This window comes from Microbacterium sp. NPDC056057 (genome assembly GCF_042266945.1).
Lineage (GTDB): Bacteria > Actinomycetota > Actinomycetes > Actinomycetales > Microbacteriaceae > Microbacterium > Microbacterium trichothecenolyticum_C.
In genome coordinates, this window is record NZ_JBHJWS010000003.1 from 231,004 (window position 1) to 288,674 (window position 57,671).

Below are 57,671 nucleotides of genomic sequence, written 5' to 3' on the forward strand. Positions count from 1 at the left end.
GTGTGTTTTTTGTTTTTGGTTGGGTTGGGTTGGTTTTTGTTTTTATATTTGTTTTTTGTGTTCGTTTATTTTTGGGTTCTGGGGGGGGTGTTGGGCTGGGGTTGGGGTTTTTTTTTGGGGGGGGGGGGGGTTTTTTTTTTTTTTTTTGCGGGGGGGTTTTTGGGGTTTTGGTGGGGGGGGGGGGGGGGGCCCGCCGCCGGGGGGGGGGCGCCGGACCCGGTGGCCGTCACGGCCGGGGTGCGAGGCTGGCCTCGCGGAGGTAGGCGCGTTCGCGCTCTGCAGTGGCCTCCTGGTGCCGGTACGTCTGAGCGTGCCGGCGGCGGTCGTCCGCGAGCCGCGGAGTGCGCGTGCTCCACAGCAGGAGCCACAGACCCAGGTGAAGGGCGAGGCGGTCCAGGAGCGATGTGCGGGTGTCGCGGCTCGGGAGCCGCAGCGTATCGGGAAGGCCCGAGGGGCGCTGCGGCGCAAGGAGAGTATTCATGAGAGTTCTTTCCGGTTGTGGAAGGGATGCCTCGGGCAGGCGCCGGAGGCGGGGGATGCCGTGCCGCAGCACGACGGGACCTGGATGCAGGGGGAGAGCGCTCAGCACCGCGAAGCGGGTGCGGCGCAACAGACGGTCGTCGCCCGAAAACGGGCAGACTCGTCCCCTGCGGGGATCAGATGGCGGCGCGGAAGCGGCCGCTCAGCACAGCGCCGAAGGAGACGGTCCCCGACGCGACGGCACGAATCGCTCCGCCATCACGGGCGGCGATTCCGGTTGGAGTCATCAGCATCATCGGGGGACCTCCTTTCTCGACTTCAGACGCAGACAGTGACGCTAGCGGGTGCGGGATACCCGCGTCAAGCTTTCTCGCAGATTCGGTGATCTCATGGCGTGTCGCGGCATCCGGATGGCGCTCGGCCGGTCCTCCCGGCGAGGGAGCCGCGCTCCGGTAGCGTAGGCGGGTAAACGACCGGGGTGGAAGGCGTATCCATGCACCTGAAGAGCGTGACGCTCAAAGGGTTCAAGTCGTTCGCCCAGCCGACGACCTTCGCCCTCGAACCCGGCGTGACCTGCATCGTCGGTCCCAACGGCTCCGGCAAGTCCAACGTCGTCGACGCGCTCGCGTGGGTGATGGGGGAGCAGGGCGCGAAGACCCTCCGCGGCGGGAAGATGGAGGACGTCATCTTCGCCGGCACCGCGACGCGCGGGCCGCTCGGCCGCGCAGAGGTGCAGCTCACGATCGACAACGGCGACGGCGCCCTTCCGATCGAGTACGCCGAGGTCACGATCAGCCGCACGCTGTTCCGCAACGGCTCCAGCGAGTACGCGATCAACGGCGAGTCCTGCCGCCTGCTCGACGTGCAGGAGCTGCTGAGCGACTCCGGCCTGGGTCGCGAGATGCATGTGATCGTCGGACAGGGCCGCCTCGACAGCGTGCTGCAGGCGACGCCCGAAGACCGCCGGGGTTTCATCGAGGAGGCGGCCGGCATCCTCAAGCACCGCCGCCGCAAAGAGAAGACCCTGCGAAAGCTCGACGCGATGGAGGCGAATCTCACCAGACTCAGCGACCTCGCCGGAGAACTGCGCCGACAGCTGAAGCCGCTCGGCCGTCAGGCTGAGATCGCCCGCGAAGCGGCCACGATCGCCGCGGTCGTACGCGACGCGAAGGCCCGCCTCTTCGCCGACGAGATCGTGGGACTCCGCGCCGAGCTCGCCTCGCACGCGCACAGCGAGCACGAGCGGCACGCCGAGCGCATCGTGCTGCAGGACCGGCTCGACAACGCCCGCGTGCGCATCGAGCAGCTCGAGAGCGACCAGCGGTCCGAGAGCGTGGACCGTGCGCGCCGCGTGGCGTTCGGGCTCGAACGGGTGCAGGAGCGCCTGCGCGGGCTGTACGCGCTGGCCGGTCAGCGACTCGCACTCCTCGGCGACGCTGAGGACGAGGACCGCATCGAGCTCACGACGGTCTCGCAGGCGATGATCGACGAGGCGCGTGCCGAGATCGACGACGTGTCGGACGGACTCGGTGCCGCGCAGGATGCCGCCGCCGAGGCCGCGCGCGGCGTCGTTCGCGCCCGCGCCGAACTGGACGCGCTCGATGTCGACATCGCCGCGCAGAGTGCACTGGTCTCGGAGCACGACATGCGCATCACCGCGCTGCGCGGCACCGCGGAGGCCGCGGCATCCGCTCTCGCTGCCGTGCGCGCGGCCGTCGAACGCCAGCAGAAGGCGCTGGATGCCGCGCTCGCGCGCCGCGCGGAGGCCGAGGCGATCCTCGCCGGTGTCGACCCCGACCTCGTCCCCGAGGAGTCCTCGGCCGATCACGCCGCAGCCTATGACCGGGCGCAGCGCGACGCCTCGGAGTCCGAGGCCACGGTCTCCTCGCTCCGTGAGCGCCTGCATGCCGCGGAACGCGAGCGCGAGGCGCTCACCGCGCAGACGGCGGCGCTGAGCCGGGCACTCGATGTGAAGAACGGTGCCTCGTCCCTGATCGCCGAGGGGCGCGAGGGCATCCGCGGGCTGGTCGGCGATGCCGTGCAGGTCAAGCCGGGGTTCGAGGCCGCGATCGCGGCGGTGTTGGGGCCGATCGCCGAAGGCGTGCTGGTCGAAGACCGCGACAGCGCGTTCGCTGTGGCGGACGCTGCACGCGATGCGGAAGCCGGCGTCGTCGACATCGTGATCGCCACGGCGGGCATGATGCATCCGCAGTTCCCGAGCTTGCGCGGCGTGGTGCCGGCACGAGAGGTCGTCACCGCTCCCGCGGGCGTGCTCGGCCTGCTGTCGTACGTCGTGGTCGCCGACGATCTCGACACCGCCCGCGACGCCGGACCCGAGCTGGCGAATGCTGAGCTGGGGGGGCCGATCACCCTCGTCACCCGCCGCGGCGAGGTGTACACCGAGTACTCGCTGCGCGCGGGCGCGGGGGCCTCGCGATCGCGGCTGGAGCTCGCGGCGGAACGGGATGCCGCCGCCGACCGCCGCGACGAGATCGCCGTCGTGGCGGACTCGCTGCGCGCCGCGCTGACAGACGCGACGAATGAGCTCGAGTCGGCGCGCCTGCGCACCAAGACCACGCTCGCAACCCTCCGTGAGCACGATGCCGCCCTGGCCGCCCACGCCGAGCAGGTCAACCGGGCGACGGTGCGGCATGAGGCCGCTGTCGCGGAGTGCGATCGGCTCGCCGCCGGACTCGCCCAGGCAGCCGCGGCCGTCGAGGAGGCCGAGGGTTCGGCGCGGTCCGCCGACGACCAGCTGACCTCGGCGCTCGAAGCTCCCCGTCCGATCCTCGACGCCTCTGCGCGCGAGGGCATGCTCGCCGCGCTCGAAGAGGCTCGCGACGGCGAGATGCGCTCCCGTCTCGACGTCGAGACGCTTCGCGAACGCATCCGAGCAGGCGAAGCGCGCGTGGTCGCGCTCGAACGCCAGCGTGAACGTGAGCGCGACGCGGCGGCCGAGGCAGCGCGCCGCGCCGTGGTCCGTCGCGCGCAGCGCGAGATCGCCGCCGGCGTCGCAGGTCAGCTGCCCGCCGTGATCGACTCGGTCGACCGTTCCCTGGCACAGGCCCGCGCCGAGCTCGCTGCCGCGGAGTCCGAGCGCACGGCGGTGACTGCCGAGCTCGCCGAGCTGCGCACGCAGGAGAACGGGGTGCGGGAACGGCTCGCCGGCCTGACGGAGAGCGTTCACAGCCTTGAGCTGCAGATCCACGAGAAGCGTCTGCATGTCACCGGCCTTCTCGAGCGGGTGCAGTCGGAGCTCGGACTCGACGAGGATATTCTCGTTTCGGAATATGGTCCGGATCAGCCCGTTCCCGTCGATCCGGTCGCCCCATCGCTACGAGAAGAGGACGACCCCGAGGGCGCGGCATCCATTGCTTACGATCGCCCGCAGCAGCGCCGACGCCTGCAGGAGGCCGAGCGCAAGCTGGCGCAGCTCGGCCGGGTGAACCCGCTCGCGCTCGAGGAGTTCGAAGCGCTCGAACAGCGTCACAAGTTCATGACGGAGCAGCTCGCCGATCTCACCCAGACGCGCAAAGACCTGCTCACGATCATCGAAGAACTCGACGAGCGCATGCAGACGATCTTCCTCGCGGCGTTCGAAGACACCAAGGTGGCGTTCGGAGAGGTGTTCCCGATCCTCTTCCCCGGTGGCACGGGCTCGATCGCGCTCACGGATCCGGACTCGCCCCTCACCACGGGGATCGAGGTGGCCGTGCGGCCCGTCGGCAAGAAGATCGAGCGGCTCTCGCTGCTGTCGGGCGGCGAGCGGTCGCTTGCGGCGGTGGCGTTGCTGACCGCGATCTTCAAGGCCCGCCCGAGCCCGTTCTACATCCTCGACGAGGTCGAGGCCGCCCTCGACGACGCGAATCTCGGACGCCTCCTCGGGGTCTTCGAACAGCTGCGCGCCTCGAGCCAGCTCATCGTCATCACTCATCAGAAGCGCACGATGGAGATCGCCGACGCGCTCTACGGCGTCTCGATGCGGCAGGACGGCGTCTCGGCCGTGGTCGGCCAGCGCATCGCCGAGCGCGTCGCCTCCTGAGCGTTCGGATACCCCGGCGCGCGCGTGCGGTGTAGCGTTCGCGCATGCACACCACCGCGCGCCTCGCGACCGTCGCCCTCGTGATGTCGGGGCTCGTGCTGACCGGGTGCGCGCCCGACACCACCGGAGCACGACGCGTAGACGTCGAGCCGTCTCCGTCGGCTGACGCCACGGAGACGCCCGAAGCGGTCGAAGAGCTCGACACGATGCCTCCGGCGGACCTCACGTTCGAGGCCGGCGTCGAGCTGGCGCCCGGCATGTGGACGGCCGCCTGGGACGACCGGCTCATGGCCGGCGACGCCCGGTTCTCGGTCTCGACGCCCGATGACGGCAACGGCAGCTGGGCGTACCTCGACCAGCAGACCCAGTGCTCCGTGGCGTTCTACCAGGGAGCGATCACCGACCTCGAGCTCGGCGCCGACGACCGGGAGAGCAGCGACAACATGCTCGCGGCTGTGCTCGGCGCGCAGATTCCCGGAGTCACGGGCGCCGATGTGAGTGCCAACGCCACCGACGAGTACGTCGCGCAGACGACTCAGGAGGGCAGCGTCGATGTCCGCATCGTCGTCGGAACCGGCGGGAGCGCCGGCGCGGAGGCCACGTGGAGCGAGCTCGGGCGCATGTTCGGCACGCTCGGCACGGCACTCGTGGTGAACGTCGAGTGCCCGCAGGGTCAGGACGCGTCGACGGAGGTGTCGGACGTGCTGAACTCGTACCTCGGCATCGCGGTCTCGTCCACGTCGGAGTGACCTGCGTCGGCACCTAGGCTGGGAGCATGGCAGAGAGCTCCTGGTCGCTCGGACGCGCGCTGCGCGGAATGTTCGTCAAGCCGACCATCGACGAGACGACGTGGGAAGACCTCGAGACCGCGCTGCTCACCGCGGACTTCGGCCCCGACATCACCGAGCGCATCGTGGACGAACTGCGCGAGAAGGTGGAGCGCTACCGCACCACCGACCCGAGGGACCTGCAGCGGATGCTGAAGGAGACGCTCGAGGAGCACTTCGCGAAGTTCGACACGACACTGCGTCTGACCGAACGACCGGCCGTCGTGCTGGTCGTCGGGGTCAACGGCGTCGGCAAGACGACGACGATCGGCAAGTTCGCGAAGTTCCTGCAGCGCTACGGCCGCTCGGTGGTCGTGGGCGCGGCCGACACGTTCCGTGCGGCGGCCGTGGACCAGCTCGCGACGTGGGCGGAGCGCGGCGGCGCGACGATCGTCCGGCCCCAGCAGGAAGGCCAGGATCCGGCATCCGTCGCCTTCCAGACGATCGAGTACGCCAAGAACACCGGTACCGAGATCGTGCTCGTCGATACCGCGGGACGCCTCCACACCAAGGGCGGGCTCATGGACGAGCTCGGCAAGATCCGGCGCGTCATCGAGAAGCAGGCGCCCATCAGCGAGGTGCTCCTCGTGCTCGATGCGACGACCGGACAGAACGGCGTGATGCAGGCGCAGGCGTTCCTCGAGCACGCCGGCGTCACCGGCCTCGTCCTCACGAAGCTCGACGGTTCCGCGAAGGGCGGCTTCGTCCTCGCCGTGCAGGAGCGCACCGGGATCCCGGTCAAGCTGCTGGGCCAGGGCGAGGGCATCGGAGACCTCACGGGCTTCACTCCGCACGTGTTCGCGGCATCCCTCGTCGACTGAATCGCCGCGCGGATCCGACCGAATCCGCGCCATGCCGCGCTCGGGCTACCGCGGACGCGCTCGTTGCGGTTTCATGGGGTCATGGCGATCGAGCACGACTACTTCGGACTCCTCGAATCGGGGCCTGACGGATCGATCTTCTGGTCGGAGAACGTCGAACTGGGAGACCAGTCCGTCACGGTGGATCTCACGGCTCCCGACCAGGACGACGTCTCGGAGGCGGCCCTCGACGTGGCCGCCGCGCTCATCTCCGCGATCGAGGACATCGACCGCAGCGCCCGCAACGCGATGGTCAACGAGCTGAGCGACCGCACCAGCGAAGTGACCGAGTACATCCTGCAGCAGCAGGAGGCGCTCGGCGACGCCCTCGAAGACACGCTCGTCGACATCTCGGGCGACGTGCACATCGACGTGATCCGCTCGCTGCAGCTGATGAGCATGACGATCCTCGCCGACGAGCACGGCGGCTCCGACCCGTTCGCCGTTCTCGAGTACGCCCTCGATCCTGACGCCACCGACGACGTGCTGCTCGTCAACCTCGACTCCGACGGCGGCGTGCTGTCGGTGACGAGCGCCGACTAGCGACCGCTCGCCCTCAGACCGCCTGCGCGAACCCTCGGTCGACGTGCACGTCCTCCGCGATGTGCGAGAGGTGCGACGGGATCTCGCGCCCCTTGGAGATCATCGACTGCGCCCAGAGGCGCCCCGCGCGGTACGACGAGCGAACGAGCGGTCCGGCGAGGACCCCGAGGAACCCGATGCGCTCGGCCTCCTCCTTGAACTCGACGAACTCCTGCGGCTTGACCCAGCGGGACACCGGCAGGTGGCGCGGCGACGGCCTCAGGTACTGGGTGATCGTGATGATGTCGGTGCCCGCCGCGTGCAGGTCCTCGAGCGCCTGCACGACCTCTTCCGGCTCCTCGCCCATGCCGAGGATCAGGTTCGACTTCGTGATGAGGCCGGCATCCCGTGCCTGGGTGAGCACGTCGAGCGAGCGGTCGTACCGGAACGCGGGGCGGATGCGCTTGAAGATGCGCGGCACCGTCTCGACATTGTGCGCGAAGACCTCGGGGCGGCTGTCGAACACCTCGCCGAGCAGCGCCGGGTCGCCGTTGAAGTCGGTCGCGAGGATCTCGACACCGGTGTTCGGGTTCGCCGCGTGGATCGCGCGCACCGTCTCGGCGTGCAGCCATGCGCCGCCATCGGCCAGGTCGTCGCGGGCGACGCCGGTGACCGTGGCGTAGCGCAGGTTCATGCGCACGACGCTCTCGGCGACGCGGCGGGGCTCGTCGGTGTCGTAATCGGCAGGCTTGCCGGTGTCGATCTGGCAGAAGTCGCACCGGCGGGTGCACTGCGAGCCGCCGATGAGGAACGTCGCCTCCCGGTCCTCCCAGCACTCGTAGATGTTCGGGCAGCCGGCCTCCTGGCAGACGGTGTGCAGCTCCTCGGTCTTCACGAGCGAGTGCAGCGCCTGGTATTCCGGCCCCATCTTCGCCCGCGTCTTGATCCACTCCGGCTTGCGCTCGATCGGCGTCTGCGCGTTGCGGACCTCGAGTCGCAGCAGCTTGCGCCCGTCGGGGGCGGAGGAAGGGGAGACGGATGCTGCGCCCCCGGCTCCCGCGGAGGCTCCGTGGCTCGTTCCACAGGCGCTCATGCCGGCACCCCCGCGAAGTCGTCGGCGAAGACCCGTGACACGGTGTCGATCACGTCGCTCGGGGAGATGTCGGCACCGACGATCTCGCTGACGGTCGTGACCCCGGCATCCGTGATCCCGCAGGGGATGATCCCGCGGAAGCCTGCCAGCGAGTTGTCGCAGTTCAACGCGAAGCCGTGCATCGTGACGCCACGCTGTACGCGCACGCCGATGGCCGCGACCTTGTCCTCGCCGAGCGGGCGGCGCACCCACACGCCGCTGCGCCCTTCGACCCGGTAGCCGTCCACGTCGAACTCGTGCAGGGCGTCGATGAGCAGCTGCTCGAGTCGGCGCACGTGCGCGACCACGTCCACCGGCTCGACCAGGCGCACGAGCGGGTAGCCGACGAGCTGGCCGGGCCCGTGCCACGTGATCTTGCCGCCGCGGTCGACGTCGACGACCGGTGTGCCGTCGGTCGGCCGCTCGTGCCGCGCGGTGCGCGCCCCGGCGGTGTAGACCGGCTCGTGCTCGAGCAGCAGAAGGGTGTCGGAGCGGGTCCCCGCGACGATGTCGGCGTGAAGGCTGCGCTGCAGCGCCCACCCGTCGAGGTACGGCACGTAGTCGGGGGAGAGGCCGACGGTCTGGATGTCGAGCATCGCGCTCCTTCGCTCTTCGCTTGTGGCGATTGATGGATCGCGTCCAACAATACATCCGCCGGGCACAGTGCCGTCGCTCCCCGGGCACCGCCCGTCACGCGCGCCGAGGGCGGCCAATAGGGTGGGCTTCATGTCCACCGAGCCGCGCGCGGGGCGCCCCAAGGCGTCGTCGCGCGAGACCATCGCCGAGGCCGCCTGCGAGCTCTTCCTCGAGCAGGGGTACGAGCAGACGTCGATCGTCGACATCGCCCGTCGTGCCGGAGTCAGCCGATCCAGCTTCTTCAACTACTTCTCGTCGAAGTCCGACGTTCTCTGGGCGGGTCTCGACGAACGGCTCACGGTCTTCGAGCAGCGCCTCGAAGACGTGGAGGGCACGGATGCCTCCGCCGCCGTTCGCGCCGCGACGCTGGGCATCGCCGAGTCCTTCGCGCCCGACAGCCTCGCCCTCGGGATCGTGAACGCCACGGCGATGGGTCTGGAGGCGGAGTACGAGCGTGATGCCGCGCTGCGGCGAGCGCGTGTGGCGCGAGCGGTCTCCGCTCGCCTGCTGGCGGGCGGCGCCGATCGCGTCCGCGCCGAGGTCGCCGGAGCGGCGTGGGGCGGCGCGGTCCTCGCGGCCGTGGAGGCGTGGGCGCACGATGGCGCGGGGCGCACGTCGCTCGCCCGCTTCCTCTCGCTCGCGGCCGACGCGGCGGCGCCGGTCTCCGCGACCGCTCCGGTCGGCGACGTCGCGCAGCTTCGTGTCGTGGTGCAGGCGGCAGCCTTCGAGCAGACCCTCGCGTTCTATCGCGACGTGGTCGGGATGCCTCAGGCCGAGGCATACGAGGCGGATGGCGGCGCGCGCGTCGCGATCCTCGCGGCCGGTCGCGCAACGCTCGAGATCGCCAATCCGGCCCAGGTCGACTTCATCGACCGTGTCGAGACCGACGGCGATGCTCCGAGCGACCGGATCCGTCTGGCCCTCGAAGTCGCAGACGCGGCGAGCACTGCCGCGCGGCTGTCCGACGCGGGCGCCGAGATCGAGGCATCCGCACGCGAGACGCCCTGGCGCTCGGTCAACGCGCGCCTCCGTGGCCCGGCGGGCTTGCAGCTCACGCTCTTCCAGGAGCTCGGCCCCGCGGAGTGACGCTCCACACGCGCGAGGGTCTCTTGCCGGAGTCCTCTGGCAGCCGCCCTTGAGACGGTGCACGATGGTGCCCAGCGCACATCGTCGTGGGAGGTCCCCGTGGAATCGGCATCCGCACTCTCCATGCACTGCTCCGTCGCCCTCATCGGCGCGACGGGTTCGGGCAAGACGATGCTCGCGGAGGCGCTGCTGCACCGGTCCGGAGCGATTTCACGACGGGGGGCGATAGAGCAGGGGACGACGGTCTGCGACCACGAACCCGAGGAGATCGCGCGTCATACGACGCTAGGGCTGACACCGGCGTGGCTGTCCTGGCGTGTCGGCGACGCGGACTGCGGCATCACGCTCCTGGACACGCCCGGTCACCCGGACTTCGCGGGCGCCGTGGACGCCGCGCTGGCGGTCGCCGATGTGGCGGTGCTCGTCGTGAGCGCGATCGACGGCGTGACCGCCGGCGCCCGGGCGTCATGGTCCGGTGCGGAGGCCGCCGGCGTCGCTCGGGTCGTCGTCGTGACACAGGAGGACCGTGCGCGGGCGTCGTTCCGCGGAGTCCTCGATCAGCTCCGCGAGGAGTTCGGCGACCGGATCTGGGCGCTGGAGCTTCCGGTCGGGGAGGCGCAGTCCTTCCACGGCGTCGCCGACGTCCTTTCGGAGCAGGCCGTGCTCTACGACGCCGACGGCGGACAGCACGAAGAACCGGTGCCGGCCGACCTCGCAGAGGAGGAGCACCGCCTTCACCAGGCGGTCACCGAGGAGATCGTGTCGCGGGACGACGACCAGCTCGAGGCCTACCTCGAGGGACGGGAGCCCGCAGCGGCCGAGCTCGGGCGCACGCTCGCCCGCACCGTCGCCGCCGGAGACGGCGTGCCCGTCGTCGTGTGTTCCGCCATGACCGGGACGGGAGTCGACCGCGTGCTCGATCTCCTGGGCGAGCTCGCCCCGGCCGTGGCCCACCGTGACAGCAGCATCGTGCTCGGCGTGGACGAAGACGGCGGAGGAGGCAGCGAGCACAGCGTCGCGCCCGCGCCTGAGGGCGAGAAGCTGGTCCACGTGTTCCGCACAGTGGCAGACCCGTTCGTGGGTCAGATCGCGATGCTCAAAGTGCTCTCGGGAGTCCTGCGACCCGGTGATCGCCTGCGCAACGCCACGACGGGCGTCGAGGAGCGGATGCCGGCGCTGTTCCGGCTTCGGGGAGCCGACCATCTGCCGGTCGACGCGCTGCAGGCCGGCGAGATCGGGGCCGTCGCCAAGCTCGCCGGCACGCCTTCGGGCTCGCTGCTGTGGAGCCGGCCCCAGACGAACGCCCGTCCTGCGCGGTTACCCACCCGGCCGCCGGTGTTCGCGATGAGCCTGCAGCCGGTGTCGCAGTCGGACGACACGAAGCTCACGACGGCGCTCGGTCGCCTCCTCGCCGAGGACCCGACGCTCGTCGTGGATCGGGTTGGGCCGGATACGATCCTGCGCGGGCTCGGCGACACGCATGTGGCGGTCGCCGTCGAGCGGCTCGCGCGTGTGCTCGGCGTGCATGTCACGACCGGCCCCGCGCCGGTCGCCTACCGGGAGACGATCGCGCACGGCGCGGCGGCCGAGGGCAAGCTCAAGAAGCAGTCGGGCGGGCACGGGCAGTTCGCCGTCGTCATGCTGCGGGTCTCTCCGCTCGCTCCCGGAGGGGGTTTCGAGTTCGTCGACTCCGTCGTCGGCGGTGCCGTGCCCCGCTCGTACATCCCGGCCGTCGAGAAGGGCGCACGTGACGCCCTTGCTGCCGGAGGCACGCTCGGGCACCCGGTCGTCGACGTTCGCGTCGAGCTCTACGACGGCAAGTCGCACTCGGTCGACTCGTCCGAGATGGCCTTCCGCACCGCCGCGGCCATCGGGGTGAGGGCCGCGCTCGCGCAAGCCGGGGCCGTGCTGCTCGAACCCGTCTCGACGGTGGTCGTCGTCGTGCCGGCTGCCGGACAGGGGCATGTGCTGACGGACCTGTCGGGACGCCGAGGTCGCGTGGTCCAGTCGGAGACGGACGCAGACGGACGCACCCGCGTCATCGCGACCGTCCCGGACGCGGAGCTCGCGCGGTACGTGCTGGACCTGCGCGCGCTCACCGGTGGCCAGGCGGAGCTGACGCTCACTCCCTACGGCTATGAGCGGGCGCCGGACGGTGCCCGCACATGAACCAGGTGTGAAGAGGAGACGCGACCCCGCACGGCGAAGCACGTGGCGCGCTCCCGTAGAATCGGGGGATCATGGCGACTTTCGGCACCCTCTCCGACCGGCTCACCGAGACCTTCCGCAACCTCCGCACCAAGGGCAAGCTCACGCCCGCGGACGTCGACGGCACGGTCCGCGAGATCCGGCGCGCCCTGCTCGACGCCGACGTGGCGCTGCCCGTCGTCAAGGAGTTCACCGCCAAGGTGCGCGAGCGCGCGCTCGGCGACGAGGTGAACCGGGCCCTGAACCCGGCCCAGCAGGTCGTGCAGATCGTCAACGAGGAGCTCATCGCGATCCTCGGCGGCGAGCAGCGCCGCCTGCAGTTCGCCAAGAACCCGCCGACCGTCATCATGCTCGCGGGCCTCCAGGGCTCCGGAAAGACGACCTTCGCGGGCAAGCTCGCCAAGATGCTCGAGAAGGACGGCCACACGCCGCTCCTCATCGCCGCCGACCTCCAGCGGCCCAACGCCGTCAACCAGCTGCAGGTCGTCGCCCAGCGCGCCGGCGCCGCGATCTATGCGCCCGAGCCGGGCAACGGGGTCGGCGACCCGGTCAAGGTCGCCAAGGACGGCGTCGAGGTCGCCCGCCGCCAGCAGCACGACGTCGTCATCATCGACACCGCCGGCCGTCTCGGTGTCGACGCCGAGCTCATGAAGCAGGCCGCGGACATCCGCAAGGCGACCGATCCCGACGAGGTCCTCTTCGTCATCGACGCGATGATCGGTCAGGACGCCGTCAACACGGCGAAGGCGTTCCAGGACGGCGTCGACTTCACCGGCGTGGTGCTCTCGAAGCTCGACGGCGACGCACGCGGTGGCGCTGCGCTGTCGGTGGCCTCGGTGACCGGCCGCCCGATCATCTTCGCGTCGACGGGTGAGGGTCTCGACGACCTCGAGGCGTTCCACCCCGACCGCATGGCGTCGCGCATCCTCGACCTCGGTGACATCCTCACCCTCATCGAGCAGGCGCAGCAGGCGTTCGACGAGGAAGAGGCGCTCAAGGTCGCCGAGAAGCTCGCGACCGAGACCTTCACCCTCGAGGACTTCCTCGCCCAGATGCAGCAGATGCGCAAGATGGGCTCGATGAAGAAGATGCTCGGGATGCTCCCCGGCATGGGGTCCATGAAGGACCAGCTCGAGAACTTCGACGAGCGCGAGATCGACCGCACCGAGGCGATCATCCGGTCGATGACCCCCGCCGAGCGCCGCAACACGAAGCTCCTCAACGGCTCTCGCCGCCTGCGCATCGCGCGCGGTTCGGGCATGACGGTGACCGATGTCAACCAGCTCGTGCAGCGGTTCGACCAGGCCGCCAAGATGATGAAGACCGTCGCCCGCGGCGGCGTGCCGAACATCCCCGGCATGGGCCCGATCCCTGGCGCCGGGCGTCCGGGTGCGTCGTCGAAGCGCGGCAAGCAGCAGAAGGCCAAGGGGTCGCGGTCGGGCAATCCGGCGAAGCGCGCCGCCGAGAACGCCGGCATCGCGGCGGAGGCGGCGGAGGCGCCGACCGGCTCCGGCTTCGGGCTCGGCGGCGGTGGCGCGAAGGGCGCGCCGACGGAGGCCGACCTCGCCGAGCTGCAGAAGATGCTCGGCCGCGGCTGACAGCGAAGGAAACGGATGCTGCGGCCCGCAGCATCCGTGAGCCCGCACGTCTGCGCAGGATCAGTGACCGAGCGCGGCGAGATGCTCGCGCAGGGTGGGGCCTGAGCGGAACTCGCCCACGAGGTGACGCACGACCGCGCGGAGGTCGCCGTCCGCAGCGTCGGCGATCGCGAGCTGACGCGAGTAGCTCGCGCCGTCGCTGAGGATCGTCCGGATCCCTTCGAGCTCGCGCGCGCACTTGAGCTCGACGGCGATGTCGCCCACCTCCTCAAGGGTTTCGCGGAGGTGGTCCACGACGGGGCGCTGCGTGCCCAGGTGGTCCACGATCACGCGGGCATCGAGGCCGTAGCGGGCCGCCCGCCACTTGTTCTCGCGGATGAACCAGGGCTGGATCGTCTCGAGCGGCAGCCCTTCGTCGAGGCGTCGCGAGAAGTGCTCGACCAGCACCTGGACGAGCGCGGCGACCGCGGCGAGCTCCGGGAGCGTCGACATCCCGTCGCACGCACGGACCTCGATCGTGCCCCAGCGAGGAGCGGGGCGGATGTCCCACCGCACCTCGCTGGCGTCCTCCATCACGCCCGTCTTCACCATGTCGTCGAGGTAACCCTCGAACTCGGTCCAGTCGCGAAGCGGCCAGGGGAGTCCCGCGGTCGGCAGCTGCTGGAAGACGAGGGCGCGGTTCGATGCGTAACCCGTGCGGTCACCCGCCCAGAAGGGGCTCGACGCCGACAGCGCCTGGAGGTGGGGGAGGTAGACGGCGAGGGCGTTGATGATCGGGAACACCTTGTCGACGTCGTCGACGCCGACGTGCACGTGGATGCCCCAGATCATCATGTTGCGACCCCACCACTGGGTGCGCTCGATGAGCTTGTGGTACCTGGTCTTGTCGGTGACGCTCTGGTCGTACCACTGCGCGAACGGGTGGCTGCCGGCGCACAGCAGATCGATGCCGTGGGGGTCGGTGTACGTGCGCACCTCGGCGATCGCGTCGGCGATGTCGTCGACGGCGGCGGCGACCGTGTCGCCGATCCCGCTGGTCAGCTCGACGGTGTTGGTCAGCAGTTCCCCGGTGACCGTGTAGCGCTCGGGGGTCGAGCGCTCCTCGAGGGCGGCGAGCAGCCCGGGCGCGCCGGGGATCAGGTCTCCGGTCGCGGCATCGGCGAGCATCAGTTCCCACTCGAGACCGACGGACGATCGGGCGGATGTCGCGAAGGGCACCGTCATGGGCACAGTCTGACATGGGGACTCGCCGGACCTTCTTGGTTCACGGCATCGTTCGTCATCTGGCAGAATAGAGGGCTGGATCACCCGCTCGACCCTCTATCCAGCGCGGAGATCCTCCCTTCAGAGCTTCCGCCGGGTGTGCACCCCACTCTCCAGGCGACCGGTTCAATCACTTTCCACACATTCAGGAGAATCGTGGCTGTCAAGATTCGTCTCAAGCGCCTCGGCAAGATCCGAGCGCCCTACTACCGCATCGTCGTGGCCGACTCGCGCACCAAGCGCGACGGTCGTGTCATCGAGGAGATCGGCAAGTACCACCCCACTGAGGAGCCCTCGTTCATCGAGGTCGACTCGGAGCGCGCGCAGTACTGGCTGTCCGTCGGCGCCCAGCCGACCGAGCAGGTGCTCGCCATCCTCAAGCTGACCGGCGACTGGGGCCAGTTCAAGGGCGACAAGAACGCGGTCTCGACCGTGAAGACCCGCGAGGACAAGGCCGCTTTCGAGGTCGACGCCTCGAAGAAGTCGGTCGTCAAGCCCAAGGCTGAGAAGAAGGCAGAGGAGCCCGCCGAGGCTCCCGCCGACGAGGCGACCGACGCGGCCGATGAGGCCGCCGCCGAGTCCGCCGAGTAATCCGTTGCTCGCCGCCGCGCTCGAACACGTCGTCAAGGGGATCGTCGATCACCCGGACGACGTCCGCATCGACTCGTCCACGTCGCCGCGAGGCGACGTGCTCGAGGTGCACGTCCACCCCGACGACCGGGGTCGCGTGATCGGGCGCGGCGGCCGAACGGCCAAAGCCCTGCGCACTCTCATTTCTGCCCTCGCCGACGGACGCCGTGTGCGCGTCGACGTCGCGGACGACTGAGGTGTCAGGCGAAGACACCACGGGATCGGGCGCGGACGCCCGAAAGCCCGTGAACGCAGTTCCCCCCGCGGGCAAGACGCAGCTCCGGGTCGGCCGCCTCGTGAAGGCGCACGGCCTGAAGGGCGCGATCAAGCTCGAGCTGTACACCGACGACCCCGAAGGACGCTTCGTCCCCGGCGCGACGTTCACGCTCCAGGTGCCCGAGTCGTCGCCGTGGCACGGCAAGCCCCTCACGGTGCGCGAGTTCAAATGGATGAACAGCCACCCGGTCGCCTTCTTCGACGGCGTCGACGACCGCGACGCGGCCGAAGGGCTCATCCGTGCGATCCTTTGGGTCGACGAAGACATGCAGGCCTCGCCCGCCGAGGAGGACGCCTGGTTCGACCACCAGCTCGTCGGCCTCGACGTCGTGCGTGACGGTGAGACCGTCGGCAAGGTCGCACGCGTGGACCACTTCCCCTCGCAGGATCTGCTCATCGTGAAGGTCCGCGACGACGAGGTTCTGGTGCCGTTCGTCAAGGCGATCGTGCCCGAGGTCGACATCGCGGGCGGTCGCGTCATCGTGACGCCGCCCGCAGGCCTCTTCGAAGAGATCCCGGACGACGGCGACGAGGCTCCTTCCGAGCCCGACGCCGACGGCTCCACCGACTGACTCCTCTTCACTGCGCGCCGCCGCTCGGCGTGCGGCAGATGTGATCTGCGGGAAACACGGCGGGAAACGCCCCGGAATGTCCATCCGGGACCATCGAAGGCATGGGCGAAGTGCGCACCGTGTGCTCCTACTGCGGCGTCGGCTGCGGTATCTCGGTGACGACCTCGGACGCCGGGGTGGGGCATCCACTCGCCATCGCGAAGGTTGCGGGCGACCGGGCGCACCCCACGAACGCCGGGCGGCTGTGCACCAAGGGTGCGACCCACGCCGAGCTCATGCAGGCTCCGGGTCGCATGACCACGGCGCACGTGCGGCCCTCCCGCGGTGAGCCCGCGGCGCCCGTTCCGGTCTCCGATGCGGTGACGGATGCTGCGGCCCGCCTCCGCGCGATCCTCGACGAGCACGGTCCCGATGCGATCGCGCTGTACGTCTCGGGGCAGATGAGCATGGAGGCGCAGTACCTCTCGAACAAGCTGGTCAAGGGGTATCTGCGCGGGATCCACATCGAGTCGAACTCGCGGCTGTGCATGGCGTCGGCCGGCACCGGCTACAAGCAGTCGCTCGGAGCCGACGGACCGCCCGGATCGTACGAGGACTTCGACCGCGCCGACCTCTTCTTCGTGATCGGCTCGAACACGGCCGACTGCCACCCGATCCTGTTCCTGCGCATGGCCGACCGGCTGAAGCAGGGCGCGAAGCTCATCGTCGTCGACCCGCGTCGTACGACCACCGCCGACCGTGCCGACCTGTTCCTGCAGATCCAGCCCGGCACCGACCTCGCTCTGCTGAACGGCCTCCTCCACCTCCTCGTCGAGGCCGGCGACATCGACGAGGAGTTCATCGCGGCCCACACCGACGGCTGGGAGCACATGGACGAGCTCCTCGCCGAGTACCCGCCGGCCCGGGTCGCGGAGCTGACCGGACTCGCCGAGGACGACATCCGCACCGCCGCCCGCTGGATCGGCGAGGCCGGCGAGTGGATGACGCTGTGGACGATGGGCCTCAACCAATCCACGCATGGTACGTGGTCGACGAACGCCATCTGCAACCTCCACCTCGCGACCGGCGCGATCTGCCGCCCCGGAAGCGGACCGTTCTCGCTGACCGGCCAGCCGAACGCGATGGGCGGGCGCGAGATGGGGTACATGGGGCCGGGTCTGCCCGGCCAGCGCGCGGTGTTCAGCGCGCCCGACCGCGCGTTCGTCGAGGACGTCTGGGGACTGGAGTCCGGCGCGATCCGCGCGGAGTCGGGCTCGGGCACGATCGACATGTTCCGGCGCGCGGCCGACGGCGAGATCAAGGCCGTCTGGATCATCTGCAGCAACCCCGTCGCGTCGGTGGCGAACCGCAAGACCGTGATCGAGGCGCTGGAGACCGCCGAGCTCGTCATCGCGCAGGACGTCTACACCGAGACGGCGACCACCGCGTACGCCGACATCCTGCTGCCGGCCACGCTGTGGGTCGAAGCCGATGGCGTGACGGTGAACAGCGACCGCACGCTGACGCTCGTGCGCGACGTGATCGCGGCGCCGGGCGAGGCGCAGCCGGACTGGCTCACGATCTGCCAGATCGCCCGTGCGATGGGCTTCGAGGGGTTCGACTTCGACTCGAGCGCCGAGGTGTTCGACGAGATCCGACGCTTCTGGAACCCGCAGACCGGGTGGGATCTGCGCGGCGTGACCTACGAGCGGCTGCGTGAGACGCCGGTGCAGTGGCCCGCGCCGCCGGACGACGCCGCGACGCGGCATCCGATCCGGTACCTGAACGACGGGGTGAGCCAGTCGCTGCACGTCGAGCATGACGGAACCGTGCCGCGCCTCGCGTTCGCGACGCCGTCGCGGCGCGCGCAGTTCCTCGCACGGCCCCACCTGGCACCGGCTGAGCTTCCCGACGACGACTACCCCTGGGTACTCAACACCGGGCGCCTCCCGCATCACTGGCACACGCTCACGAAGACCGGCCGGGTCGCCAAGCTCGCGAAGCTGCACCCCGGACCGTTCGTCGAGGTCCACCCGGTCGACGCCGAGCGGCTCGGCATCGCCGAGGGCGATCAGGTCGAGGTCGCCTCGCGCCGCGGCCGGTTCGTCGTGCCCGCGGTGCTCACCGACCGTGTGCAGCCGGGCGGACTGTTCGCGCCGTTCCACTGGAACGACGAGCACGGCGAGTACGTCACCGTCAACGCCGTGACGAGCGACGCGGTGGACCCGCTGTCGGCGCAGCCGGAGTTCAAGTTCGCCGCCGTGACCCTCCGCCGGGTCGGTCCGGCGGTCGGGGGAGCAGGATCGTCGACCGCATCCGCCGACGAGGCGCTCGCGAGTGCCGGCGTGGCGCTCGCGCCGCCGCAGCTGAGCGATCTGGAGGGCGCGTACCTCGCAGGCTTCCTCTCCACGGTGCGGTCGGTGGTGCTCGCTCCGGGCGAGGTGCCGGTGCTGCCCGTCGAAGCCCCGCTCGGTGCGCTCGTGCGGGCGTGGTTCGACGGCGTGCTCGCGGGCGCCTTCTCCCGCACGTCGGTCGGCGTGGGCATGCCGGGGGCCGAGGGCATGGACGAGGTCGTCGTTCTCTGGGGCTCGCAGACGGGGAACGCCGAGGAATTCGCGACGGCGGCGACCGCCGCACTCGGCGCGCGCGGCATCCCCGCGCGTGCCCGGAGCATGGCGGAGCTGCGCGCGACGGACCTGACGGCCGTGAAGCGTCTGCTCGTGGTCACCTCCACGTTCGGCGACGGCGGGCCGCCCGACAACGCCGCCGCGCTCTGGCACGAGCTCAACGCCGACGGCGCGCCCGAGCTGTCGGGGCTGCGCTACGCGGTGCTCGCGCTCGGCGACTCGAACTACGACGACTTCTGCGGCCATGGTCGGCGGCTCGACAGTCGCTTGGGCGAGCTCGGCGCGACCGCTCTCCTCGACCGGGTCGATCTCGAGCCCGACGCCGACGAGCCGCGCGAGGCGTGGCTCGCCCAGATCCTCGACACCCTGGCCGCGGAAGGGACGACGGGTGCGGCATCCGTCGCCCTCCAGGCTCCGCCGGCGAAGCGCCTGTTCAGCCGGGCCAACCCGGTGCAGGCACCGCTCGTGCGCAACGACCTGCTCAGCGGTCCGGGTTCGCAGAAGGAGGTGCGGCGCTTCGCGTTCGACCTCTCGGACTCGGGGGCGACGTACGAGGCCGGAGACTCACTCGGCGTCGTGTGCGCCAACGCTCCGGCGGTCGTCGCAGAGTGGATCGATGCGACCGGCATCGCGCCGCTCGAGATCGTGGAGGTCGACGGCGAGGAGCGCACCTTCGCCGATGCCCTGCGGACGCGGCTCGACATCACGAAGACGCCCGTGGACCTGGTGCGCTTCATCGCCGAGCGCAGCGGCGACAGCATGCTCGCCGGCCTGCTGCGGCGTGAGAACAAGGGGCGCCTCGAGCAGTTCCTGTGGAGCCAGCAGGCTGTCGACCTCGTGCGCGACTTCCCGGTGCGGGCCACCGCCGCCGACTGGGCCGGCGTGCTCAAGCGCCTGCAGCCCCGCCAGTACTCCATCTCGTCGAGCCCCAAGTCAGACCCCGACACCGTGGAGCTCACGGTCTCGGTGGTGCGCTTCGAAACCGACTCCGGACGCGCCCGCGGAGGCGTGTGCTCGACATTCCTCGCGGACGGCGACGCCCTCGGCGCCCCCGTGTACCTGCAGCGCTCGCCCGCGTTCCGCCCGCCGGCAACAGCCGACACCCCGATGATCATGATCGGCCCGGGCACCGGGATCGCCCCGTTCCGCGCGTTCCTGCACGACCGTCGCGCCGACGGCCACACCGGCCGCAACTGGCTGTTCTTCGGCGAGCAGCACGCCGCGACCGACTTCTACTACCGCGACGAGCTCGACGAGATGCGCGAGGACGGGTTCCTCACCCGCTTCGATGTCGCGTTCTCGCGCGACCAGCGGCAGAAGATCTACGTGCAGGACCGCATGATCGAGCACGGCGCCCACCTGTGGCGCTGGCTCCAGGACGACGGCGCGCACGTGTACGTGTGCGGTGACGCGATGCGGATGGCCAAGGACGTCGACGCCACCCTGGTCGCCATCGCCCAGCAGCACGGCAAGCTCTCCGAAGAGGCCGCCGCCGAGTACGTCCGCGGCCTTGCCGCCGACGAGCGCTACGTCCGCGACGTCTACTGAGCGCGGCCTCGGCCGACGCTGGCCGATCGCGAACCCGCCGCTTCACGCGGTCCCGGCCGACTGCACGTCGCAACCTGCCCCACGCTCTCTGTTCGTTCGTCACAGATGTACGCGGATCGGCGACGTTGGCGTACATCTGTGACGAGCGAACATCGTTCACGAGGATGCGGGGGACACGCAGAAGAGCGGATGCCTCGGGTCGAGGCATCCGCTCTCCGTCAGAGCAGGTGCGGTCAGATGCGCTGCTTCGCCAGCGACGCCCGCGGGATCACGTACACGAACACCGTGAGCAGCAGGAGCCCCACGTACGCGGCGACGAAGCCGTAGAACGCGGCCTGGTAGCCGCCCGTGGCGAGCTGCGAGGCGTTGAGGACCTGCGGCACGAGGAACCCGCCGTAGGCGCCGATCGCCGAGATGAGGCCGAGCGCCGCGGCCGCCTTGCGGATCATCTTCGTGGCCTCCGGCGTACCGGGCTCGAAGCCCCGCGCCTGCGAGCGCGCGGCGAAGATGCTCGGGATCATGCGGTAGGTCGACCCGTTGCCCATGCCGGTCGCCGCGAACAGGACGAGGAAGCACGCGAGGAACACGACGAAGTTGTGCATCGGCAGCGTCCACACGAGCGCCAGCGCGCCGAGTGCCATCACCGAGAAGGCGCACACCGTCACGCGTGCGCCGCCGAACCGGTCGGCGAGGCGGCCGCCGTAGGGGCGGGCGAGCGAGCCGACGAGCGCGCCGAGGAACGCGAGCGAGACCGCCGCCTGTCCGACCTGGATCGTGGAGAACTCGGGGAACTGATCGGCGATGAGCTTCGGGAAGACGCTCGCGAAGCCGATGAACGAGCCGAAGGTGCCGATGTAGAGCAGCGCCATGATCCACAGGTGCGGCTCGCGCAGCGCCGCGGCGGAGCTGCCGAAGTCCGCCTTCGCCGACGACAGGTTGTCCATGTAGCGCCAGGCGCCGAACATCGCGACCAGGATCAGCGGGATCCACATCCAGCCGGCGAGGGAGATGTTGAGGGTCGCCCCGGCGCCGAGCGTCACGACGATCGGCACGGCGAACTGGGCGACCGACGTGCCGAGGTTGCCGCCCGCGGCGTTCAGGCCGAGCGCCCAGCCCTTCTCCTTCTGCGGGAAGAAGTAGGTGATGTTCGCCATCGAGCTCGCGAAGTTGCCGCCGCCCACGCCGCCGAGCGCCGCGACGAGCAGCAGCACGCCGAACGGCGTCTCGGGGTTCGAGACGACGATGCCGAGCAGTGTCGCGGGGATCAGCAGCAGCGCCGCCGACACGATCGTCCAGTTCCGACCACCGAAGATCGCGACCATGAACGTGTAGGGGAAGCGCAGGGTCGCGCCGACGAGGCTGGGCAGCGAGATGAGCCAGAACGACTCGGAGCTGGTGAGCTGGAACCCGGCGGCAGGCAGCATCACGACGACGATGCTCCACAGCTGCCAGATGATGAACCCGAGGAACTCGGCGAAGATCGACCAGCCGAGGTTGCGTCGCGCGATGGCGCGGCCGGACGCCGCCCAGAACGTCGGATTCTCGGCGTTCCAGCCGTCGATCCAGCGGCCCGGGCGATGGGTGAGTGCGACCGGCGCGTCGGCCGGGGCGGTGGTGCGGGATGGAGCTGCGGTATCCGTCATCGACGGGGTGTCGGTCGTGGTCATGGCGCCTCCCTGATTGAGCAGACACTGGGGGTGAGTGTGTCTCCACGCTAGGAACTCGGTGTTTCGGCCCGCCTGCTCACGCGGTTACCTCTCGGTCACTTCTCGATCACGGATGCTGCCGCCCGAGGTGGACGCGCTGTCACACGTCGGAAACACGCAGGGCTTCTAGACTCGAAGGCATGCGCGTCGACATCGTCACGATCTTCCCGACGTTCTTCGACGTGCTCGGCGTCTCGCTCATCGGGAAGGCCCGGGATCGCGGCATCCTCGACATGCACGTCCACGATCTGCGGGACTGGACCCACGATCGCCATCGCACCGTCGACGACACCCCGTATGGCGGGGGCGCCGGCATGGTGATGAAGCCCGAGCCCTGGGGCGAGGCGCTCGACGAGGTGCTGAGCGACGAGGCGGTGCTGCTGGTGCCGTCGCCCGCCGGCGAACTGTTCTCGCAGCCGATGGCCCGGGAACTCGCCGACGAGAAGCACCTCGTGTTCGCCTGCGGACGGTATGAGGGCATCGACCAGCGCGTCGTCGACCACTACGCGGCGCGCGGGCGCGTGCGGCTGGTGAGCCTCGGCGACTACGTGCTCAACGGGGGAGAGGTCGCCGCGATGGCCGTGATCGAGGCGGTGTCCCGGCTGATCCCGGGCGTCGTGGGCAACCCCGAGAGCCTCGTCGAGGAATCGCACGAGCTCGGCCTGCTCGAGTACCCGAGTTACACGAAGCCCGCCGAATGGCGTGGGCTCGAGGTGCCGCCGGTCCTGCTCAGCGGCAACCATGGCGCGATCGCCGCGTGGCGGCACGAGCAGAGCGTCGAACGCACGCGGGCGCATCGTCCGGATCTGCTGAGCGAGCCCGATCCTGCCGCCTGAGGCGGATGCCGCGGCCCCGGTGAAATCGCCGGGGAGGAGTCAGGCGGGTTCGATGACGTTGAGCCGGTAGCCGCGCTTCACCACGGTCTTCACCAGGTCGGGGACGCCCAGCGACTCGCGGAGCCGCGCGACGGCCATCTCGACGGCGTGCGTGTTCTCGCCGGACCGCGGCAACGCCGCCTGCAGGCGAGGCCGCGACACGACACCACCCTGGGCGTCGAAAAGCGCGGCGACGATATCGGTGGCGCTGCGCGACAGCGGGATGTGCCGGCCGTCCAGCACGATGCCCGTGCTGCGCAGTTCGAGCCGCCCCGCAGAGGTGGGCAGCGACGCCGCGCCGCCCCCGCCGAAGTGGGTGACGACGGCACGCACCAGCGAGCCGAGGCGACCCCGCTCGGCGATCAGCGGCTGGAGGCCCGCATCCTGGAGGGGGCCCGCGGTGATGGGTCCGACGGCGGCCATGAGCAGGCGTCCTTCCGCCTCACGGTCGACGATCTCGTCGATCACGCCTTCGTTCCGTGCGGCGGTGATCCACTCGGCGGCGCCGGGGGCGGACGTGAACAGCACCGCGTCGACTTCGCCCTGTGCGGCGGCGGTGACCGAGCGCGAGACCGCGGCGGGGTCCGGGGGAGGACCCCAGCGATACACGGTGAGGCTCACCACGTCGGCGCCTGCGCCCTCGAACAGCTCGTCGAGGCCGTCGGCGCCCGAGCCGTGGTGCTGAACCGCCACGCGCCGGTCGGCGACACCCTCGGCGAGGAGGTACTCGCCCAGCTCGGCAGAGGTCTCGGACTCGGCCACCCAGTCGGCGGTGAGACCCGCCTGCTGGATCGCGCCGCGCGCTTTCGGGCCACGCGCCACGATCCGGGCGCGGGACAACGCGGCGTGGAGGTCGTCGAGGAGTCCGGCTTCGTCGGCGGCCTCCATCCAGCCGCGGAAGCCCACGCCGGTCGTCGCGACGACCACGTCGGGCTGCCGCGCGATCAGCTGGCGCGTCGCGGCGATGAGGGCGTCGTCATCGATGTGGGGCACGATCGTCAGCGCGGGAGCGTGGCGCACCTGAGCGCCATGACGCTCGAGCGCTGCGGCCAGCTCCGAGGAGCGACGATCGACGGCGATGACGATCGTGCAGCCGTCGAGTGCGGCCGAGAGGGTGGGGCGTGGGGTGGAGCTCAAAGGACGATGTCACCTGCCAGTTGGGGGTCGGGAAGCAGCAGCCCGGCGCGGGCCACCTCGCCGACCACGATGACGGCGGGGTTGCGCACGCCGGCGAGGCCGGCATCGACGACGACCGACCCCAGGGTACTGCGCGTCGTGCGCTGGTCGCGGTGGTGACCTCGCTCGACGATGGCGACGGGGCGATCCGCGGGGACGCCGGCGTGGAGGGCGTCCGAGACGATGCGGGGCAGTGCGCCGACGCCCATCAGGATGACCGTCGTGACGCTGTCGTCGCGGAGGGCCGCGAGCGTCGCCTCAGTCACCTCGGACGGTCCGTTCATGATGTGCACCGCTCCCGCGACACCGCGATGGGTGATCGGGATGCCGGCGGCCTGAGGCACGGCGACGGCGCTCGAGATGCCCGGCACGACGTCGACCGGGATGCCGGCGGCGAGACAGGCCGCCACCTCCTCGCCGCCGCGTCCGAAGACGAACGGGTCGCCTCCCTTGAGGCGCACCACCCGCTTGCCCGCACGCGCGCGGTCGACGAGGAGCTCGTTGATCTCGTCCTGCGGCACCGGGTGGTGGCCGGGGAGCTTGCCCACATCGATGATCTCCACGTCGGGGCCGACGTGGTCGCGGATGTCGGTCGGCCCGAGCCGGTCCATCACCACGACCTCCGCGCGCGTCAGCAGGCGCCACGCGCGCAGGGTGAGCAGGTCGATCGGACCGGGGCCTCCGCCGATGAGGTCGACGCGCCCGACGGTGGTGTTCGCGCGCCCGGTCATCGCTCGCCCTCCCAGCGGACCAGGACATGCCCGTCGTCGATGGCCACCGGCCAGACGTGCAGGCTCTTCGGCTCCTTGCCCTGTGTGTCGAGGCAGACGCCGGTGCGCAGATCGAAGACCTGCTTGTACATCGGCGAGGCGACCGTGGGGACGTCCTGCCGTGTGCCGACGATGCCGCGCGAGATGACGTGCGCGTGGCTGTAGGGGTCGAGGTTCGAGACGGCGTGGACGCGGCCCGTCGAGCCGCCGGGCCCGTGGAGCAGGAACAGTGCGATCTGCGTTCCGCCCAGGAGGGCGGCGCGGCCGCGCTCGATCTCGAGGTCGTCGAGCGCGCAGACGCGCACCCAGCCGTCGGGAGCGGTGTACTCGGCCGTCTGCGGGTCGACGAGGGTCATCGGCGCACCTCCAGGGTCGTTCCGGCGATGAGCACGCGTGAGTCGGCGCGCTCGTCCTCGGTGGCGGGTCGGGGCTGGCCGCGCTCGGCGGTGTAGGCCAGCGAGGGGTCGGGCGTCGTCGGGGCGTTGACGAACGACGCGAAGCGGCGCAGCTTCTCGGGATCCTCGAGCGTCGCCTTCCACTCGTCCTCGTATGAGTCGAGGTGGGCATCCATCGCGGCGTCGAGGTCGGCGCAGATGCCGAGGCTGTCCTCGAAGATGACCTCCCGGAGGCCCTCGATGCCGCCGTCCAGGTCCTCGAACCACGGCGCGGTCCGCTGCAGGCGGTCGGCGGTGAAGATGTAGTACATCAGGAACCGGTCGATCGCCGTGAGGAGCTCGTCGTCGTTGAGCCCCTCGGCGAGCAGCACGGCGTGGCGGGGCGTGAAGCCGCCGTTGCCGCCGACGTACATGTTCCAGCCCGCTTCGGTGGCGATCACGCCGACGTCCTTGCCGCGCGCCTCCGCGCACTCGCGCGCGCAGCCCGAGACGCCGAGCTTGATCTTGTGCGGGGAGCGCAGCCCGCGGTAGCGCAGCTCGAGCTGCACCGCCATGCCGACCGAGTCCTGCACGCCGTAGCGGCACCAGGTCGAGCCGACGCACGACTTCACGGTGCGCAGCGACTTGCCGTAGGCGTGACCCGACTCGAATCCGGCGTCCACGAGCTGCTTCCAGATCTCGGGCAGCTGCTCCAGGCGCGCGCCGAACATGTCGATCCGCTGTCCGCCGGTGATCTTCGTGTAGAGGCCGAAGTCCTTCGCGACCTGGCCGATCACGAGCAGTCCCTCGGGCGTGATCTCGCCGCCGGGGATGCGGGGGACCACCGAGTAGCTGCCGTCCTTCTGCAGGTTCGCCATGACGTGGTCGTTGGTGTCCTGCAGGGTGGCGTTCTCGCCCTCGAGCACGTGGCCGCGCACGAGCGTCGACAGGATGCTGGCGAGGGCGGGCTTGCAGATGTCGCAGCCGCGCCCCGCGCCGAAGCGCTCGATGACGGCGCTGAACGTGGTGAGACCCGACACGCGCACAGCGTCGAACAGCTGGCGGCGCGACATGTCGAAGTGCTCGCAGATGGCGTTGCTGAGCGCCGCGCCGGACTTCGCGAGCTCCGTGCCCACGATCTTCTTGACCATCATCACGCACGAGCCGCATGCCGCCCCGGCCTTGGTGCAGGACTTGATGGCCGCGACATCCGTGCAGCCTTCCTCGTGCACCGCGTGGCGGATCGCGCCCGCCGTGACGCTGTTGCACGAGCACACGAGCGCCTCGTCGGGGAGGTCGCCGGTCGGCGCGGCGACGCCGCACTCGGGCATGAGGTAGGCGGCGGGGTCGCCGCCGAGCGCGCCGCCGACGAGCGGCCGGAGCGACCCGTAGGCCGATGCGTCGCCGACGAGGATGCCGCCGAGCAGCGTCTTCGCGTCGTCCGACAGCACGAGCTTCTTGTAGACGCCGGCCACAGGGTCGGCGTACGTGACGTCGAGTGCGCCCGGCGTCTCGGCGAACGCGTCGCCGAAGCTGGCGACGTCGACGCCCGACAGCTTGAGCTTGGTCGACAGGTCGTAGCCGGGGAACGACGCCTCGCCGCCGAGCAGTCGCGTGGCGGCGACTTCGGCCATCGCATACCCGGGTGCGACCAGTCCCACGCACATGCCGTCGTAGTTGGCGACCTCGCCGATCGCCAGCACGCGGGGGTCGGAGGTCTGGCAGCCGGCGTCGATCAGCACGCCGCCGCGGGGGTGCACGTCGAGGCCCGCGTTTCGCGCCAGCTCGTCGCGCGGGCGCACGCCGACGGTGAAGACCACGACGTCGGTGCGCGCGTACGTGCCGTCGCGGAACTCGAGGCCCGTCACCTGTCCCGAACGGTCGGGGTCGAGGCGTGTGGTGACCGCTTCGGTCTTCACCGAGATGCCGCGCGACTCGATGAGTCGACGCAGGGCGTTGCCGGCGGGAAGGTCGAGCTGCGCCGACATGAGCCGGTCGGAGGACTGGACCACCGTGCAGTCGACGTCGAGTCCCTGGAGGGCGCCTGCGGCCTCGAGTCCGAGGAGTCCGCCGCCGATCACGGTGCCGACGAGGGGCCGTCCGAGCTCGGTCGACCGCTGCTGGACGAACTGCTCGAGCTTCTCGACGTCGTCGAGGGTGCGGTAGACGAAGCAGCCTTCGAGACCGAAGCCGTCCACGGCGAGCTTCGCGGCATACGAGCCGGTCGCAAGGATCAGCCGGTCGTAGGCGAGGCTCGTGCCGCTGCGGGTCGTCACGCGGCGCGCAGCACGGTCGATGCGGGTGACGGCCTCGCCGCGGAGGAACCGCACGCGCTCGTCGTCGAGCACCGCGCGCTCGAGCTCGAGATCCTCGGGCGAGGCGCCGGCGAAGAACCCGGTGAGGCCGACGCGGTCGTAGGGGTGACGCTCCTCTTCGCCGATGAGCGTGATGCGCCACTCTTCGCCGGCCCGGCTGAGCAGGCTCTCGACGAAGCGGTGCGCCACCATGCCCGCGCCGACGATCACCACGTGGGTGCCGAGGGCAGGGGTCTCGCTCATGCCGTCACCGTACGCCGGTGATGTTGCAGCAGCGTCAGCGTCATGTTTCCGGCTGTTGACACGGTCGCGGTGGGCCATGGCTCCTCCTCGGGGGGCAGACGTCTCGGTGACGCTGACGCTACGAGCGCGGTGTTTCACCGCCGGACCACGGGCGGTTACCCCGAGCGAACGTTTCGATCACACCGGCCGGCCTGGGAAAGTGAGAAGAGCGGAGAGGATGCTGCGACCTGTAGGGCGCCCGCGGGCGCGCGGCCCTCCGGCCGGAAGCTCTTGCCGCGCGGGGTGAAGAGGAGGATTCTCTGCTGCATGGGAACCTCGCTTCGCGCGAGCTCCAGCTGATCCGCTCTCAGTTCGCGTTCCCGCTCCGCGACCGCACCGTGACGAACAATGCCGCGAGCACTCAGCCTCCGCTCGCCGTGTTCGAGCTGTTGCGCGACCTGTCGGAGACGTACGAGAACGTCCACCGCGGGCAGTCCGATGCGTCCATCCGGACCACCGAGATGTTCGAGGCGTCCTTCGACACCATCGCGGCGTGGATCAACGCGCCATCGAGACGCACGCTGTCGATGCACCGCAGCACGACGGAGGCGATCAACGCCGCGATGTACTCGCTGATGGCCGACTTCCGCGACGGCGACAACGTCGTCACGACCCTCATGGAGCACAACTCGAACTACGTCCCCTGGCATGCGCTGTGCCGCGAGATCCTGCCGAGGTTCGGCCGGCGGGTGGAATGCCGGCTCGCGCGATTCGACCATGAGACCGGAGAGCTCGATCTGGAGCACCTCGCCTCACTGGTGGACGCCCGCACGAAGCTCGTGTGCTGCACGGGCGGGTCGAACTTCCTGGGGACGAAGCCGCCGCTGGACAGCGTGCGCGCGATCGCGGACGCGGGCGGGTACGCCCAGCCTGACGGCCGCCGCGGTGCGCTGCTCCTCGTCGACGCCGCCCAGCGGTTCGCGAGCTCACGCGTGGACGTGCAGGCGATGGATGCCGACTTCGCGGCGTTCTCTTTCCACAAGCTGCTCGCGCCCTTCGGAGTCGGCGTGCTCTACGCGAAGGAGACGCTTCGAGAATCGCTTCCGCCGTTCCTGTACGGGGGCGACATGATCGCCGAGGGGCGGGTCTTCCCGGACCGCGTCGAGTACAACGAGCTGCCGTGGAAGCACTCCGCCGGCACCCCGAACATCCTCGGGGTGATCGCGTCGGCGCAGACGCTCCGCCTCATCGTCGACATGGTCGGCGCAGATGCCGAGCGGGCCTGGTTCCGCACGGATGACCCGCTCAACTCTGCGGCCGTGGACGCCGCCATGGCGATCGTCGCCGAGCACGCGGCATCCCTCACCCAACAGGCGTTGGAGGAACTGTGGGCCATCGACGGACTGAATGTGTACGGCGTGCCCCGGGGGAGGGAGCGGACTCCGCTCGTCGCGTTCAACGTCGATGGGCACTCGCCGTTCGACATCGCCCGGGCGCTCAACGCGCAGGGCGTCGAGTCGCGCGCCGGCTGTCATTGCGCGACGCTCGCGCACCACGACCTGGGGATCGATCCCCCCGCGAGCTGCCGCGTGAGCTTCACCCTCTACAACACCCCCGAAGACGTCGACCGCGTCGTCGACGCCGTCCGGCAGGCGGTCGATGCGCCCGAGCGGTTCGCCGTCGCTCCGACGCTCGAGGGCGCTTCGCAGGCGGTCAACGAGATCGCTGGACGCGTGTGAGCTCCGCAGTTCGTCGACCCTGCTCCGATAGGGTGTACCGACCCGACGGCGAGGAGAAGATTCGTGCACACCTGGCCGGGATCGGCATATCCGCTCGGAGCGACGTTCGACGGGAGCGGCACGAACTTCGCGCTGTTCAGCGAGGGCGCCGAGCGCGTCGAACTCTGCCTGTTCGGCGAGCGCGGCGCCGAGACCCGCCTCGACCTCGTGGAGGTCGACGCGTTCGTGTGGCACACGTACGTGCCGAACATCCAGCCCGGCCAGCGATACGGCTATCGCGTCCACGGCCCCTACGATCCCGCGAACGGCCTGCGCTTCAACCCCGCCAAGCTGCTCCTCGACCCGTACGCGAAGGCGGTCGAAGGCGCGGTCACGTGGGGGCAGTCGGTCTACGGCTACACGTTCGGGGATCCCGACTCGCGCAACGACGACGACTCCGCCGCCGACATGATCAAGGGCGTCGTCGTCAATCCCTTCTTCGACTGGGCGGGCGACCGCCGGCCGGGGACGCCGTACTCCGAGACGCTCATCTACGAGGCGCACGTCCGCGGACTCACCGAGCGCCACCCCGCGATCCCGGAGGACATGCGCGGCACCTACAGCGCCGTCGCGCATCCGGCGATCATCGAGCACCTCACGAAACTCGGCGTGACGGCGATCGAGCTGATGCCGGTGCACCAGTTCGTCGACGACGCGGTGCTGAAGGAGAAAGGGCTCTCGAACTACTGGGGCTACAACTCGATCTCGTACTTCGCCCCCCACAACCGCTACGCCGCGACCGGCGACCGCGGTCAGCAGGTGCAGGAGTTCAAGGGAATGGTGCGCGCACTGCACGCCGCGGGCATCGAGGTGATCCTCGACGTCGTCTACAACCACACCGCCGAAGGCAATCACCTCGGGCCGACGCTCTCGATGCGGGGCATCGACAACGCCGCGTACTACAAGCTCGACGATGACAAGCGCTACTACACCGATTACACGGGCACCGGCAACAGCCTCAACGTGCGCAACCCGCACTCGCTGCAGCTGCTCATGGACTCGCTGCGGTACTGGGTGCTCGAGATGCACGTCGACGGGTTCCGCTTCGACCTCGCCTCCGCCCTGGCGCGCGAGTTCTACGACGTCGACCGCCTGTCGACCTTCTTCGAACTCGTCCAGCAGGACCCCGTGGTCTCGCAGGTGAAGCTCATCGCCGAGCCGTGGGACGTCGGTCCCGGCGGCTACCAGGTGGGAAACTTCCCACCCCAGTGGACCGAGTGGAACGGCAAGTACCGCGACACCGTCCGCGACTTCTGGCGCGGTGAGCCGCAGGCGCTCGGCGAGTTCGCCTCACGGCTCACCGGGTCGAGCGACCTGTACGAGCACTCCGGGCGCCGGCCCGTGGCATCCGTCAACTTCGTCACGGCCCACGACGGGTTCACGCTGCGCGATCTCGTGTCGTACAACGAGAAGCACAACGACGCCAACGGAGAGGACGGCCGCGACGGGGCCGACGACAACCGCTCCGACAACTTCGGCGTCGAAGGCCCCACCGACGACCCCGCGGTGCTGACGATGCGCGCCCGCCAGCAGCGCAACTTCATCGCGACGCTCATGCTCAGCCAGGGCGTTCCCATGCTTCTGCACGGCGACGAGCTCGGCCGCACGCAGCAGGGGAACAACAACGGCTACGCGCAGGACAACGAGACCACGTGGATCGACTGGGATGCTGCGGACCGCCCGCTGCTCGAATTCACGGCGGCGATGAGCCGGCTGCGGCGCGACCACCCCACGTTCCGCCGTCGGCGCTTCTTCGAGGGCCGTCCGGTGCGCCGCGACGCCGGCGTTCCGATCCAGGACATCGCGTGGCTCCGCCCCGACGGGACGCTCATGCAGCCGGACGACTGGGAGTCCGGCTTCGGGCGAGCGGTCGGCGTCTTCCTGAACGGTCAGGGCATCCGCGAGAAGGACCGGCGCGGCGAACCGATCCGCGACCGCCACTTCATCGTCCTGTTCAATGCCGGCGACGACATCATCGACTTCCGCATCCCGGTGGTCGAGTTCAGCCCCGACTGGGAGGTCGTCATCGACACGGCGGGGGAGCGCGCAGACTCGGCGCTCATCGAGCCGGGCGACATCCTGCGCCTCGCGGCGAAGTCGCTCATCGTGCTGAGCGAGCACCCGCGGGTCGAGCGCGAGGTCGATCATTCGGTGGCGGCATCGCTCGCCGCCCTCGCCGGCGCAGGGACGCCCGCGCATGCGCCCCGCGCGGAGCTGCGCACCTGACCGGACCGGTCAGGTGGACCGAATCAGGCGACGCCGAGCCAGGACCGGTCGGTGAGGACGATGGGGCCGTCCTCGGTGATCGCGACGGTGTGCTCGGCGTGGGCGCCACGGGATCCGTCGACCGAGCGCAGAGTCCAGCCGTCCGGGTCGGTCACGAGCTCGTCGGTGGTCTGCAGGAACCACGGCTCGAGCGCGACCACGAGGCCCGCGCGGAGCGGGTAGCCGCGTCCGGCCTTGCCGTCGTTGGGCACGTGCGGGTCGCCGTGCATGATCCTGCCGACGCCGTGACCGCCGAAGTCGGTGTTGATGGCGTAGCCGTCGGCGTGCGCGACCGCGGCGATCGACGCGGAGATGTCGCCGATGCGGTTGCCCACCGTCGCCGCGCCGATGGCGGCGGCCAGCGCACGCTCGGTCGTGTCGATGAGCGCGAGGTCCTCGTCCCGCGGGGTGCCCACGACGAACGAGACGGCGGAATCTGCCACCCAGCCGTCCACCGAGACCGCGAAGTCGAGCGAGACGAGGTCGCCGTCGCGCAGAGCGTAGTCGAAGGGGAGTCCATGCAGGACGGCGTCGTTCACCGAGGTGCAGATGACCTTCCCGAAGGGGCGGGCGCCGAACGACGGGTGGTAGTCGATGTAGCACGACTCGGCGCCGGCTCGGCGGATGAGGTCGTGCGCGCGACGGTCGATCGCCAGGAGGTTCGTGCCCACCTTGGTCTCGTCGCGCAGCGTCGCGAGGGTCTCGGCGACGAATCGCCCTGCGGGCTTCATCGCCTCGATCTCGGCAGGCGTGCGCAACTCGATCATGTAGGGGATCCTCTCGTTCTCCTCCATTCTGTCTGACCCGTCGGCGCGGGGCTGGGAGGATGCTCCGCGGCACGCTGAAGCGGACCACCGGGGACGTGTGCGGGCGTAGCATCAGTGACATGTGGCTGCGTCGCGCATTCTTCGGCTGGCTGATCCCGGCGGCCTTCCTGCTGCCGCTGTGGCTCCTGGTCGGATGGGCCGTCTTCAACGCGGGCGGCTGGGCGTTCCTCTGGGTGCTGTTCCTCGCCATCCCGGGCGTCTTCCTGTGGCAGCTGCTCCTCACCGTGCTGGTGCGGGCGCGCGGAACCGTGCGGGCTCACCGCGCCGTCTCGTGGTGGGACGTGCTCGGGTTCACGGTGTGGCACCTGCTCGTCATCTCGCTCGGCTTCTTCGCCGAGGCGTGGTGGGCGCCCGTCATGGTGGTGGCGATCCTCGCGGGCGTCGGCCTCTTCTGGCTCGAGCTGTGGCAGCTGTGGAGCGAGGCGCGGCCCTCGCGATTCGTCCTGCACACCTCCGAGGGCCTCGCCTACATCCCCGCGGAGACCGACGCGCCGGAGGCTGCTCCGCGCGAGGTCATCGTCATCTCGGAGAAGCAGAGTCCACCCGCGAGCTGACGCGGTTTGGCCGGGTGCGGCATCCATGGCAGAATGGTTGTTTGTGCCCTGACCGGTTCTGCCTCAGGGGAACCAGCTGGACGGCGTCACGCCGAAGGCCTGCGGCACACTCAGTCCTTTACCATCCTTCCCGCGGTCGACCTGTGGCGGCCGCAGAGAGAGACGATCATGCAGATCCTCGACGCCGTCGACGCGGCTTCACTCCGCTCCGACATCCCCGCCTTCAACGCCGGCGACACCGTGAAGGTGCACGTCAACATCACCGAGGGCAACCGCTCGCGTATCCAGGTCTTCCAGGGCGTCGTCATCGGCCGCTCCGGCGACAGCGTTCGCGAGACCTTCACGGTCCGCAAGATCAGCTTCCAGGTCGGCGTCGAGCGCACCTTCCCGGTGCACTCCCCGGTCATCGACCACATCGAGGTCGTGACCCGTGGTGACGTGCGTCGCGCGAAGCTCTACTACCTGCGCAACCTCCGTGGCAAGAAGGCCAAGATCAAGGAGAAGCGCGAGAGCAACTGACGCTCTCCCTGCAGCGCTGTCACGAAGCCCCGGACCGACCAGGCCCGGGGCTTCGTCCGTACTCCGGAAGGGCCGGAATGTGCGACCCTTGAAGGCGGGCCGCCGCGACCGTCGGCACCCGCGAAGGAACTCATGACGACCGAGAAGTCGGCTCCGGCCGAGCCGGCGCCCGGGCCCGAGCCCGCTGCGACCATTCAGCCGCGTCGTCGGGGCTGGCTGGTGTTCCTTCGCGATGTCGTCGTGATCATCCTGATCGCCGTCCTCGTCTCGCTCGTGGTGAAGACGTTCCTCGTGCGGTCGTTCTACATCCCCTCGGGGTCGATGGAGGACACCCTCCACGTCAAGGACCGCATCCTCGTCGACGAGATCACGCCGCGATTCGGCGGTTACGAGCGCGGCGACATCGTCGTGTTCCAGGATCCGGGCGGATGGCTGCCGCCCAGCACGGCCCCCGCGCGTCCTCCGATCGTCGAGGGCGTCGAGTGGGTGCTGTCCCTCGTCGGCCTCGCGGCGCCCGACAGCGACGACCATCTCGTGAAGCGCATCATCGGGGTTCCCGGCGACCACGTCGTGTGCTGCAACGCCATCGGGCAGATCACTGTCAACGATGTGCCCATCGACGAGAGCGCGTACCTCAAGCTGCCGGCCGGGGAGACCGCCGCTTCGGGCGACCCCTTCGACGTGACGGTCCCCGAGGGCAGCCTCTGGGTGCTCGGCGACAACCGCTACCGCTCGAAGGACTCGCGGTACAACACGGATCAGCCCGGCAAGGGCTTCGTGCCCATCGACAACCTCGTCGGCCGTGCGTTCCTCGTGACGTGGCCGTTCGACCGGTTCGGCCTGCTGGACTTCCACCACGACGTGTTCGCCGGGGTTCCCGACGCGGAGCCGGAGGGCGGCGCGAAGTGACCGTCGCCGAGCCCCGCCTCACGCTCGAGCGACGGCTCCTGCGCGAGCACACGCTCGTCATCGCGTGCGACGAGGTGGGGCGAGGCGCATTGGCGGGTCCGGTCGCGGTCGGCGCGGCAGTCGTGGACGCCCCGCGATCGCGCAAACGCATTCCGCAGGGACTGCGTGACTCGAAGCTCGTCCCCGAACCGAAGCGCGCCGACGTCGCGGCACGCGCGGCATCGTGGGTCGCCGCAAGCGCCGTCGGGTGGGCAAGCTCCGAGGAGATCGACGAGATCGGCATCATGCGCGCCCTCGGGCTCGCCTCGATCCGCGCCATCGCGGATCTCCGCGCGCACGGCGTCGTGCCGGAGGACGCCATCGTCATCCTCGACGGCAACTACGACTACATCCGCCCAGCCGGTGAGTGGGGACTCACCGTGCGCCCGGTGATCAAGGCCGACCGCGACTGCGCCTCGGCGGCTGCGGCATCGGTCATCGCCAAGGTCGCGCGCGACCGCCTCATGACCGAGCTGCATGACGAGCTCCCGGAGTACAACTGGGCGCGCAACAAGGGCTACGCCAGCCCCGACCATCGTGAAGCCATCCGCACGCACGGCATCAGCCGGCACCACCGGGCCTCGTGGTCGATCGCCGAGGCGCCGACGCTGTTCTGAGCGTTCGCCACACGCGCAGGCGGGTCGCCGCACCCGCTCGCGCCCATAGGATGGATTCACCATGGATGACGAGGTCTTCGAAGACTACGACCGCGAGCTCGAACTCGCTCTGTACCGCGAGTACCGCGATGTCGTCTCGCAGTTCCAGTACGTGATCGAGACGGAGCGGCGCTTCTACCTCGCGAACGAGGTCAACGTCGTACGCCGCGACACCGAGCACGATTTCTACTTCGAGATCTCGATGTCCGACGTGTGGGTCTGGGACATCTACCGCGCCGACCGTTTCGTGAAGGCGGTACGCGTGCTGACCTTCAAGGACGTCAACGTCGAAGAGCTCTCGCGCCGTGATTTCCACCTCCCCGAGGAACTCTCGCTCGACACCTGAGCGGGCCTGACGCCTCCTCCCCAGCCTGCCGATTCCGGGACTCACCGCGAGTTCTGAACGGATGCCGCGGCCCCGCGTCCGCGCGCCTGCACGGGCGCGCGACGATGCCGGAATGGCAGATAAAGATGTCCTCGGTCGGGCGGGCGAGGACCGCGCCGCCCGGTACTTCGAGGCGCAGGGATTCACCGTCCTGGTGCGCAATTGGCGATGCCGCGACGGCGAGATCGACCTCGTGGTGGCCGATCGCTCGGCAGTGGTCGTCGTCGAGGTCAAGACGCGGCGTGACGAGGGGTTCGGGCACCCGTTCGAGGCGATCGACGCACGCAAGCGCGGAAGGCTCTGGCGCCTCTCGATCGCGTGGGCGAGCGCACACCGCGAGCTCGTGCAGGGACGACGGCTGCGCATCGACGCGGTCGGCCTCATCGGCGCCGACCCTCGCACCGCGCGCTTGGAGCACCTCGTCGACGTGGAGGTGCCGTGAAGGTCGCACGCACCTGGGCCGTCGCCCTCGTCGGGGCCGAGGGCGAATGCGTCGAGGTCGAGGCGGACCTCTCGAATCAGCAGCCGGACTTCCGCATCATCGGGCTTCCCGACAAAGCTCTCGGCGAGTCGGTCCAGCGCGTGCACAACGCCTGCGCCAACACCGGCACGCCGCTCACGCGACGACGACTCACGGTCAATCTCTCGCCCGCGAGTCTGCCCAAGCAGGGCTCCGGATTCGACGTCGCGATCGCCGTCGCGTCTCTCGCCACCGAGACCTCCATGGATGCGGCCTCAGTCGCGTCGGCGGTCCACATCGGCGAGCTCGGGCTCGACGGGCGCCTCCGGCCGGTGCCAGGCGTCCTTCCGGCCGTGGTGGCCGCACGGCGGGCCGGGCATCGACGCGTCGTCGTTCCCCACGCGAACGGCCCCGAGGCCTCGCTCGTCGACGGCGTCGAGGTCCTCGCCGCCGTCAACCTCGCGCAGGTGATCGCCTGGCACGGCGGCGACGTCGAAGTCTCCGACGACGAACCGGTCGCGCTCCCGGACGACGAGGAGGCGGCCGAGCCCTCGCTGGATCTCGCGGAGGTGATCGGCCAGCGCGACGCCGTCGAGGCGCTCGTGGTCGCAGCGGCGGGCGGTCATCACCTGCTGATGTGCGGGCCGCCAGGGGCGGGCAAGACGATGCTCGCACGGAGACTGCCCGGAATACTTCCCGAACTCGACGACCGTGCGGCGCTGGCGGCGGCATCGATCCGGAGCCTCGCCGGCTCCCGGGTGGTCGAGCTCTCGCGCACCCCGCCGTTCGTCGCCCCTCACCACAGTGCGAGCGTCGCCGCGCTGGTCGGCGGCGGTTCCCGAGTGGTGCGCCCGGGGGCGATCGCGCGCGCGAGCGAGGGTGTGCTGTTCCTGGACGAGGCCGGCGAGTTCGCAGCAAGTGCGCTGGACGCCTTGCGGCAGCCCCTCGAGTCCGGCGCCATCACGATCGACCGCGCGGGCGCGCACGCCGAGTATCCGGCCCGGTTCCAACTCGTGCTCGCCACGAACCCGTGCCCGTGCGGCGACTACGGCATCCGCGGCGGCACGTGCACGTGTCCACCGGCCGCGATCCGCCGTTATCTCGGCCGGCTGTCCGGACCGCTCCTGGACCGCATGGACATCGAGCTGACGCTGACGCGCGTCGCTGTGGCGCAACGCGGCACCGGGCCGACGGTCTCTACCGAGAGCGCGCGAGCGCAGGTCGCCGATGCGCGGGCACGCGCGAGCCACCGCCTCGCCGAGACGCCGTGGAAGGTGAACGCCGACGTGCCGGGAGCGTGGCTGCGCGAGGGACCGGCCGCGCCGTCCCCGGTCGTCCGACGCCCGCTCGACGCCGCACTCCACCGCGGATCGCTCACCCTGCGGGCGTACGACCGGGTCTTGCGCGTCGCATGGTCGTTGGCCGATATCGAGGGCCGCGCCCAGCTCGGGGCGGAGCATGTCGGGCGCGCCCTCTACCTGAAGAAGGGGATCGCACTGTGATCGCGTTCGACCTGAGCGCCGGCGCCGCCCGACGGGCGTTGTCGCCCGCGGGCATCGAGTACGACGCGGATGAGGGCCGGACTCGGTATGCAACGGCTGTCTGGTGCCAGCTCATCGAGCCGGGCGACTCCGTCGCCGGCCGCATCATCGGCGCGCGCGGCCCCGTCGCGGCGCTGGAAGCCGTGCTGGGGGGCGCGGAGCTGTCCGAACTCACGCCGAAGGAGCTCGCCGAAGGGCGCAAGCGCTGGCTTCCGCGACTGTCGGCGGGCGCGGTGGCCGAATCACTGGCCGCAGCGGCGGCACGGGGCGTGACGCTGCTCACGCGCGGCGATCCGGACTGGCCGACCCAGCTCGACGACCTCGGCGCGCATGCCCCCCTGTGCCTGTGGGTGCGCGGTGATGCCTCGGCGCTGCGCCGGCTCGAGGCATCGGTCGCGATCGTCGGCGCCAGGGCCGCCTCCCACTACGGCGACCACGTGGCGAGGGAGCTCGCCGCCGACCTGGCGGGCAGCGGCATCGCCGTGGTGTCGGGCGGCGCCTACGGCATCGACGGCGCAGCGCACCGGGCGGCCCTTCTCGCCGGCGGACTCACCGTCGCGCTGCTCGCGGGCGGTGCCGACCGCGCGTATCCCGCGGGCCACACTCAGCTGATCGACGACGTCGCGCGACGAGGTGTCGTGGTGAGCGAGGTGGCGTGCGGCTCGGCGCCGACGAAGTGGCGCTTCCTGCAGCGGAACCGGCTGATCGCCGCCCTCTCGGCCGCCACGGTGGTCGTGGAGGCCGGCTGGCGCAGCGGATCGCTCAATACCGCGGGCCATGCGGCGACGTTGTCGCGCCCGCTCGGCGCCGTCCCCGGCCAGATCACATCCGCGACGTCGGCAGGCACGCACCGGCTCATCCGGGAGTACGGCGCCCAGTGCATCACGAGTGCGGATGACGTCCGCGAGCTGCTCGGGATGGGAGGGGCGATGGATGCCGCCCCCTCCGTCGGCGGGACGTACACCGGGGACGCGACCCGTGTGAAGGATGCCATGAGCACCCGTGTGTGGCGGGATGCCTGCGCGATCGCCCGACGGGCGGGGATGGCGGCCGACGTCGTGGAGGGGATCCTCGGGCTGCTGGCGCTCGATGGAGCGGTCGAGTCGGGGATCGAGGGCTGGCGGCTGCCACGGGTCGGAGCGTGATCGACGGATGGCGGAGCGTCTTCGGGTGCGTCGCAACACCGCCGCGTGCATGCGCGGGCGCAAGCTGGACGCATGGATATCCACGAGGCAGCGGCGGCTTACCTGCGCCACCTCGCGGAGGTGCGCCGCCTGTCTCCGGCGACTGTGCGGGCTTATCGCTCCGATCTGGAAGGACTCGCCACCGCCTGCGGCGGCATCGACCTGGTCGCCATCGATCTCGAGAACCTCCGCGACTGGCTCTGGCACGCCGTCCAGCGCGGCGACAGCCGCGCCACGATCGCGCGGCGCACGGCGGCCGTCCGAGGCCTCTTCGCCTGGGCGACCGAGACCGGCGCGATCCCCGTCGACCCGAGCCTTCGCCTGGTCGCACCGAAGCGCGGCAAGACGCTTCCCAAGGTCGCGACAGCGGACACCCTCAGCGGGGTGCTCGACCGGCTGGCATCCGCCGCCGCCGAGGGCGACCCGGTCGCGTTGCGCGATCACGCCATCCTCGAGCTGCTGTACGGAGCTGCCGTCCGTGTCTCCGAGCTCTGCGGGCTCGACGTCGACGACCTCGACCGCGACAGACGCACTGCTCGCGTCCTCGGAAAGGGCTCGAAGGAGAGGGTCGTGCCGTTCGGGGTGCCGGCGCTCCGGGCGGTCGACGCCTACATCGTTCGCGGCCGACCGTCGCTCCTCGCCAGACGCGCGGACGACCTGCCCATGCCGGCTCTGTTCCTCGGTGCCCGGGGCGGTCGGATCGGCGCTCGTGCGGTGTACGACCTCGTGTCGCGCGAACTCGGGCCCGAGCTCGGGGCGCAGGTGGGACCGCACGCGCTGCGTCACTCGGCGGCGACCCACCTCCTCGACGGCGGCGCAGACCTCCGCGCCGTCCAGGAGATGCTGGGCCATGCGAGCCTCGGGACCACGCAGATCTACACGCACGTGTCGAGCGAGCGACTGGCTGCCTCCTACCGCCTCGCGCACCCGCGGGCCTGAAGGGCGGCTAGCAGCAGGGGAGGAGCACGGCCCGCGGCACTCCGCCCAGCAGCACGAGCGGGTTGATGTACGCACCGTCCAGCCGGACGCCGAAATGCACAGCGCCGGGCTCAGCGTGTCCTCCGGCCGAGATCGTGCCCAGGGGAGTGGATCGTTCGACCAGCGTCCCGACGGGGAGTCCGGGGTCGACCGGCTCGAGTGTCGACACCAGTCCGTCGCCATGGTCCACGGTGATCACTCCGCGCCCTGCGACCTGTCCGGCGAACGCCACCACGCCCGGCGCCGGGGCGCGCACCTCGCCGTCTCCTGAGGGCAGCAGGTCGATTCCCCGATGGCCTGGTCCATACTCGTGCGGCGGTGCGATGAAGGGGCGCACGAGCCGGAACGACTGCACCGGCCAGGCCCAGTCCCGTGCGAGCGACACCGCCCCGCCGTCGGCGAGCGGCACAGGCTCAGGCTGACGGACGGCGGCCCGTGCTGCAGCGGGTGCGGCCGCAAGAAGGACGCTGAGGGCGATCGCGCCCACGACACGACGGCGCGACCCGCAACGAAATCGGCGTTGGCTGGTGGGGACCGATCGCGACATGATCCCACCGTGACCATGCGGTGAACGCGGTGGATCTGTGGCACCGACACCCGTGGAGAAGCCGCGCATTCGGCCGCCGGGGGAGGAGGAGCGGCCCGGCCGCTCCTGATACACTGACTGTGCACTCCGCATGTCGGAGTGACTCCGCGTGCCCATAGCGCCGCAAGCCCCGAGTCTGACGAAGGGTGCGGCGCGGCATCCATCCCCAACGGTCCTGGCGAACGCTTCCGAGCGAGCGCGAGGCGGGAATGAGCCGGGCACCAGGCCACGCCGGCCACGAGCCGGCGCGAGAACAACCGCAACAGGCGCGCACGCGCCGGAACAGGAGAACGGCCATGGCCGTCGTCACCATTCGCCAGCTGCTCGACAGCGGCGTCCACTTCGGACACCAGACCCGCCGGTGGAACCCGAAGGTCAAGCGCTTCATCCTCACGGAGCGCAGCGGCATCCACATCATCGACCTGCAGCAGTCGCTGACGTACATCGACAAGGCGTACGAGTTCGTCAAGGAGACGGTCGCCCACGGCGGCACCGTCCTCTTCGTCGGCACCAAGAAGCAGGCGCAGGAAGTCATCGCCGAGCAGGCGACCCGCGTGGGCCAGCCCTACGTCAACCAGCGCTGGCTCGGCGGTCTGCTCACCAACTTCTCGACCGTGTCGAAGCGTCTCGCGCGCATGAAGGAGCTCGAGGAGCTCGACTTCGAGGACCCGGCAGCGAGCGGCTTCACCAAGAAGGAGCTCCTCCTCAAGAAGCGCGAGCTCGACAAGCTCCACAAGTCGCTGGGCGGCATCCGCAACCTCCAGAAGACCCCCTCGGCCATCTGGGTCGTCGACGCCAAGCGCGAGCACCTCGCCATCGACGAGGCGTCCAAGCTCGGCATCCCGGTGATCGGCATCCTCGACACCAACGCCGACCCGGACGAGTTCCAGTACCCGATCCCCGGCAACGACGACGCGATCCGCTCGGTGGGCCTGCTCACCCGCATCATCGCCGACGCCGCCGCCGAGGGCCTGATCCAGCGCCACCAGCCCACCGACGAGACCGCTGACGCGGAGCCCCTCGCCGACTGGGAGCGCGAGCTGCTCGAGCAGCCTGCGCCCTCCGACGAGGCCGTGGTGACCGACGTCGCCGAGGTCGAGACCATCGCGACCGAGTCGGCCGCCGACGAGGCGGGCGCCGAGGCCGCTGAGGCTGTCGAAGCCGCCGAGGTCGCTGAGGCCCCTGAGGCGACCTCCGCCGAGTAAGGCTCACACACACTCCGCCTCGGCGGGATCGCCCAGATCGAACGGTCCGGACGGTCCCGCCGAGGCATCCACGAGAACTCACCAATTCAAGGAGCAGCCACCCATGGCAAACTTCACGATCGCTGACATCAAGACGCTGCGCGAGCAGCTCGGCACGGGCATGGTCGACACCAAGAAGGCGCTCGAGGAGGCCGACGGCGACCTCGAGAAGGCCGTCGAGATCCTGCGCCTCAAGGGTGCGAAGGGCAACGCCAAGCGCGCCGACCGCTCCACGAGCGAGGGTCTGGTCGCGGCCAAGGAGGTCGACGGTCAGGTCACGATCATCGAGCTCAACACCGAGACCGACTTCGTCGCGAAGAACGACCGCTTCATCGCGCTCGCGGAGAAGGTCCTCGACGCTGCCGCGGCTGCCCACGCCGACTCGGCCGAGGCCGCCCTCGCCGCGTCCGCCGGCAGCCAGACTGTCGCGGAGCTCATCTCTGACGAGGCCGCGATCATCGGCGAGAAGGTCGAGCTGCGTCGCGTGAGCACGCTCTCGGGCGACAAGTTCGAGATCTACCTCCACAAGACCAGCAAGGACCTGCCGCCGCAGGTCGGTGTCGTCCTCGCCTACTCGGGCGACGACGCCGAGACGGCGCGCAGCCTCGCACAGCACATCTCGTTCGCGAACCCGTCGTACCTGTCGCGCGACGAGGTCCCCGAGGCCGAGGTCGAGAAGGAGCGCGAGATCGTCACCGAGATCTCCCGCAACGAGGGCAAGCCCGAGGCCGCCCTTCCGAAGATCGTCGAGGGCCGCGTCAACGCGTTCTTCAAGCAGGTCTCGCTGCTCGACCAGGACTACGCGAAGGACAACAAGCAGTCGGTCGCGCAGGTCGCGAAGGACGCCGGTCTGACCCTGACGGGCTTCGCCCGCTACAAGGTCGGCGCCTGACCTTCTGAGAAGGCCCGCATCGGCAAGCCGATGCGGGCCTTTTCTCATGCCCTTCGGTAGTTTGTGGTAGACGAGAGGACCACAGTGATCAACGAGAACACGGGGCGCCGCCGCGTCCTTCTGAAGCTGTCCGGCGAAGCGTTCGGCGGAGGCCAGCTGGGTGTGAACCCCGACGTGGTCAGTCAGATCGCCCAGGAGATCGCGGCCGCTGTCGACCGCGTCGAGATCGCGATCGTCGTCGGCGGCGGCAACTTCTTCCGCGGGGCCGAACTCAGCCAGCGCGGCATGGACCGTGGCCGCGCCGATTACATGGGCATGCTGGGCACCGTCATGAACGCCCTCGCCCTGCAGGATTTCCTCGAGCAGGCAGGCGCCGCGACGCGCGTGCAGTCCGCGATCTCGATGACACAGGTCGCCGAGCCCTACATCCCGCGTCGCGCCGAGCGGCACATGGAGAAGGGCCGCGTGGTCATTTTCGGCGCCGGCGCCGGCCTGCCGTACTTCTCCACGGATACGGTCGCCGCCCAGCGCGCTCTCGAGATCGACGCGCAGGAGGTGCTCGTCGCGAAGAACGGCGTCGACGGGGTGTACACCGCGGATCCGAAGAAGGATGCCTCAGCCACCCTGATCGATCGCATCACGTATCTCGACGCGTTGCAGCGGGGTCTCAAGGTCGTCGACTCGACCGCGTTCAGCCTCTGCATGGACAACCGCATGGACATGCGCGTGTTCGGCATGGAGCCCGCGGGCAACGTGACGAAGGCTCTGCTGGGCGACACCATCGGCACGCTGGTCACGGCGTGACGCGCCCCGCGTCGATAGACTTGACCAGCCCCATCTACGCGAAGGAGACACTGTGATCGCGGACGTCTTGGCCGATGCCGGAGTGCGCATGGACCGCGCCGTCGAGGCTGCGAAGGAGGACTTCGCCACGGTGCGCACCGGACGCGCGAACCCGCAGCTGTTCCAGAAGGTCCTCGTCGACTACTACGGCAGCCCGACGCCGCTCGCGCAGCTCGCGTCGATCAACAACCCCGAGGCGCGCACGCTCCTCATCACGCCGTACGACAAATCGGCGTTGAAGGCGATCGAGCAGGCGATCCGCGACATCCCGAACCTCGGTGTGAACCCGACGAACGACGGCAACCTCGTGCGCGTCACGATGCCCGAGCTCACCGAGGAGCGCCGCAAGGAGTACGTGAAGCTCACGCGCACCAAGGGCGAGGACGCGAAGGTCCACGTGCGCGGCATCCGTCGCAAGGCGAAGGACGACATCGACGCGCTGAAGGGCGAGGTCGGCGAGGACGAGCTCGCTCGCGGCGAGAAGGAGCTCGACGCGCTCACGCGCGCGCACGTCGACGCGATCGACGAGGCGCTCAAGCGCAAAGAGGCCGAGCTCCTCGAGGTCTGAGGTCTGCCCATGACCGACGCATCCGACCCGCCGCGGAGCGACCAGCCGTCCTCGCCGCAGACGCGGCGCGAGGCCGGTGAGGCACGCCGTGCCGCCGAGACCCCTGACACCGGCCCCGCACTGCAGTCTCATCTGCGCGCGGCGCGCAGCGAGTTGGAAGGCCACGTCGCACAGGCGCGGGCCGATTTCGAGGAGGCGAACGAGCGCATCAAGGAGCGGACGGGGCGCGACCTGATCGTCGCGGTCCTCATCGGCCTCGCGATCGGTCTCGTCCTGCTCGGGTCGCTGCTGTTCGTCAAGTGGGCGTTCGTGCCGTTCGCCCTGGCCGCGGCGCTGCTCGCGCTCTTCGAGTTCTCGCGGGCTCTCATCGCGAGCGGTCGCCGGGTCGATCTGATCCCGCAGCTCATCGCGGGTGCGGTGGTCGTGCTGTCGGCGTACTTCGTCGACTCGTGGCTGCACTGGGTGCTGCTGTTCGTCGCACTCGCATTCGTCGTGGTGTGGCGACTGGTCGGCCAGATGGCGTCGCACGACGGCAGGCCGTACGGTCTGGTGCTGGGCGACGTGCTCATCGCGACGTTCCTCCAGCTCTACGTCGCCTTCCTCGGAAGCCTCACGCTCGTGCTGCTGGCGAAGGAGGGCGGCGAGTGGTGGGTCCTGTCGTTCATCATCGTCGCCGTCGCGGTCGACACGGGCGCATACGCCGCGGGCATCACGATGGGCAAGCACCCCATGGCTCCCCGCATCAGCCCGAAGAAGACGTGGGAGGGGTTCGCGGGTGCCGCTGCCGCCGCGATCCTCGCCGGCGTTCTCGTCGGGCTCTTCATGCTGGGCCTCGAGTGGTGGATGGGCGCCGTGTTCGGCATCCTCATCCTCGCCACGGCCACGGTCGGCGACCTGGGAGAATCGATGATCAAGCGCGACCTCGGGATCAAGGACATGAGCTCCTGGCTCCCGGGTCACGGCGGCGTCCTGGATCGCCTCGACTCGATCCTCCTGTCGGTCGTCGCGGCGCTGACCCTCTACTACCTCTTCACTCCGCTGGTGGCATCATGACGGCATCCGAGACGACCGCCCGGACGTCCTTCCCCGAAGCCCGCGGGCGCGAGAAGGGCTACGACAAGCAGCCCGTCGACGAGTTCCTCGCCCGCGCACGCGCGTCGTTCGAGCGCGGCAGCGACGCACTCACGTCCGCCGACATCCGTCAGGTCGCGTTCCCGTTGGTGCGCCACGGCTACGCCATCGCCTCGGTGGACGCTGCACTCGGCCGCATCGAGGATGCCTTCGCCGCCCGCGAGCGCTCGTCGGCCGTCGCAGCCACCGGTGCCAGGGAGTGGGTCGGCCACACCCGCGAGCTCGCCCAGGAGGTGCTGGACCGTCTCAGCCGGCCGGCCAAGCGCCGCTTCGACCGCGTGTCGCCGCTGCGCTACGGCTACCGCATCGCGGAGGTCGACCTCGTCACCGACAAGCTCGCGCGGTTCCTCGAGACGGGCGACTCCGTCACCGTCGAACAGGTGCGCTCGGTCGCGTTCCGCATGCAGCGCGGGGGGTACCGCGAGACGCAGGTCGATGCCGTGCTCGATGCTGTCGTCGAGGTGATGCTCGCCGTCAAGTGAGACGCGCGGGTCCGCGGATGGCACCTCGTCGTGCCGGTATGCGAGAATCGGGACACTGTGACTTCTGGAAACGAGCTGTACCCGACCAGACGCGCCCGACGTCACGAGGTGGCGGCCCGGTCTGCGAGGCCGGTCGCGGTGGCAGCATCCAGTCCCTCGGCACCCTCTTCACCGCCCCGCAAGCCTGCTCCGCGCTGGTCTCGTCGCCGCGGTGTCGTCGGTGCGTTCGCCGCCTTCGCTGTTCTCGGCTTCGTCGTCGCGTACATCGGTCCGACCGGGCTCGCGCTGGCCCAGGCGAGCGCGGACGACGAGTCGCAGGTCTCGCTCTACGCGAGCGGACTCGATGACGTCCAGTCCCGCGCCGGCGACGAGTCTGCAGCCGATCCGGAGCCCGCGGCTCTCGACCGCGGCAACTACACCGTCTACGTGAAGCCGAAGCCGACGCCGACCGTCCAGGCATCGACCTCCACGTCCTCGTCATCCGGCGGATGGCGTCCTCCGTTCGTCACGCCCGACCCGGGCAGCGCGCAGGCCATCGCGTACGACATGGTGCTGGCACGGGGCTGGGGAGACGACCAGTTCGCCTGCCTCGTCGCCCTCTGGAAGAAGGAGTCCGGCTGGCGCGTCAACGCGTACAACGCGGGCAGCGGCGCCTACGGCATCCCGCAGGCGCTCCCGGGCAGCAAGATGGCCAGCGCCGGCGCCGACTGGGAGACGAATCCCGCGACGCAGATCGCCTGGGGTCTGGGCTACATCGGCGGCCGTTACGCCACGCCGTGCGGCGCGTGGGACCACTCGCAGCGCACAGGCTGGTACTGAGTCGTGCCGCGCTCCAACCGCCGTCGACACGATTCGAGCGGCGACGACTCGTTCGAGCGCCTGCTCGCGGGCTGGAAACGCACCGAGATGCGCCGCGGCGTCGAGTGGACCGTGCAGCCGGTGTCGGCCGCGCAAGCGCAGAAGCCCTATACGTGCCCCGGGTGCGGTCGGCAGATCGACGTCGGCGTCGCGCACCTGGTGGCGTGGCGCACAGACGGCGTGCTGGGCGACGCCGCGGACCTCGCCGCACGGCGGCACTGGCATCAGCACTGCTGGAAGGTGGCCTGACATGGAGATCCGCGGACCGATGCTGCTGCCCGCGCGCCGCGAGGACATCGAGCTCGAGACGCTCGATGGGCTGACCCTCGTCGGCGAACTCGCACTGCCCGAGACCCGCGAGCCTGTCGCGACGCTCGTGACGCTGCATCCGCTTCCGACGGCCGGCGGCTTCATGGACTCCCACATCCTGCGCAAGGCGGCCGGACGCCTGCCCGCCCTCGCCGATCTCGCTGTGCTGCGGTTCAACACCCGCGGCACGACGTCGCCGCGCGGCACCAGCGACGGTTCGTTCGACGGCGGTCGTGCCGAGGCCTTCGACGTCGCTGCGGCGATGGACTTCGTGCGCGAGCGCGGCCTCCCGCGACCGTGGTTCGTGGGCTGGTCGTTCGGCACCGAGCTCGCACTCAAGTACGGTCGCGACCACGGCGTCGAGGGCGCCGTGCTGCTCTCGCCGCCCCTGCACCGCGCGACCGACGAAGAGGTCGCGGCGTGGGCGGGCGACGAGCGTCGTCTGATCGTGCTCGTCCCCGAGTTCGACGACTACCTTCGACCGGATGCCGCGGCCCAGCGCTTCGCGAGTGTTCCGGAGGCCGTCCTGATCCCGGTCGAGGGCGGCAAGCACCTGTGGGTGGGGGAGAACCAGACCCGCCGCGTGCTGACCGAGATCGTCGCGGCGGTCAACCCCGACGCCCTGCCGCTGCCCCTCGAATGGCACGGCCCGGCTGCGGAGGGCTGAGCGTCACCGCTCGTTCTGACGAGGGATCAGGACCTGTCGGTAGATGATCAGGATGCTGGCGGCCACGGGGATCGCGACCAGGGCGCCGAGCAGGCCCAGCAGTGATCCACCGGCGAGGGCGGCGATCACGACGACCGCACCGGGCACCGCGACCGCGCGTCCCATGATGCGCGGCGAGATCACGTACGCCTCGATCTGCATGTAGATCAGGTAGTAGATCGCGGCGATCAAGGCGGTCGTGGGGGAGCCTACGACCAGACACGTGAACACGATGATGATCGAGCCCGTGAGCGTGCCCACGAGAGGGATCAGCGAGAAGAAGAAGGCGATCACCGCCAGCACCGCGGGGAACGGCGCCTTGATGATCGTGAGGAAGATCGCGCTGAGCACACCGTTGATGAGGCCGAGCGTGACCTGGCCGATGACGTAGTAGCCGACCGAGTCGGTGATCTGCTCGCCGAGGTCCATGAATCGGGCACGCTTGGATGCCGGAACCAGCTGGTAGACGGCGCGCTTCAGGTTCGGCGTCGAGGCGGTGAAGTAGATCGTGAGGATCAGCACGATGAACGCGCCGGCGAACCCGGCGATGAGGGCGCCGATGATCGCGATGATGCTGCCGCCGACCTCGGAGCCGATCGCGCCCACGTCGAGCGAGGCGTACCAGTCCTCGATGTAGCCCCACAGTTCATCGACGTTGAGCGCGGGGAAGACGGCGTGCAGCCAGTCCTGGATCGCACCCACGGGATCATCGAACTCGCCCTTGTCGGCGAGGTCCTGGATCGTCGTGACCAATTGGCCGATCTGCTGCACGATGATCGGCACGACCATGAGGATGATGCCCGCGAAGACCGCGAGCACCCCCAGGATCGTGATCAGGACGGCCGCCCAGCGCGGCAGCTTTCGGCGTTCCAGCCAGGCCACGATCGGATCCAGGCCCAGCGATAGGAAGAGCGCCGTGCCGACGTACAGCAGGATCGTCTGGAGGTTCTGGATGCTTCCGATGAGCAGCAGCCCGAGGCCGACACCCAGCGTCGCGAGCAGCGCTGTGCGGAACGGGTTGTGCAGCTTCATCGAGTTCCCCCTCAGGTCGACACGGTGTCGATTCGTCTGTCCGCCCAGGATACGCATCAGGGACGTTCAGCCCCGGGAATGCCGCCTCCCACGCGCCTCACAGGTCGTATTCGCTAGTCTGAACTGTCGAATCGAAGGGCTGCGCTGTGTCCGCGCGCCCCGGGAAAGGTGTTCTTCGTGCGTTTCGTGTGGGCCGTGGCGGCTTTCGTGCTCGCCACCGTGATGATCGGTGCGGGCATCGCCCAGCGGACGATCTTCCAGGGACCCAAGACCGAGACCACGGCGATCTCGGTCGAAGAGCAGACTCCGTATCTCCTCATCGACGGCGCCGTGCTCAACCAGATGCCCGGCACGCAGACGCTGCGCGCCCAGGCCGAGGGCGACATCTTCGCCTCTTACGGCCGTACCGCCGACCTGGAGGCCTGGCTCTCCGACTCGACCTACACCCACGTCACGCTGGACGACCAGGGCGCCCTCGAGACTGCGGTGGTCGAACCCGCAGTCGACGCGACCGTCGATCCCGCCGCTGAGGCGCCGGCCGAAGATGCGGCAGCCGGTGACGCTGCCGCCGGCGACGCGACCGACGACGCGACAAGCGGGGACGCCGCCGCAGAGACGACCGGTCGCACGCCTGTCGGATCGGACCTGTGGCTCGACGAGTACCAGCAGACCGACCTTCTCATCGCTCCGCTGCAGCTGCCGGAGGACATGAGCGTGCTCGTCGCCGCGGACGGCACCGCCCCCGCGCCGAGCAAGGTGACGGTCTCCTGGCCCCTGCAGACGTCGACGCCGTGGGCAGGGCCGCTCATCGTCGGCGGCGGCATCCTGATGGCCGTCGGCGTGTTCCTGTACATCCTGGGCATCCGCCACGCGCGTCGTAAGCGCGGGCCGCGACGCAAGGGGCTGCCGCTGCCTGTCACCGAACCCATCGACATCGCGATCGACCACGACGACAAGGGCGTGATCAGCAGCGCGAAACCGACGCGCCGCGCCGTCTCGAGCGCCGGCCGTCGCGCGTTCGCGGTGCTCCCCGTGGTGGCCGTCTCGGCGCTGCTGTTCTCGGGCTGCTCGGCCGATGCCTGGCCGCAGCTCGGCTCGTCGCCGACTCCGTCGCCCACCGCGACCGTGATCGCCCCCGACGGCCAGCAGGCGCCGGCTGTCACGAAGGCCCAGGCCGAGCGCATCCTCACGCGCATCGCCGCCACGGTGGCAGACGCGGACGCGGCGATGGACGGCGACCTCGCCGACACGCGCCTCGAGGGCGCCGCACTCGCGGCGCGCGACACGAACTACAAGCTGCGTGCTGCCCTCGGCGACTACCCGGCGCCGGCGCCGATCCTGGCGAAGCCGCTCGAGATCATCCTGCCGCAGGCGTACGACGGGTGGCCGCGCTCGGTCATCGCCGTTGCGGACGACGACGAATCCAAGACGTCGAGCATCATGGTGCTGACGCAGCAGGATCAGTGGGCGGACTACAAGCTGTCGTATGTCGGAAGCCTGGAGGCCTCGACAACCCTTCCCGACCTCGCGCCTGCGTACATCGGCGCACCGCAGGTCGAGCCGGACTCGCCGTTCCTCCTGCTGCCGCCGAACGAGATCGCCGCCGCGTACTCGGACATCATCACCAACGGTGAGTCGAGTCAGTACTACGACCTCTTCGAGGCCGATGGCGACCAGCTCCGAGCCAGCATCGCGGCCGACCGCCAGCGGCGGCTCGAAGAGTTCAACAAGACCGCATCATCGACCGGAAACCTCGAGTTCAGCTCGGCAGCCGGGGTGCAGGAGCCGTTCGCGCTGCAGACGGTCGAGAGCGGTGCGATCGTCGCCGTGAACATCAACGAGATCGACACGGTGAAGCCGACCAACGCGGACGCCGTGATCAAGGTCAACGACAACCGGACGGTCAAGACGCTCGCCGGTGTCGACCAGTCGCAGACCGGATTCGCGACGACCTTCAGCGACCAGGTGTTCTTCTACGTGCCCGGTCCCGGGTCGAACGAGAAGATCCGGCTCCTCGGTTACTCGTCCGACATCCTCGATGCGAAGATTCTGTAGTGACCGATCCCACTCTGGGCGCCTCGCTGCGCGGTGCCGTCGACCTGTCCTCCCTCCGCAACCGTCCGGCGCCCGCCGCGCCGGGTGAGGAAGCTCCGGCCGGCGCCGGAGTCGCGGTTCCGTCCCTCGTCCTGGACGTCACCGACGAGACGTTCCCGCAGGTGCTCGAGCTGTCGCGCACCGTCCCCGTGGTCGTCGATCTCTGGGCCGAGTGGTGCGGACCCTGCAAGCAGCTGAGCCCGATCCTCGAGAAGGTCGTGGTCGAGCTCGGCGGCCGCGTCGTGCTGGCCAAGGTCGACGTCGACGCCAACCCCCAGCTGTCGCAGGCGTTCCGCGCGCAGTCGATTCCGATGGTCGTCGCCCTGGTCGCCGGTCAGCCGGTGCCGATGTTCACGGGCGCCGTGCCCGAGCAGCAGGTGCGCGAGGTGTTCGCTCAGCTGCTTCAACTCGCCGCCCAGAACGGCGTGACCGGCTCCGCGAGCGTCGACGGGGAGGCGCCCCAGGAAGCCCCCGCCGAGCCGCCGCTTCCTCCGCTGCACGCCGAGGCGTTCGCGGCCATCGAGGAGGGCGACTACGCCCGTGCGGTCGCCGCGTACGAGCAGGCCCTCGTCGAGAACCCGCGCGACGCGGAGGCACGCGCCGGCCTCGGTCAGGTGCGCCTTCTCGACCGCGTGCAGGGCGTCGACCTGCAGGCCGCCCGTGCGGCCGCAGCATCCGCCCCCCAGGATCTGGCCGCGCAGTTCACCGTCGCCGATCTCGACCTCGCCGGCGGGCACGTCGAAGACGCCTACGGGCGCCTGCTCGACCTGTTCGCCCAGCTTCCGGCTGATGAGCGCACCCCGGTGCGCGAACGGCTGCTCGAGCTGTTCGCGCTCGTCGGGGACGCCGACCCGCGCGTCATCGCCGCCCGAGGCCGCCTGGCGTCGCTGCTGTTCTGAGCGATCCGCTCGCCTGACGACGGGCGTATCCGCTTCGCGGACGAGGGCCCCGGATGCTGAATCCGGGGCCCTCGTCACGTGTGAGAGGATTCTCAGCCCTTCGTGGGCGAGGGGATGTGGGCGTCCGTCCGGTGGCGGAGCCACAGGACGCCCAGCGGCGGCAGCACGAGCGACGCCCGGCCGCCCGCACCCGCGTGGACCACGCCGAGGTTGCCGACGCCCGACCCGCCGTACAGCTGCGCATCGGTGTTCAGGATCTCGTCCCACACTCCCGTCTCGGGCAGGTCGAGCTCGTAGGACGCGATCGGGTTGCCCGAGAAGTTCGCAGCGATGACGATCGTGTTGCCGTGCCAGTCCCTCCGGGCGAAGGCGATCACGTTGGGGTTCCACTTCGGCGCACCCAGGCGCGTGAACGCCGCACCGTCGCTGTCGCGCGCCCAGAGCGCGGACTCTTCGCGGTAGACCCGGTTGAGCGCGCCGACGAACTGCTGGAGCTGGGCGTGCGTGGGCTGATCGAGCAGCCACCAGTCGAGCGAGCGGCCCTCCGACCACTCCGAGAGCTGGCCGAACTCCTGGCCCATGAACAGCAGCTGCTTGCCGGGGTGCCCCCACATGTAGGCGAGGAACGCGCGCATGTTGGCGAGCTTCTGCCAATGGTCGCCCGGCATCCGTGAGAAGAGGCTGCCCTTGCCGTGGACGACCTCGTCGTGGCTGATCGGCAGCATGTAGTTCTCGCTGAACGCGTACACGAACGAGAACGACAGCTCGCCCTCGTGGTGGGAGCGATAGATCGGATCGCGCGCGATGTACTGGAGCGAGTCGTTCATCCAGCCCATGTTCCACTTGAAGCCGAAACCGAGTCCGGCCTGGCTCGTGGGGGCGGTGACCCCGGGGAAGCTCGTCGACTCCTCGGCGATCATCGCGATGCCGGGATACCGCTTGTACGCGGTGGCGTTCACCTCCTGCAGGAAGCGGATCGCCTCGAGGTTCTCGCGGCCGCCGTGCACGTTCGGCGCCCACTCGCCGTCCTCGCGCGAGTAATCGAGGTAGAGCATCGAGGCCACGGCGTCCACCCGCAGCCCGTCGACGTGGAACTCCTCGAACCAGTACAGCGCGTTGGCGACCAGGAAGTTGCGCACCTCGTTGCGGCCGTAGTCGAAGATGTACGTGCCCCAGTCGCGGTGCTCGCCCCGCCGCGGGTCGGCGTGCTCGTACAGCGGCTCACCGTCGAAGCGGGCGAGGGCGAAGGAGTCCTTCGGGAAGTGGCCCGGCACCCAGTCCATGATCACGCCGATGCCGGCCTGGTGGAGCCGGTCGATGAGGTACCGGAGGTCGTCGGGGTGCCCGAACCTGCTGGTGGGTGCGTAGTACCCGGTCACCTGGTAGCCCCACGACCCCCCGAACGGGTGCTCGGCGAGCGGAAGGAACTCGACGTGGGTGAAGCCCTGCGCGCTCACGTAGTCGATGATCTGGTCGGCGGCCTCGCGATACGACAGCCCCTGACGCCACGAGCCGAGGTGGAGTTCGTACACCGACATCGGGCGCGACACCGGGGTCGACTTAGCGCGCTGGGTCAGCCAGGCGGCATCTCCCCACGAGTAAGACGACTGGACGACGACGGATGCTGTGGCCGGCGGCACCTCGGCGAACCGGGCCATCGGGTCGGCTTTGAGTACCCAGTCGCCGTTGCGGGCACGCAGTTCGAACTTGTAGGTCGAGCCCTGGCCGACGCCGGGGATGAACAGCTCCCACACGCCGCTCGCGCCCATCGAGCGCATCGCGTGCCCCTGGCCGTCCCAGCCGTTGAAGTCGCCCACCACGCGCACCGCGCGGGCATTGGGCGCCCACACGGTGAACGCGGTGCCCAGCGAACCGTCATGCTCGCGCTCGTGGGCGCCGAGCACACGCCACAGCTCCTCGTGGCGGCCCTCGCCGATGAGATGCAGGTCGAGCTCGCCGATCGTGGGGCCGTGACGGTAGGGGTCGTCGGCGGTGAAGTCGGGACCGTCGGGGTAGGTGGTCAGCAGCTCGTACCGGTTCAGCGCTCCCGCGCGCGTCCCCTCCCATATCCCGGCGTGCACGTGCTCGAGCGGCACGCGGGTGCCATCGGCGAACACCGCGGTGACGCTGCGCGCCAGCGGCCGGCGGGCGCGAACGATCCAGGTAGCGGTGCCCTCGGCATCCGTGTCGGGATGGATGCCGAGCACGGCGTGGGGATCGTGGTGCGAGCCCGTCGCGACGGCATCGAGGATCTGGTCGGCGGGCGTCATGAGGACTCCTTCACGTGGAGGATGTGGACCGGCTCGGTGAACGCGTCGAGCATCACGAAGTTGTGATCCGACCATGTCCACCGGGCGCCGGTGACGAGGTCCTCGACCTCGTACGGCGTGCCCGGCTCGACGCCCCACACACGGGTGTCGAGGTGGACCATCGTCTGACGCACCGAGTGGGGGTCGGTGTTGACGACGACGATGATCGTGTCGCTGCGCCCGTCGGGAGACAGCGCGGCGTCGAGGTGCTTGGCGTAGACCAGGATGGCGTCGTCGTCGCTCCAGTGGACGCTGAGGTTGCGGAGCTGCCGCAGAGCCGGGTGCGCGCGCCGGATCTCGTTGAGGCGGGTGAGGAACGGCGCGAGCGAGTCGCCGCGCTCGACGGCGCCCGCCCAGTCGCGGAGCTTGTACTCGTACTTCTCGTTGTCGATGTTCTCTTCGGAGCCCGGGCGTGCGACGTTCTCGTAGAGCTCGTAACCCGCGTACACGCCGTAGCTGGGGGCGGCGGTGGCCGCGATGGCGGCACGGATGCGGTACGCGGCCCTGCCGCCGAACTGCAGGTACTCCGTGAGGATGTCTGGCGTGTTGACGAAGAGGTTGGGGCGGAGGAAGGCGGAGGTCTCGTGCGCGAGTCCCGAGAGGAACTCCTCGAGCTCCGCCTTCGTGTTGCGCCACGTGAAGTACGTGTAGCTCTGCTGGAAGCCGGCGGACGCGAGGCTCTGCAGCGGCGCCGGCCGCGTGAACGCCTCGGCGAGGAAGACGACGTCCGGCTCGTCGGCCGAGACAGTCGCGATCAGCCACTCCCAGAACTGAAGCGGCTTGGTGTGGGGATTGTCGACGCGGAAGATGCGCACGCCCTGGGCGATCCAGTGGCGCACGACCCGAAGCACCTCGGCGCGGATCCCTGCTGGATCGTTGTCGAAGTTGACCGGATAGATGTCCTGGTACTTCTTGGGCGGGTTCTCGGCATAGGCGATCGACCCGTCGGGGAGCGTGGTGAACCACTCCGGGTGCGCGGCGACCCACGGGTGGTCGGGCGCTGCCTGCAGCGCGAGGTCGAGGGCGATCTCGATGCCCGCGTCGCGTGCTTTGCGCACGAACGAGCGGAAGTCCGCGAGTGTGCCGAGGTCGGGGTGGACGGTGTCGTGGCCGCCCGCCGCCGAGCCGATCGCCCACGGCGAGCCGGGGTCGCCGGGACCCGCGTCGAGCGTGTTGTTCGGCCCCTTGCGGTTGAGCGTGCCGATCGGGTGGATCGGCGGCAGGTAGAGCACGTCGAAGCCCATGTCGGCGACGGCCGGGAGCCGCTTGACTGCCGTGCGGAACGTGCCGCTCTTGATGGTGCCGTCCTTGAGGCGACGGGCCCCTTCTGATCTGGGGAAGAACTCGTACCAGGCACCGACGCCGGCGCGCTCGCGCTCGACGAGCAGCTCGAGGTCGTCCCCGATGGTCACGAGCGACATGACCGGCCGCTCGTGGAAGTACTGTGCGATCGCGGGGTCCTCGACGATCGACAGAGCCCCGGCATCGTCGACCTCGGTGTCGCGCAGGGACGCCGCCGCGCCTGCCAGCGCCCGGCGTTCCGCCGCGGGGCGGCCCCTCTCGGCGCCGGCCTGTTCGAACAGGCGAGCGCCCATCTCGCGCATGAGAGGGACATCCACCCCCGCCGCGATCTTGAGCGATGCGGCGTGCTCCCACGTGGCGAAGTCGTCGCCGAACGACTCGAACCGGAACCGCCAGATGCCCTGCTCGAGCAGGGCCACCTCGGTCCGCCAGCGGTCGAAGCCGTCCTCGAGCGGTTCGAGGCGATGCAGCGATTCGTCGCCGGAGGGCGAGAACAGTCGCACCTGCACGCCGATGCGGTCATGCCCTTCGCGGAACGACGTCACCCCGAACGGCACCACCTCGCCGGCGAACGCCGTGGGCCGGTAATCGCCCCACGGAACCGCCGGTGTCGGCTGGGCGAGAGGAACGCGCCGCGCTGCGGTATCGCGTTCCGCCTGCCAGGCGCGGGTCTTGCGGACGGGGAGTGCCGAGGCGCTCCGCCACGGGCGGGAGCGCACGGAGCGCGTCTTCGTGACCACGACTCGAACCTATCGCGCGCCCGACCGGGATGACAGCGACGTGACGCGGTGCCGCGATTTCACCCGCGGTTCGGAGCTACTCGGCACGGAAGAGACGCATCGACGTGCCGGCGAGCGAGACGGTGTCTCCGGGCGCGAACGTCTCCCCGCTCTCGGACGGCGTCTCGTCGGCGCTCGACCACAGCGACACGTACCGTGTCACCTCCTCCACGTCGGGAAGCGTGACGTCGATCGCCCGCTCCGTGCCGTGGACCATCAGCAGCACGCGGTTGAACCCCTCGAACTCGGGCGTCGACGCGGCGACGTACTGCAGCGTGCGGTGCGACGGATCCGTCCACCGCTCGCCCGACATCGTCTCGCCGTGCTCGTCGTACCACTCCATGACGGATGCCGACGGCGTGCGTTCGCCGAGCCGCGCGAAGCGGCTCGGGCGCAGCGCCGGGTTCTCTCGACGCATACGGAGCAGGTGGCGCACGTGCGCATACAGGTCCTGCTGCCACGGCGCGTGCTCCCACGACAGCCACGTCAGGACCGAGTCGTGGCAGTAGGCGTTGTTGTTGCCGCGCTGCGTGCGGGCGAACTCGTCGCCGGCGGTCAGCATCGGCACGCCGGCCGACAGCAGCAGTGTGCCCATGAGGTTGCGCATCGCCTTGCGCCGCGTCGCGAGGATGCGCTCGTCGTCGGTCGGTCCCTCCGCGCCATGGTTGAAGGAACGATTGGTGTCGGCTCCATCGCGGTTCTGCTCGCCGTTGCCGAGGTTGTGCTTGACGTCGTACGACACGAGGTCGCGCAGCGTGAAGCCGTCGTGGGCCGTCACGAAGTTGATGCCCGCGAGCGGACCGCGGGCGTCCGCGAAGGTGTTCGCGGAACCCGCGAGGCGGTTCGCGAACCCGCCGATGCCGACCGGGGAGGTCGAGGCGCGGCGGGCATAGTCGACGTCGCTCAGCCAGAAGTTGCGGACGCGGTCGCGGTAGCGGTCGTTCCACTCGCTCCAGCCGTCGCCGAAGTTGCCGGTCTGCCAGCCGCCCATGCCCACGTCCCAGGGCTCGGCGATCATCTTGACGCCGGCGAGCGCAGGGTCGTCGAGGATGGCGCGCAGCAGCGGATGCTCCGGGGTGAACACGTGCCCCGCGTCGCGTCCGAGCGTCGCGGCGAGGTCGAACCGGAACCCGTCGATCTGCACGTCGTTCGCCCAGTAGCGCAGGGAGTCCAGCACCAGGCGGGCGGCAGCATCCGTCGACGTGTCCACCGAGTTGCCGCAGCCGGTGACGTCGACGTACGCGCCGTCTTCCTGCTGGCGGTAGTAGGCGCGGTTGTCGATGCCGCGCAGACTCGAGCGCGGACCGCCGATGCCCTCCTCGGCCGTGTGGTTGTAGACGACATCGAGGATCACCTCCAGCCCCGCCTCGTGCAGCAGCTTCACCATGCCCTTGAACTCGCGCAGGACCGCCTCGGGGCCCTGTCGACGCGCATCCTCGGTGGCATATGCGGCGTGCGGGGTGAAGAAGTTCAGCGAGTTGTAACCCCAGAAGTTGGTGAGTCCGTGCTGGAGCAGTCGCGGTTCGGTCGTGAACGCGTGGATCGGCAGCAGCTCGATGCTCGTGACGCCGAGGTCGAGGAGATGCTGCACCATGGCCGGGTGGGCGAGGCCGGCGTACGTGCCGCGGAGGGCGCCCGGGACGTCGGGATGCCGCTTCGACAGGCCTTTCAGGTGGCCCTCGTACAGCACGGTGCGGTCCATCGGGATCGCCGGCTTTGCGACACCGCCCCAGTCGAACGATCCGTCGACGACCTCCGAACGCCAGCCGTCGTAGCCGGTGCGGACCAGGCCGCGGGAGTAGGGCTCGAGCAGGAGCG

49 protein-coding genes (1 of these 49 running past the window's edge) are annotated in these 57,671 nt (G+C 70.0%); 34 read left to right on the forward strand and 15 right to left on the reverse strand.

From position 1 onward, the window contains the following. Nucleotides 1-226: 226 nt before the first annotated feature. Complete coding sequence (locus ACFC1K_RS13170) at nt 227-481, reverse strand: hypothetical protein (RefSeq protein ID WP_310291252.1); 255 nt, start codon at nt 479-481, stop codon at nt 227-229. 492 nt (nt 482-973) lie between these two features. Here ACFC1K_RS13170 and smc point away from each other — a divergent pair, with 492 nt between their 5' ends. From smc to ACFC1K_RS13190, 4 genes are all read left to right on the forward strand, one after another. Beyond that, nucleotides 974-4,522, forward strand: coding sequence for a chromosome segregation protein SMC (smc, locus tag ACFC1K_RS13175; RefSeq protein WP_375871977.1), 3,549 nt, complete (start codon nt 974-976; stop codon nt 4,520-4,522). Nucleotides 4,523-4,566: 44 nt separating this feature from the next. Further along, nucleotides 4,567-5,271, forward strand: a complete 705-nt coding sequence (locus ACFC1K_RS13180; protein WP_375871978.1) for a hypothetical protein — start codon at nt 4,567-4,569, stop codon at nt 5,269-5,271. 26 nt (nt 5,272-5,297) lie between these two features. Beyond that, nucleotides 5,298-6,170 carry a signal recognition particle-docking protein FtsY gene (ftsY, locus tag ACFC1K_RS13185; RefSeq protein WP_310291247.1) on the forward strand — a complete coding sequence of 291 codons (873 nt, stop codon included), beginning with the start codon at nt 5,298-5,300 and terminating at the stop codon, nt 6,168-6,170. An 81-nt stretch (nt 6,171-6,251) separates the two neighbouring features. Then, entirely contained in the window at nt 6,252-6,752 is a 501-nt protein-coding gene (locus ACFC1K_RS13190) for a DUF2004 domain-containing protein (RefSeq protein ID WP_045297905.1), read from the forward strand. 13 nt (nt 6,753-6,765) lie between these two features. Here the strand turns inward: ACFC1K_RS13190 and lipA are convergent, their stop codons facing one another. Together lipA and lipB are read right to left on the reverse strand one after the other, a co-directional pair. Continuing rightward, nucleotides 6,766-7,824 (reverse strand): lipoyl synthase, encoded by a 1,059-nt coding sequence (gene lipA / locus ACFC1K_RS13195; RefSeq protein WP_375871979.1) that lies wholly within the window; start codon nt 7,822-7,824, stop codon nt 6,766-6,768. After that, nucleotides 7,821-8,705, reverse strand: coding sequence for a lipoyl(octanoyl) transferase LipB (lipB, locus tag ACFC1K_RS13200; protein WP_375871980.1), 885 nt, complete (start codon nt 8,703-8,705; stop codon nt 7,821-7,823). Before lipB ends, lipA begins: the two co-directional genes overlap by 4 nt. Between lipB and ACFC1K_RS13205 the strand changes: the two genes are divergently transcribed. The 3 genes from ACFC1K_RS13205 (at nt 8,590) to ffh (ending at nt 13,391) form a co-directional block, all read left to right on the forward strand. Continuing rightward, nucleotides 8,590-9,585 (forward strand): TetR family transcriptional regulator, encoded by a 996-nt coding sequence (locus ACFC1K_RS13205; RefSeq protein ID WP_375871981.1) that lies wholly within the window; start codon nt 8,590-8,592, stop codon nt 9,583-9,585. The two genes, lipB and ACFC1K_RS13205, sit on opposite strands and share 116 nt — an antisense overlap. Before the next feature lie 99 nt (nt 9,586-9,684). Continuing rightward, nucleotides 9,685-11,754: an elongation factor G gene (locus ACFC1K_RS13210; protein ID WP_375871982.1), complete on the forward strand. Its 2,070-nt coding sequence runs from the start codon at nt 9,685-9,687 to the stop codon at nt 11,752-11,754. A gap of 71 nt (nt 11,755-11,825) precedes the next feature. Beyond that, nucleotides 11,826-13,391 (forward strand): signal recognition particle protein, encoded by a 1,566-nt coding sequence (gene ffh / locus ACFC1K_RS13215; RefSeq protein ID WP_310291237.1) that lies wholly within the window; start codon nt 11,826-11,828, stop codon nt 13,389-13,391. Between the two features lie 60 nt (nt 13,392-13,451). Here ffh and ACFC1K_RS13220 read toward each other — a convergent pair whose 3' ends face one another. Then, nucleotides 13,452-14,615 (reverse strand): glutamate--cysteine ligase, encoded by a 1,164-nt coding sequence (locus tag ACFC1K_RS13220; protein ID WP_375871983.1) that lies wholly within the window; start codon nt 14,613-14,615, stop codon nt 13,452-13,454. Nucleotides 14,616-14,810: 195 nt separating this feature from the next. Between ACFC1K_RS13220 and rpsP the strand changes: the two genes are divergently transcribed. From rpsP to ACFC1K_RS13240, 4 genes are all read left to right on the forward strand, one after another. Further along, a complete protein-coding gene (gene rpsP, locus ACFC1K_RS13225; RefSeq protein WP_310291235.1) occupies nt 14,811-15,245 on the forward strand; it encodes a 30S ribosomal protein S16 in 435 nt (144 codons plus the stop codon). Nucleotides 15,246-15,249: 4 nt separating this feature from the next. Then, nucleotides 15,250-15,480 carry an RNA-binding protein gene (locus ACFC1K_RS13230; RefSeq protein ID WP_045276246.1) on the forward strand — a complete coding sequence of 77 codons (231 nt, stop codon included), beginning with the start codon at nt 15,250-15,252 and terminating at the stop codon, nt 15,478-15,480. Nucleotides 15,481-15,529: 49 nt separating this feature from the next. After that, a complete protein-coding gene (gene rimM, locus ACFC1K_RS13235; RefSeq protein WP_310291233.1) occupies nt 15,530-16,132 on the forward strand; it encodes a ribosome maturation factor RimM in 603 nt (200 codons plus the stop codon). 101 nt (nt 16,133-16,233) lie between these two features. Then, a complete protein-coding gene (locus tag ACFC1K_RS13240) occupies nt 16,234-20,286 on the forward strand; it encodes a molybdopterin-dependent oxidoreductase (RefSeq protein WP_375871984.1) in 4,053 nt (1,350 codons plus the stop codon). A gap of 233 nt (nt 20,287-20,519) precedes the next feature. Here the strand turns inward: ACFC1K_RS13240 and ACFC1K_RS13245 are convergent, their stop codons facing one another. Beyond that, complete coding sequence (locus ACFC1K_RS13245; protein WP_375871985.1) at nt 20,520-21,953, reverse strand: MFS transporter; 1,434 nt, start codon at nt 21,951-21,953, stop codon at nt 20,520-20,522. A gap of 179 nt (nt 21,954-22,132) precedes the next feature. On the opposite strand from ACFC1K_RS13245, the gene trmD reads away from it, so the two are divergent. Further along, nucleotides 22,133-22,828, forward strand: a complete 696-nt coding sequence (gene trmD, locus ACFC1K_RS13250) for a tRNA (guanosine(37)-N1)-methyltransferase TrmD (RefSeq protein WP_375871986.1) — start codon at nt 22,133-22,135, stop codon at nt 22,826-22,828. A gap of 39 nt (nt 22,829-22,867) precedes the next feature. Here trmD and ACFC1K_RS13255 read toward each other — a convergent pair whose 3' ends face one another. From ACFC1K_RS13255 to nirB, 4 genes are read right to left on the reverse strand one after another with little or no spacing between them, the layout of a single operon-like run. After that, on the reverse strand, nt 22,868-24,004 hold the full coding sequence (locus tag ACFC1K_RS13255) for a uroporphyrinogen-III synthase (RefSeq protein ID WP_375871987.1): 1,137 nt from the start codon (nt 24,002-24,004) through the stop codon (nt 22,868-22,870). Next, entirely contained in the window at nt 24,001-24,774 is a 774-nt protein-coding gene (cobA, locus tag ACFC1K_RS13260; RefSeq protein WP_375871988.1) for a uroporphyrinogen-III C-methyltransferase, read from the reverse strand. Before cobA ends, ACFC1K_RS13255 begins: the two co-directional genes overlap by 4 nt. Then, nucleotides 24,771-25,169, reverse strand: a complete 399-nt coding sequence (gene nirD, locus ACFC1K_RS13265) for a nitrite reductase small subunit NirD (RefSeq protein WP_375871989.1) — start codon at nt 25,167-25,169, stop codon at nt 24,771-24,773. Before nirD ends, cobA begins: the two co-directional genes overlap by 4 nt. Beyond that, nucleotides 25,166-27,745, reverse strand: a complete 2,580-nt coding sequence (gene nirB, locus ACFC1K_RS13270; protein ID WP_375871990.1) for a nitrite reductase large subunit NirB — start codon at nt 27,743-27,745, stop codon at nt 25,166-25,168. Before nirB ends, nirD begins: the two co-directional genes overlap by 4 nt. A gap of 377 nt (nt 27,746-28,122) precedes the next feature. On the opposite strand from nirB, the gene ACFC1K_RS13275 reads away from it, so the two are divergent. Together ACFC1K_RS13275 and glgX (ACFC1K_RS13280) are read left to right on the forward strand one after the other, a co-directional pair. After that, nucleotides 28,123-29,463, forward strand: a complete 1,341-nt coding sequence (locus ACFC1K_RS13275) for an aminotransferase class V-fold PLP-dependent enzyme (protein ID WP_375871991.1) — start codon at nt 28,123-28,125, stop codon at nt 29,461-29,463. Between the two features lie 63 nt (nt 29,464-29,526). Further along, nucleotides 29,527-31,728 carry a glycogen debranching protein GlgX gene (glgX, locus tag ACFC1K_RS13280; protein WP_375871992.1) on the forward strand — a complete coding sequence of 734 codons (2,202 nt, stop codon included), beginning with the start codon at nt 29,527-29,529 and terminating at the stop codon, nt 31,726-31,728. A 23-nt stretch (nt 31,729-31,751) separates the two neighbouring features. Here the strand turns inward: glgX (ACFC1K_RS13280) and map are convergent, their stop codons facing one another. After that, a complete protein-coding gene (gene map / locus ACFC1K_RS13285; RefSeq protein WP_310291215.1) occupies nt 31,752-32,534 on the reverse strand; it encodes a type I methionyl aminopeptidase in 783 nt (260 codons plus the stop codon). 119 nt (nt 32,535-32,653) lie between these two features. Between map and ACFC1K_RS13290 the strand changes: the two genes are divergently transcribed. From ACFC1K_RS13290 to ACFC1K_RS13330, 9 genes are all read left to right on the forward strand, one after another. Next, nucleotides 32,654-33,148: an MFS transporter permease gene (locus tag ACFC1K_RS13290; RefSeq protein ID WP_375871993.1), complete on the forward strand. Its 495-nt coding sequence runs from the start codon at nt 32,654-32,656 to the stop codon at nt 33,146-33,148. 168 nt (nt 33,149-33,316) lie between these two features. Beyond that, a complete protein-coding gene (gene rplS / locus ACFC1K_RS13295) occupies nt 33,317-33,667 on the forward strand; it encodes a 50S ribosomal protein L19 (RefSeq protein ID WP_310291209.1) in 351 nt (116 codons plus the stop codon). Between the two features lie 132 nt (nt 33,668-33,799). Next, nucleotides 33,800-34,576, forward strand: coding sequence for a signal peptidase I (lepB, locus tag ACFC1K_RS13300; RefSeq protein ID WP_375871994.1), 777 nt, complete (start codon nt 33,800-33,802; stop codon nt 34,574-34,576). Next, nucleotides 34,573-35,232 (forward strand): ribonuclease HII, encoded by a 660-nt coding sequence (locus tag ACFC1K_RS13305; protein WP_310291205.1) that lies wholly within the window; start codon nt 34,573-34,575, stop codon nt 35,230-35,232. Before lepB ends, ACFC1K_RS13305 begins: the two co-directional genes overlap by 4 nt. 61 nt (nt 35,233-35,293) lie before the next feature. Then, complete coding sequence (locus ACFC1K_RS13310) at nt 35,294-35,617, forward strand: DUF2469 family protein (protein WP_045297888.1); 324 nt, start codon at nt 35,294-35,296, stop codon at nt 35,615-35,617. Nucleotides 35,618-35,729: 112 nt separating this feature from the next. Further along, a complete protein-coding gene (locus ACFC1K_RS13315; RefSeq protein ID WP_375871995.1) occupies nt 35,730-36,098 on the forward strand; it encodes a YraN family protein in 369 nt (122 codons plus the stop codon). Beyond that, nucleotides 36,095-37,618, forward strand: coding sequence for a YifB family Mg chelatase-like AAA ATPase (locus ACFC1K_RS13320; RefSeq protein WP_375871996.1), 1,524 nt, complete (start codon nt 36,095-36,097; stop codon nt 37,616-37,618). The genes ACFC1K_RS13315 and ACFC1K_RS13320 overlap by 4 nt, the downstream gene beginning before the upstream one ends. Then, the gene (gene dprA / locus ACFC1K_RS13325; RefSeq protein WP_375871997.1) at nt 37,615-38,802 is read left to right on the forward strand and encodes a DNA-processing protein DprA; all 1,188 of its coding nucleotides are present in this window, start codon (nt 37,615-37,617) and stop codon (nt 38,800-38,802) included. The genes ACFC1K_RS13320 and dprA overlap by 4 nt, the downstream gene beginning before the upstream one ends. A gap of 72 nt (nt 38,803-38,874) precedes the next feature. Further along, nucleotides 38,875-39,780 carry a tyrosine recombinase XerC gene (locus tag ACFC1K_RS13330; protein WP_375871998.1) on the forward strand — a complete coding sequence of 302 codons (906 nt, stop codon included), beginning with the start codon at nt 38,875-38,877 and terminating at the stop codon, nt 39,778-39,780. 7 nt (nt 39,781-39,787) lie between these two features. On the opposite strand, the gene ACFC1K_RS13335 is transcribed toward ACFC1K_RS13330, so the two are convergent. After that, nucleotides 39,788-40,228: a murein hydrolase activator EnvC family protein gene (locus ACFC1K_RS13335; protein ID WP_375871999.1), complete on the reverse strand. Its 441-nt coding sequence runs from the start codon at nt 40,226-40,228 to the stop codon at nt 39,788-39,790. Between the two features lie 473 nt (nt 40,229-40,701). Between ACFC1K_RS13335 and rpsB the strand changes: the two genes are divergently transcribed. The 9 genes from rpsB to ACFC1K_RS13380 all read left to right on the forward strand — a co-directional run bounded on the left by rpsB (nt 40,702) and on the right by ACFC1K_RS13380 (nt 47,399). Next, the gene (gene rpsB / locus ACFC1K_RS13340) at nt 40,702-41,610 is read left to right on the forward strand and encodes a 30S ribosomal protein S2 (RefSeq protein ID WP_375872000.1); all 909 of its coding nucleotides are present in this window, start codon (nt 40,702-40,704) and stop codon (nt 41,608-41,610) included. A gap of 103 nt (nt 41,611-41,713) precedes the next feature. Further along, on the forward strand, nt 41,714-42,541 hold the full coding sequence (gene tsf / locus ACFC1K_RS13345; protein WP_375872001.1) for a translation elongation factor Ts: 828 nt from the start codon (nt 41,714-41,716) through the stop codon (nt 42,539-42,541). Between the two features lie 84 nt (nt 42,542-42,625). Continuing rightward, on the forward strand, nt 42,626-43,345 hold the full coding sequence (pyrH, locus tag ACFC1K_RS13350) for a UMP kinase (protein ID WP_045297882.1): 720 nt from the start codon (nt 42,626-42,628) through the stop codon (nt 43,343-43,345). Nucleotides 43,346-43,397: 52 nt separating this feature from the next. Continuing rightward, the gene (gene frr, locus ACFC1K_RS13355) at nt 43,398-43,952 is read left to right on the forward strand and encodes a ribosome recycling factor (protein WP_045297881.1); all 555 of its coding nucleotides are present in this window, start codon (nt 43,398-43,400) and stop codon (nt 43,950-43,952) included. A 9-nt stretch (nt 43,953-43,961) separates the two neighbouring features. Continuing rightward, nucleotides 43,962-45,005: a phosphatidate cytidylyltransferase gene (locus ACFC1K_RS13360; protein WP_310291190.1), complete on the forward strand. Its 1,044-nt coding sequence runs from the start codon at nt 43,962-43,964 to the stop codon at nt 45,003-45,005. After that, a complete protein-coding gene (locus ACFC1K_RS13365) occupies nt 45,002-45,565 on the forward strand; it encodes a DivIVA domain-containing protein (RefSeq protein WP_310291187.1) in 564 nt (187 codons plus the stop codon). Before ACFC1K_RS13360 ends, ACFC1K_RS13365 begins: the two co-directional genes overlap by 4 nt. A gap of 57 nt (nt 45,566-45,622) precedes the next feature. Next, nucleotides 45,623-46,384 (forward strand): lytic transglycosylase domain-containing protein, encoded by a 762-nt coding sequence (locus ACFC1K_RS13370; RefSeq protein WP_375872002.1) that lies wholly within the window; start codon nt 45,623-45,625, stop codon nt 46,382-46,384. Between the two features lie 3 nt (nt 46,385-46,387). Next, nucleotides 46,388-46,672 carry a hypothetical protein gene (locus ACFC1K_RS13375; RefSeq protein WP_310291184.1) on the forward strand — a complete coding sequence of 95 codons (285 nt, stop codon included), beginning with the start codon at nt 46,388-46,390 and terminating at the stop codon, nt 46,670-46,672. Between the two features lies 1 nt (nt 46,673). Beyond that, nucleotides 46,674-47,399: an alpha/beta hydrolase gene (locus ACFC1K_RS13380; protein ID WP_375872003.1), complete on the forward strand. Its 726-nt coding sequence runs from the start codon at nt 46,674-46,676 to the stop codon at nt 47,397-47,399. A 3-nt stretch (nt 47,400-47,402) separates the two neighbouring features. Here the strand turns inward: ACFC1K_RS13380 and ACFC1K_RS13385 are convergent, their stop codons facing one another. After that, nucleotides 47,403-48,470: an AI-2E family transporter gene (locus tag ACFC1K_RS13385; RefSeq protein WP_375872004.1), complete on the reverse strand. Its 1,068-nt coding sequence runs from the start codon at nt 48,468-48,470 to the stop codon at nt 47,403-47,405. A gap of 177 nt (nt 48,471-48,647) precedes the next feature. Between ACFC1K_RS13385 and ACFC1K_RS13390 the strand changes: the two genes are divergently transcribed. After that, nucleotides 48,648-50,525, forward strand: coding sequence for a glycosyl transferase (locus ACFC1K_RS13390; protein WP_375872005.1), 1,878 nt, complete (start codon nt 48,648-48,650; stop codon nt 50,523-50,525). Then, nucleotides 50,525-51,463: a tetratricopeptide repeat protein gene (locus ACFC1K_RS13395; RefSeq protein ID WP_310291178.1), complete on the forward strand. Its 939-nt coding sequence runs from the start codon at nt 50,525-50,527 to the stop codon at nt 51,461-51,463. Before ACFC1K_RS13390 ends, ACFC1K_RS13395 begins: the two co-directional genes overlap by 1 nt. Before the next feature lie 92 nt (nt 51,464-51,555). Here the strand turns inward: ACFC1K_RS13395 and glgB are convergent, their stop codons facing one another. From glgB to glgX (ACFC1K_RS13410), 3 genes are all read right to left on the reverse strand, one after another. Then, nucleotides 51,556-53,733: a 1,4-alpha-glucan branching protein GlgB gene (gene glgB, locus ACFC1K_RS13400; protein ID WP_375872006.1), complete on the reverse strand. Its 2,178-nt coding sequence runs from the start codon at nt 53,731-53,733 to the stop codon at nt 51,556-51,558. Beyond that, nucleotides 53,730-55,814, reverse strand: a complete 2,085-nt coding sequence (locus ACFC1K_RS13405; RefSeq protein WP_375872007.1) for a maltotransferase domain-containing protein — start codon at nt 55,812-55,814, stop codon at nt 53,730-53,732. The genes glgB and ACFC1K_RS13405 overlap by 4 nt, the downstream gene beginning before the upstream one ends. Before the next feature lie 76 nt (nt 55,815-55,890). Next, nucleotides 55,891-57,671 carry the 3' portion of a glycogen debranching protein GlgX gene (gene glgX, locus ACFC1K_RS13410; protein WP_375872008.1) on the reverse strand. It continues 304 nt past the right edge of the window, so 1,781 of the gene's 2,085 nt are visible here — the last part of the coding sequence; its start codon lies off the right edge, out of view; its stop codon occupies nt 55,891-55,893.

Coding starts and splice junctions, on each gene's coding strand:
- rplS (WP_310291209.1), top strand. CDS start 33,317: ATGCAGATCCTCGACGCCGTCGACGCGGCTTCACTCCGCTCCGACATC.
- tsf (WP_375872001.1), top strand. CDS start 41,714: ATGGCAAACTTCACGATCGCTGACATCAAGACGCTGCGCGAGCAGCTC.
- ACFC1K_RS13170 (WP_310291252.1), bottom strand. CDS start 481: ATGAATACTCTCCTTGCGCCGCAGCGCCCCTCGGGCCTTCCCGATACG.
- rpsB (WP_375872000.1), top strand. CDS start 40,702: ATGGCCGTCGTCACCATTCGCCAGCTGCTCGACAGCGGCGTCCACTTC.
- smc (WP_375871977.1), top strand. CDS start 974: ATGCACCTGAAGAGCGTGACGCTCAAAGGGTTCAAGTCGTTCGCCCAG.
- ftsY (WP_310291247.1), top strand. CDS start 5,298: ATGGCAGAGAGCTCCTGGTCGCTCGGACGCGCGCTGCGCGGAATGTTC.
- trmD (WP_375871986.1), top strand. CDS start 22,133: ATGCGCGTCGACATCGTCACGATCTTCCCGACGTTCTTCGACGTGCTC.
- ACFC1K_RS13365 (WP_310291187.1), top strand. CDS start 45,002: ATGACGGCATCCGAGACGACCGCCCGGACGTCCTTCCCCGAAGCCCGC.
- ffh (WP_310291237.1), top strand. CDS start 11,826: ATGGCGACTTTCGGCACCCTCTCCGACCGGCTCACCGAGACCTTCCGC.
- nirD (WP_375871989.1), bottom strand. CDS start 25,169: ATGACCCTCGTCGACCCGCAGACGGCCGAGTACACCGCTCCCGACGGC.
- cobA (WP_375871988.1), bottom strand. CDS start 24,774: ATGACCGGGCGCGCGAACACCACCGTCGGGCGCGTCGACCTCATCGGC.
- ACFC1K_RS13220 (WP_375871983.1), bottom strand. CDS start 14,615: ATGACGGTGCCCTTCGCGACATCCGCCCGATCGTCCGTCGGTCTCGAG.
- ACFC1K_RS13190 (WP_045297905.1), top strand. CDS start 6,252: ATGGCGATCGAGCACGACTACTTCGGACTCCTCGAATCGGGGCCTGAC.
- ACFC1K_RS13240 (WP_375871984.1), top strand. CDS start 16,234: ATGGGCGAAGTGCGCACCGTGTGCTCCTACTGCGGCGTCGGCTGCGGT.
- lipB (WP_375871980.1), bottom strand. CDS start 8,705: ATGTCGACGATCGACGTCTGCTCGTACCCCTGCTCGAGGAAGAGCTCG.
- ACFC1K_RS13180 (WP_375871978.1), top strand. CDS start 4,567: ATGCACACCACCGCGCGCCTCGCGACCGTCGCCCTCGTGATGTCGGGG.
- ACFC1K_RS13205 (WP_375871981.1), top strand. CDS start 8,590: ATGTCCACCGAGCCGCGCGCGGGGCGCCCCAAGGCGTCGTCGCGCGAG.
- lepB (WP_375871994.1), top strand. CDS start 33,800: ATGACGACCGAGAAGTCGGCTCCGGCCGAGCCGGCGCCCGGGCCCGAG.
- map (WP_310291215.1), bottom strand. CDS start 32,534: ATGATCGAGTTGCGCACGCCTGCCGAGATCGAGGCGATGAAGCCCGCA.
- ACFC1K_RS13385 (WP_375872004.1), bottom strand. CDS start 48,470: ATGAAGCTGCACAACCCGTTCCGCACAGCGCTGCTCGCGACGCTGGGT.
- ACFC1K_RS13290 (WP_375871993.1), top strand. CDS start 32,654: ATGTGGCTGCGTCGCGCATTCTTCGGCTGGCTGATCCCGGCGGCCTTC.
- nirB (WP_375871990.1), bottom strand. CDS start 27,745: ATGAGCGAGACCCCTGCCCTCGGCACCCACGTGGTGATCGTCGGCGCG.
- glgB (WP_375872006.1), bottom strand. CDS start 53,733: ATGACGCCCGCCGACCAGATCCTCGATGCCGTCGCGACGGGCTCGCAC.
- ACFC1K_RS13315 (WP_375871995.1), top strand. CDS start 35,730: ATGGCAGATAAAGATGTCCTCGGTCGGGCGGGCGAGGACCGCGCCGCC.
- ACFC1K_RS13310 (WP_045297888.1), top strand. CDS start 35,294: ATGGATGACGAGGTCTTCGAAGACTACGACCGCGAGCTCGAACTCGCT.
- ACFC1K_RS13380 (WP_375872003.1), top strand. CDS start 46,674: ATGGAGATCCGCGGACCGATGCTGCTGCCCGCGCGCCGCGAGGACATC.
- ACFC1K_RS13360 (WP_310291190.1), top strand. CDS start 43,962: ATGACCGACGCATCCGACCCGCCGCGGAGCGACCAGCCGTCCTCGCCG.
- ACFC1K_RS13330 (WP_375871998.1), top strand. CDS start 38,875: ATGGATATCCACGAGGCAGCGGCGGCTTACCTGCGCCACCTCGCGGAG.
- lipA (WP_375871979.1), bottom strand. CDS start 7,824: ATGAGCGCCTGTGGAACGAGCCACGGAGCCTCCGCGGGAGCCGGGGGC.
- ACFC1K_RS13245 (WP_375871985.1), bottom strand. CDS start 21,953: ATGACCACGACCGACACCCCGTCGATGACGGATACCGCAGCTCCATCC.